Raw genomic sequence first — 55714 nt, 5'->3', positions numbered from 1 at the left:
CGGCCGCCCGCTCAGGCGGGGTGGCCCGCCTCGATGGCGGCGGCGTCGGAGAGCCGCAGCAGCGGTCCGGGCTCTCCCTCGCCCCACCGGAGGGGTTCGAGCACATGGCCGACGTGGTCGCCGCCGTCGACGCGGTGCACGACGGCACCGGCGAACCAGGCCGCCACCGCGTCCAGCACGACGGTGCCGGCGGGCCCCTCCCGCCAGGCGAGCCCCGCGAACTTGTCCACCTCGTCGCCGGTCAGGCCGCCGAAGTGTGCCGCGAGGTCCCGCTGGTCGCGGGTGAGCAGATGGACGGCGAGGTGCCGCGCGGCGCGGGCGACCCGGTAGGTGTGGTTGGCCTTGGACAGCCACACGACGAACCGGGGCGGCCGGATGGAGCACTGCGAGGCGAAGCCGACCAGGCACCCGGCCCGCTCGCCGCCCGCCACCGCGGTGACCACGCACATGTCGGGGTCCAGCCGGTCGAAGAAGCCGTCGAGGTCCTCCGCGCGCGCCATCCGCTCACCGCCGGCCCGCGCGCCGTCCGCGTGCCCGCCACCGTTCTCGTCGTTCATGTGCTCCGCTCCCGTCAGCCGCCGCCCGGTCCGGCCCGCCCGGCCGGTGGGGTGTGGCTCCTGCTCCGGTGTGCCCCGCATGCCGTTCCCGAATCGTCGCCGAATCCGGTGCGCGGCTCCAGTGGGCGACGCGTGTCGTCCCCGGGCGCGGCCGCCCCCGTGCCAAAAGTGCCATCATGACGTCTCACCGGTCCCGCCCCTGGTCACGCCGTGCCTTCCTGGCCACCGGCTCCGGCACCGCCGCCGTACTGGGCCTCGGCACCAGCTGGGCGCTCACCACCGGAGGAGTTCCCGGCGCTCCGGGCGAGATGGCGCGGCCTGATCCTCGGCGAGGGTTTCGACCCCGCCGCCGAGCCCTTCCGGCCCCGGCTCGCCGACTGGGCGGCACGACTGCCCGGTACCTCGCCACCATGGCCCCGGCCGCCGGGTCCCGCTGGCCCGACCTGGTGTACGCGGACGGGCAGCCGGGCACGGACCGGGCGTCGTACGACCGCTCGTCCCGCCTGGACACCAGTTACGCGCGGCTGAGCACGCTCGGGCAGTCCTGCTGCTGGCCGGGCACCGGCCTGACCGGCGACCCGCGGGTGCGCGACGCGCTCCTGACCGGGCTCGGCCATCCCCACGACGACGTCTACCACGCCGGGCAGGCCCGGTACGGCAACTGGTACGACTGACGGCGCCGCCGGGGAGACGACGGTGGGCAACCGCAACCTCGGTGCCGCGGGCGACGGTACGGGCGCTGCGCGAGGCCCGCGACGGCAGCTGGAGCCTGATCGACAGGGCGGTGCGACGGCCGCCCTGACCCGTAGCTATCCGACCCTGTACGTCGACCACGGCACCGACCCGACGGGCGCCTCGTACGCCTACTATGTGCTGCTGCCGGGTGCGACGGCCGAGGCCACCCGGGCGCGGGCGGCGGACACCGGGTGGCTGAGCGTGCTCGCCAACTCGGACCGCTGGCAGGGTGTTTCGTTGCCGTCGGCGGGGTTCACCGGGGTGAACTTCTGGTCCGCCGGCTCGGCCGGCGCGCTCACCGCGAGCGATCCGTGCTGCGTGGTGGTCCGCGAGAAGCCCGACGGCACGGCGGTGGTCGTGGTGAGCGACCCGGTGCGCATGCGCACCGGTTTGACGGTGACCTGGCGGCGGGCGGTCACCGCGGTGCTGTCCGCGCCGGCCACCCTCGCCTCCTCGGCCACCGGGACCGGGCTGACGCTGACGTTCGGGGATCTGTCCGGCACGGCGGGGGCCGGGCAGCCGGTCACCGTCGGGCCGGGCCGGCCTCCGCACGCGTGAACCGGCTCAGGGACGCCGTGAACGCGGCGACGAAGCCGTCCCGGTCCCGCTCCGGCAGCGCGTCCAGGGACAGGTAAGGGTTCAGGTCCTCCAGTTCCACCAGCAGCAGGGTGCCGTCGGGCGCGCGGCAGGCGTCGACGCGCTGGATGCCGCAGCCGAGGGAGTTCCAGTCGATGAACCGGCGGGTGAACTCCAGGTCGGCGTCGGTGGCCGGGTACGGCTTCAGCTCCCAGCGGCGCGCGGGATCGGGGGCGTACAGGGCGTACTGGAACTCGTCGTCGACGAAGTAGAAGGACACCTCGTAGGCGAAGTCGACGCAGGGCTGGATCAGGACGCCGCCGGTGGCGAGCGCGCGCAGTTCCTCGGCGGGGACGATCCGCAGGCCGAGGGAGTCGGCCCCCAGCTTCGGCTTGACCACGTACCGTTCGGCGGCCGGCAGCAGGGGCAGGTCCTCGGCGCGGTCGACGGTCGGGATCACGGGGTAGCCGGCGGCGGTCAGGTCGAGCAGGTACTGCTTGCCGGCCATGTCCGCCTTCCCGGTGAGCGGGTTGTACACGCGGGTGCCGGCGGCGAGCGCCCGGGCGCGGAAGGCGTCGTACTCCCGCTGGTGGCCGAGGACGGGCCCGCTGTTGCGCACCACGACGGCGTCGAAGCCGTCCATCAGGGCGGCGGCTTCCAGCGGGTGACACAGGGCCAGGTCGAAGTGCGCGCGCAGCCGGGAGGTCAGGTGGATGTCCTCGTCGCAGTAGCGGCGCCCGCGGGCCTGGTACGCCAGGTCGGTGACGTAGAGCAGGCGAGGGCGAGCGGCGGGCATGGGGGTCTCCTCTGGAGGGTGTGCGAGGCCGGTGGCGGCAGGGGATGGGGAAAGGCTACGCGCCGGGTGCCGCCTCCTTCGTCCGCCCCTGGGAAGGGCAGGCGCGATACTCAGTACCCTCCGAGCGAACAAAGGCTGCACTGAGTGCCAGAAGATCCGTCCGGGTGTTACGTTCCCGTCCATGAGCTCCAGCAGCGCGGTGCCGGCCGCGAAGCCGCCGATCCGGGACGCCCTGGTGGCGGCGGCCTTCCGGCTCTTTTTGGAACGCGGTTACGAACAGACCACCGTCGACGACATCGTGGCCCTGGCCGGGGTCGGCCGGCGTTCGTTCTTCCGTTACTTCCCCTCCAAGGAGGACGTGGTCTTCCCCGACCACGAGGGCTGCCTGGCCGACATGACCGCCTTCCTCGCGGCGAGCGGTCCGGAGCACGAGCCGGTGCGGCGGGTGTGCGACGCGGCCCGGCTGGTGCTGCGGATGTACGCCGAGAACCCGGCCTTCTCCGTGCAGCGCTACCGCCTCACCCGCCAGGTGCCGGGGCTGCGCGCCTATGAACTGTCGGTGGTGTGGCGCTACGAGCGGGCGCTCGCCGAGTATCTGCGCGGGCGGTTCGCGGGGCGGCCGGACGGGACGCTCCGTGCCGACGTGATCGCGGCGGCGGTGGTCGCCGCGCACAACAACGCCCTGCGCTCCTGGCTGCGGTCGGACGGCGTCGGCGACGCGGGCGCGGCGGTGGACCACGCGCTGGCGTATGTGCACAGGACGTACGCGCGGCCGGCGGACGCCCCGGCCGCCGCGGCCGTGCGCAGCGGCCCGGCCGGCCCCGGCGGCGGGCCCGGTCCGGCCGGGGACGTGGTGGTGCTGGTCTCGCGCCGGGACGCCCCGCTGTGGCGGGTGGTGCAGGAGCTGGAGACGGTCCTCGGCCGCCCCTGACCGCCCCCGGCGGAGCCTGGGAGCGGGCCGAGGGGGCATGCGCTGTGGGCAATTTATGGGTACGCAGTGCCTTTACGAGTGACACTGAGTGCCATACTCTGTCGGCGTGCACGGTGGCACGCCATACCGTGCGCGCGTGTGCCCGGTCCACCCCGGGCACGCGGGTTTCCGGCCGAGCGCAGGGAGTGACCAGCGTGTACCACCACTCAGCAAGCACCTCGGGTCCGGCGGCCGGCTCCGCGACGGGTGTTCTCGACCCCGCCGCCGACTCCCGGGACGCCCTCCTCTTCCAGCGCTGCACCTGGTGCGGCACCGCGATGTACCACCGGCTGCTGTGTCCGGTGTGCCAGGGCAGCGAGCTGCGCACGGAGCGCAGCGAGGGGGTCGGCACGGTCCGCCACTCCAGCGTGGTGCACCGCAACACCCCCGCGGCGCGCAATGTGTCGCTGGTGGAGATGGCCGAGGGGTTCGTCGTCCGGGGCCGGGTCATGGGCCCGCCGGTCGGCATCCACAGCGGCGACCGGGTCCGGCTGTCCACCGCCAAGGACCCGGTGCGTGGTGAGCCGGTCTTCCAGCTGGTGGACGAGCCGTACCGGGCCTGGACCTGACGGCATGTGAACCACCGACCGCCGCGCACAGGCAACCCACGGCCTTCCTCTTCCATCCTCCGGGGGCGAAGGGACGCCCGGCTCCGCCCGGACGTCCGCGATCGGGGTTCGAGGAGGAACAGTGGTCCGTGCCCGGCAGATGGGGGTGTTGGCCGCCGCGTTGCTCGCGGTGGCCGGGGCATCCCCGGGGGTGGCGCTCGCCGGCCCCCAACCACGCGGTGACGAGAGGGCGTTGGCGGCTCGGGACGGCACGCGGCTGCCGCCGGGGTGGCGGCTGACCGACGGCGGTTCGGCGCCGCGGCTGGAGTGGCGGTCCGGCCGGCCGGTGCCGATGGGAGACGCCCGGATCGAATTCCGGGCCGGGGGACGCCTGTTGGGTGTGCCACGGCCGGCGGCGGACGGCCGTACCTTCCGACTCCCGCTCGGCGAACGGGGGTTGACACAGCTGCGCGGCATCCTGCCGGGCTCGCGGCCGGGCGGAGTGGAGGTCTGGTCCGGCGGGCGCCGGCTGGACGCGCGGGAGGCGGGTGAGGCGCGTAAGACACCGGGCGCCGCGCCGGCGATCCAGCCGCCCGCCCCGCTGCCGGCGAACGCCGTGGATCCGGGCAAGCCCGGCGGCTACCGCACCAGGACCGGCGAGTACGCGCTGAACTCGGTGCGGCTGCCCGGCTTCCCGGAGCCGGTGGAGATGCGCGCGGTGGTCGTCGCGCCGGTCGGCGCCTCCGGCACACGGCCCCTCGCGCTGTTCCTGCACGGCCGTCACGTCACGTGTTACAAGGGCTCCGGGGACGTCGGCAGTGACTGGCCCTGCAAGGCGGGCACCCAGCCGATACCGAGCCACCGCGGCTACCTGCGCGACCAGCAACTGCTCGCCTCCCAGGGCTATGTGACCGTGTCCATCGCCGCCAACGGCATCAACGGACAGGACTTCGCGGCCGAGGACGGCGGCGCGCAGGCCCGCTCGTCACTGGTGCGGCTGCACCTGGCCCGCTGGGCCGACTGGGCCGGACACCCCGGGACGGCACCCCGAGCGGTCCGTGAGGCGCCCCGCGCCGACCTGTCGAAGGTGCTGCTGGTCGGACACTCCCGGGGCGGCGAGGGCGTCAACCGGGCCGTGCTGGACAGCATGGTCCCGCCGCCCGCCGACCAGGACGGCTACCACGGGCCGGTGCGCTGGACCGTCCGGGGCACCGTCCTCGTCGGCCCGACCGTCTTCGGTCACAACCCGGTGCCGGACGTGCCGTCGGTGACCATCCTGCCGGGCTGCGACGCCGACGTGTCCGACCTCCAGGGCGAGGTGTACGTCGACGGCACGCGCGCGGTCGGCACCGGCACCGCGCTGCACAGCGCCGTGTATGTGATCGGCGCCAACCACAACTTCTTCAACTCGGAGTGGACGCCGGGCCAGGCCGCGGCGCCGGCCGACGACGACTTCTACGACGAGCCGGGCCACCCCGACCCGGTGTGCGGCAAGCGGGCCGCGACCCGGCTGTCCGCCGACCGGCAGCACCGGGCCGGCAGCACGTACATCGCCGCCGCCGCACGGCTGTTCCTGGCCGGCGACGACCGGGTGCGGCCGCTGCTGGACGGCTCCGGGAAGCGGGCGCCGTCGGCGGACCCGGCACGGGTGCTGAGCCACGCGGTGGGCGGCCGCCGGGCCGGCGGGTTCCTGCCGGACGGCGGGGTGTCGGTGACCGGCGGCAGGCTGTGCGCGGCGGTCGACCCGAGCCCGGCCCGCGGCTGCCTGGCCGCGGACACCAAGGGGGCCTCACCGCACTTCGCCCAGTGGGAGACCGGCCGGGAGGCCGGCCGGCAGGCGGTCGCGCTGCGCTGGACGCGCGCCGGCAGCCCGGCCCGGGTGACGCCGAAGAAGCCGGTGTCGCTGTCGGGTTCGACGGCGCTGGCACTGCGGGTGTTCGTCCCGCCGAACACCCGGGGGACGCGGCTGGACGTGACGCTGACCGACACCTCCGGCAAGAAGGCCAGGCTCGGCAGGGTCTCCCTGGACGGGCTGCCCGGCAGCGAGCGGACCGCCTCCTACTGGGCGCGGGAGGTCCGCGTGCCCCTGACGGCGGCCGGCCGCGCCGGGCTCAAGCTGGGCTCGGTCAAGTCCCTTGAACTGACGTCCCGTTCGGCTTCCGGGCGGGCCTGGCTGATGGACGCGTGGGGCTGGCGGGCCGGGACGCCCGCGGTGCGCGCGGCGGCGCTGCCGCGCGTGGACGTCGGCCGGACGACCGTGGCCGAGGGGGACTCGGGCACGCGCACCTACCGGGTTCCGGTGCGGGTGACGGGCCGGGGCGGCAGCGGCCTGGTCCGGGTGTACGTCGTCGACCCGGTCACCGGGCGGACGACGGACCGGCTGGTGACGGTGCGTCCGGGCGGTCACGAAGCGGAGGTGCCGGTCCAGGTGCGGGGCAACACCCGGTACGGCACCGATGTGTCCCACGATGTGCTGGTCAAGGCGGTCCGCGGCGCGGTCGTCGGCTCCTACCGGGGCGGGCTCACCGTGCGCAACGACGACCCGGCGCCCACGATGACCCTCACCCCGGTCGCCGCGAAGGTGACCGAGGGGCGGCCGCTGAAGTGGCGGGTGACGCTGTCGGAACCGGTGGACGTGGACATGGACGCCTGGTTCGGGGCCGCGCCGGCCACCGCTGCGGAGCTGTCCACCAAGGACGTTCCGGCGTCCTGGCTGCGCGACCAGTCCGGGGAGAAGCCCGACCCCGAGCGGCCGCTGTCCAAGGTGGCCGGGCTCTGGCTGTGGGCGGACATCCCGGCGGGCCGCACGAGCGTGGACCTCACCGTGCCCACGGTCCAGGACCGGGTGCGGGAGCCCACCGAGTCGGTGCGGTTCCGCCTGCTCGATCCGGGCACCGGCGAACCGCGGCCCGGCGGCCTGGAGGCGAAGGGGTCGGTGCTCGACGCGCCGTAGGCCCCGCGGACCCGGTGCTCGGCGCGCCGTAGGCCCCGCGGACCCGGTGCCCGGTGCCGCGTAGGCGGCCGCCGCCCGGGTGGCCCTCACTCGCCGAGGGTCACCCGGATGCCGACCGTGCCGCCCACGCCGCGCCGCAGCCGGCTGCCCAGCAGGGTGAGGCGGCCGATGACGCCGTACTTGCGGGCGATCAGGCTCCGGTAGCGGGCGGTGGTGTCCGCACCGGTGATCTCGGCGGTGGCGGGCAGTTGGTCGCCCGTGGGGTTGCCGCGCCGGTCGCAGGGGCCGACGAGGACATCGCGACGGCGCCGGATCCGCTTGACCTTCCCGCTGTCGCCGGCGGTCCACACGCCGAGGGTGTCCCCGTCCCGGACCACCCAGACCGGGGTGGCGACGGGGGTGCCGTTCCGGCGGTAGCTGGTCAGCAGCAGGTAGGGGCCGGCGCCGAGCCGGGCGAGCCGTGTGGGGTCCATGTCCGCAGTCTCCCGCCTGCCGGGCCCGGGGTCCAGACGGCGAAGATCGGCCGGGGCGCTAGATTGCGTCCCGCACGGTGTTTCCCCGTCGCAGGCCCCCGTCTCCCAGGAGCTGACCCACGTGACCGACATCCCGGCAGCCACCAACGGCGTGGCCGCCTCGCTGCGCGCCCGCATCAACACCGACCAGCCCCACACCGCCCGGATCTGGAACTACTGGCTCGGCGGCAAGGACCACTACGAGGTGGACCGGGAGGCCGGCGACCGGATCCGCCAACTGCACCCGGGCATCGGGGAGTACGCGCGCGCCGACCGGCTCTTCCTGGGCCGCGCGGTGCGTCACCTGGCCGGCGAGGTGGGCATCCGGCAGTTCCTGGACATCGGTACCGGACTGCCCACGGCCGACAACACGCACGAGGTGGCGCAGCGCATCGCGCCGGAGTCCCGGATCGTGTACGTGGACAACGATCCGCTGGTCCTCGCGCACGCGCGCGCCCTGCTGACCAGCACGCCCGAGGGCCGTACCGACTATCTGGACCAGGACCTGCGCAACGTCGACGCGATCGTGGAACACGCGGCGAAGACGCTGGACTTCAGCGAGCCGGTGGCGCTGATCCTGCTCGGCGTGGTCATCTTCATCGGCGACGACGAGGATCCGTACGGCCTGGTACGGCAGTTGACGGACCGGCTGCCGACGGGCAGCCACCTGGTGCTGTCGCACACCATCACCAGCCCCTCGATGCCGGACGTGGACGAGGCGGTGCGGTTCTGGAACGAGCACGGCACCCCGAAGCTCACCCAGCGCACCCCCGCCGACGTGGCCCGGTTCTTCGACGGTCTTCAGCTGCTGGAGCCGGGAGTGGTGTCCTGCTCGCGGTGGCGGCCGGAGCCGGCGGCGGGGCCGGAGCCGGCGGAGGTCGCCATGTTCGGCGGGGTGGCCCGCAAGGGCTGAACCCGGCCGCAGCTGAACACCACCGCGCCGGGCGCCGTATGGAGAAGCGGGCCCCCGGGCGGCCGGGGGCCCCGCGGTGCCCGCACGGGCGTCGCGGGACCGGCTTCGGGAGCCTCGCATGCGGCACGCACGACGACGGGTCGTCCGACGGGTGACACGCCTGGCGGCGGCCGGCGGTCTCCTCCTGGGAGGCGCGATGGTCGCCCGGGCCGCCGGGGCGGGCGAGCCGTCGGCCGCCCCGGCGGGACGGCCCGGCGAGACCGGTGCGGCGCTGGTGGCGCGGCTCGGCCCCGCCCGTACGGCGGGCAGCTGGATCGGCGCCGACGGGCGCGCGGTGGTGGCGGTGACCGACGGGGCGGCGGCGCGGGTGGTGCGCCGGGCCGGAGCCGAGGCGCGGACCGTCGCGCACAGCATGGCGGAGCTGAAGTCGGCGACGGCGGCGCTGCGTTCGGCGCCGCGGGTGCCGGGCACGGCGTGGGCGGTGGACTACCGGACCAACCGGGTGGTGGTCCGGGCGGACCGCACGGTGTCCGCCGGTGACTGGTCCCGGCTGAGCCGAGTCGCCCGCCGGGTGGGCGGTTTCGTGCACATGGAGCGGACGAAGGGCGTCTTCACCACGCGGCTGAACGGCGCCCGGCCGATCCTGTCGGCCGGCGGGCGCTGCTCGGCGGGGTTCAACGTCACCGACGGGCGGTCCGACTTCATCCTCACGGCCGGTCATTGCGGGCCGGCCGGGGCCGTCTGGTTCGCCGGCGACCAGGGCGGCCGGCCGCTCGGGACGACCGTGAACAGCACCTTCCCGGGCGGCGACTTCTCGCTCGTGCGGTACACCGGCGGCACGGCGGGGACGGGCGCCGACGTGGTGGCGGTCGGCGGCGGCAAGGGTGTGCGGATCACCGGGGCGGGCGATCCGGCGGTGGGGCAGCGGGTGTTCCGCAGCGGCGGCACCAGCGGGCTGCGCGACGGCCGGGTCACCGCGCTGAACGCGACCGTCAACTACCCGGAGGGGACGGTCACCGGACTCGTCGAGACCACGGTGTGCGCCGAGCCGGGCGACAGCGGCGGCCCGCTGTTCGCCGAGGGCATCGCGCTCGGCGTCACCTCGGGCGGCAGCGGCGACTGCGCGACGGGCGGGACGACGTTCTTCCAGCCGGTGACCAGGGCGCTGTCGGCGCTGGGTGTCCGGCTGGTCCCGGCGAAGGGGGACACCGGCGGCGCCGGGGCGGGCACCGCCTCCCCCGCGGCCTCCTCGGGCGCGGAGCAGGCGGGCACGGTGCGTGCCCTGCCGGCCCGGCTGGCGGACGTCCGCAGCACCGGGCCGGGACTGCTGGTCGTCGCGGGCAGTCTGGTCGCGCTGGTCGCGACCCGGTGCCTGCGGGCCGAGCGGGACCGCAGGGCGTACCGGCGGCGCTACTCGGCGACCTGGAGCTGACCGGGAGGCGGGGGTACGACGGGAAAGGGCACCCGTGTCGTCACGGGTGCCCTCGGTGGTACGGCGCGGTGCGCGCGGGGTCGGTCAGGCGGCCCGGTGCGACCGCGGGGTCGCGGCGGCCCACTCCATCACGAGGCGCTGGTACTCCGCGCGCTGCTCGGTGGTCAGTGTCCCGCCCGACCGGCGCCACAGGGCCCGGATCTCCTCGTTGACCTCCGCGGCCGATCGCTCGGAGGCGGCTGCAACAGTGGTGGACATGCTGTGAAGCATATGCCGAGCGAGGTGAAGGCGCTGTGAGTAAGTGCGAGCGATACGGACATTTCGGACCGTGTTGCTCATCACGTCACTGTGTCAAGCCCCGGCGGGAATGCGTTGCGGACGGCGGCTCCTCGCCGGTTCCGGGGATGACCGGGCGCGCTCTTGACGTGTGAAAACCTCCGTCGTGAAAGTGATCCATATGACGTTCTCCCTCGGCATCGTCGGCGCAGGACAGTTCTCCGGCCCCTTCGCCGCGCTCTTCCACGCCCACCCCGGCGTACGGGACGTGTATGTCACGGACGTCCTGCCCGAGCGCGCCGAGCGCCTCGTGGCCGCGCAGGGCCTCGCGGGCACGTTCCCGTCGTACGCGGCGATGCTGGAGTCACCGGCCGTCGACGCCGTCGCGGTCTTCACCCAGCGCTGGACCCACGGCCCGCTGGTCGTGCAGGGCCTGGACGCGGGCAAGCACGTGTACTCGGCCGTCCCGATGGCGGTCGCCGCCGAGGAGGTCGCGGCGATCGTCGCCACCGTCCGGGCCACCGGGCTGACGTACATGATGGGCGAGACCAGCCACTACCACCCGGCGACCGTGTACGCCCGCGCCCGGATCGCCGAGGGCGCCTTCGGCCGGGTCTTCTACGCCGAGGGCGACTACGTCCACGACATGGATCTGGGCTTCTACGACGCCTACCGGTACAGCGGCGGCGAGAACTGGCGGGCGACGGCCAGCTATCCCCCGCTGCTGTACCCGACGCACTCGGTGGGCGGGGTGCTCGGGGCCTGGCGGACGCACGCGAGTACCCGACGCACTCGGTGGGCGGGGTGCTCGGGGCCTGGCGGACGCACGCGGTGAGCGTGTCGGCGATCGGCGTCCGCGACGAGGCCGACGACGGCGTCTTCGACCGCTCGGTCAGCATGTTCGACAACGACGTGTCCAACGCCACCGCGCTGTTCGAGGTGGCGGGCGGCGGATCGTTCCGCACCAACGAGTTCCGGCGGGTCGGCTATCCCGCGCGCCTGCGCGAGTCCCGGTTCCGGTTCTTCGGAACCGGGGCCAGCATGGAACAGCTCGCCACGGTGGCCCTGTGGCAGGACCGCGACGGCGTCGAGGACATCACCGGACTGCTGGAGCCGAAGCGGGCCGTCGCGCCCGGCGACCCCTCCCTCGCCGGCCTCGCGCCCGAGCTGCGCGCGGCCTTCACCTCGGGCTCGGCGCCGGTGCACGACCGGTCCCGGCTGCCCCGCGAGTTCGACCACCTGCCCAACGGGCACGAGGGCAGCCACCACTTCCTGGTGGACGACTTCGTCACGGCCGTGACCCGGCGCACACCGCCGCCGGTGAACGCGTGGGTGGCCGCTCGCTACACCCTGCCGGGCATCGTCGCGCACGAGTCGGCACGGCAGGGCGGCGTACGGCTGGACATCCCGGACTTCGGGGACGCCCCCGTGGCCTGACGGGATCCGCCCGCCGATCAGGTGCCCGGCTTGCGGCCGTAGACGAAGACGTCGTCGCCGCTGCGCAGCAGCGACCAGTACTTCTTGGCGTCCTTCTTCGTCATGTTGACGCAGCCGTGCGAGCCCGGCGGGTTCCACATGCTCAGGCCCACCGAGTGGAAGGCCTGGCCGCCGTCGAAGAACTGGCTGTAGGGCATCGGCACGTCGTAGAGGTTGGAGACGTGGTCGATGTCCCGCCAGTAGATCTTCCTCAGGCCGGTGCGGGTCTCGTAGCGGTCACGGCCGGTGCGCACCGGTACGGGGCCGTAGACGAGCTTCTTGCCGTCCTGGATCCAGCTGAGCTGGAGCGTGAGGTTCACACAGGCGATCCGGCCCTTGTTCACCGGGCACTTGCCGTCCTTGTTCGGCTTGTTGCCGACGGCCTTCTGCTTGTTCATCAGGTCCATCACGCCCCAGGTGACCGGACCGGCGTAGCCGATGGCGGGGGTGATGCCGTGCTTGGCCTGGAACGCCCGGATCGCCGTGCAGTCGGCGGCGGACTGCCGGCCGTCGGCCGGCCGGCCCAGGAACTTCTCCACCCGCTTCTGGTGCGGGCCGGTGCTCGTGGTGCAGCTCGCGGCCTGGGCCGGTGCCGCGGTGACGGCGAGCGCGAGCGGCGCCACCAGTCCCGTCACGCCCAGCCCTACGACGCCTCGTGTGCGTATGCCCCCCATGGCGGCCTCTCTCCTTCCGGTTCCTGGTCTGCTCGCCCGGTCCTCCCGGGTGCTCTCCAGCGCGGTTCCCGCGGTCTCGGACTACTAGACCCGGCCGGGGAGGGCATGGTTGTGGTTCCGGTCAGGCTGTGACGAAACGGTGAAGTTCAGACCGTATCGCACGCCCTGAGCAGCTCCACCGCCCGGGTCAGGGTCTCGGGGGTGGCCGTGAACGGCAGCCGGAGGTGGCGGGTCAGGGTGGCGCGGTCGGCGGCGAAGCGGGGGCCCGGGCTGAGCGCGAGGCCGCGTGCGGCGGCCCTGGCCGCGAGGCTCGCGGCCCGTGGGCCGGTGCCGCCCAGGTGCAGCCACAGGCTCAGCCCGCCCGCCGGGACGGTGTACGTCCAGCCGGTGCCGGCGAGCAGCCCGGCGAGGTGGTCGCGCTGGGCGCGCAGCCGGGCACGCCGGTCGGCGAGCAGCGCCGGGAGCGGCGCGCCGAGGAGTTCGGCGGTGATGAGCTGTTCCAGGGGCGGCGGCGCGAGCTGGGCCTGGAGGGGGCGCAGCCGCAGCTGTCGTACGAGGTCCGCGCCGGCCCGGATCCAGCCGACCCGGAGGCCGCTCCACAGGGTCTTGCTCACCGAGCCGATCTGGATCACCCGGGCCCCGGCGAGGTGCGGCTCGGTGCCGGGCGGTGTCCTCAGGTCCAGGTCGCGCAGGGTCTCGTCGGCGAGGACGGTCAGGTCGTGGCGTTCGGCGAGCGCGGCGACCGTCCGGCGGGCGGCGGGGTCCATGTGGGCGCCCGTCGGGTCGTGGAAGTCGGGGACCAGGTAGGCGAGCCGGGGGCGGTGGCGGCGCACGGCGGTGGTGAGGCGGGCGGTGTCCCAGCCGTCCGCGGCCGACACCGGGACCGGCAGCAGCCGGGCGCGGCGGGCGCGCAGCACGGCGAGGGCGCCGGGGTGGGCGGGGTTCTCCACGAGGACGGGCGCGGTGCGGTCGGTGTGCAGGTGGTCCAGGAGCAGGGTGAGGGCGGCCTGGGCGCCGGCGGTGACGAGGATCTGTTCGGGGCGGGTGGCGAGTCCGGCGCGGGTGTAGCGGTCGGCGAGCAGGGCGCGCAGCCGGGGCAGGCCGGCGGTGGCGACGCCGGAGTCCACGAGCAGCGGCGCGGTCAGTTCGGCGGCGCGGGCGAGGGCGGCGCGGTAGGCGTCGTGGGGCGCTGCGGTCACCGCGAGGGTGAGGTCCAGGTCGGCGCCCAGGGCGCCGCCGCGGTCCAGGGACCAGGGGGCGGTGCGTTCGGTGAGGCGGGCGGGCAGGCGTACGGCGCTGCCGCTGCCGTGCCGGGTGCGCAGCCAGCCGTCGGCGCGCAACAGGCTGAGCGCGGCGACCACCGTGCCCCGGCTCAGCCGCAGGGTGCGGGCCAGTTCGCGTTCCGGGGGCAGCCGGGTGCCGGCCGGGAGCCGGCCGTCGACCACGGCGTCCCGCACCGCGGCGGCCAGGGCGCGGGCGAGGGGGCCGGGCCGGGCGCGCCAGTCGCCGAGCGCGGCGACGAGTCCAGTGTCCACCGGTCCAGTTTTAACGGTCCACTTGTGGCGAAGTGGACCAGGCGCGGGGCGGCCCGCGCGGCCTGGGGCGCGGCGCATGGACCGTGCGCCCGCCGGTGATCCGGCCCGGTTTCCCGAACCGTCGCAGGCCGCCCGTGATGTCGCCGCCCGGCGCATGTGACGCCGACGGTGTACGGCGGGGCGCCCGCGCTCGTGCGGCGTTCGGAAACTGGCGGGCCACCGAGGCGGACACCGGCCGGGTGCTGCGGGTGCCGGCCGCTTGCGGCTGACGATGCGTCAGCTTCCCTGAACGGCCGTGGGGGAGCGCGTCGTGGAGGTCATCGGCGCGGTGCCCGGCCGCTGGCTCGGGATGTCTGCGCGGCCGGTGTGGCGTGACGGGCCGTCTTCAGCGCCGAGACCAGGAGGATCACGGCGAGGCCGGGGATGAGGACCAGGTTGGGGATCACTCCGAGGAGGAGTCCGCCGAGCAGGGCTCCGGCGATCGAGCCCGCTGCGAGGATCCCGGTGAAGCGGAGGTTGCCCCGCAGGACGGTGAAGCTGCCGTCCCGGCTGTAGCGGGCGAAGGCGACGAGCATCGTCGGCAGCGAGACCAGGAGCGAGAGGCTGCCCGCGGTCTTGATGTCGACGGCGTACAGCAGCACGATCGTCGGGATCAGCAGCTCCCCTCCGGCGACGCCCATGATCGCGGCGACCACGCCGATCCCGAAGCCGGCCACCACCCCGGCGACCGCCCGGACAGGGGCGCCGAGGCCGAGCGCGCCCGGTTCGGTGGTGTGGGTGAGGACCAGGGCGGCGGCCATGGCGACCATCAAGGCGGCGAGGACCTTGTAGAGGGTGGCGGTGCGCATCCGTACCGCCCAGGAGGCGCCCGCCCAGGCGCCCGGCAGGCTGCCGGCGAGCAGGTTGACCGCGACCGTCCAGTGCGCGCCCAGGTCGGAGAAGGAGACGGCGGCCAGCCGGGCGGGCAGGGCCGTGAGGACGACGACGAGGCTCATCGCCTTGTTCAGGATGACCGCGGACAGGGCCGCGAACCCGAACACACCGATCAGCAGGGGCAGGCGGAACTCCGCTCCGCCCAGGCCGATCATGCCGCCCAGCACACCGACCGCGGCACCGCAGGTGAACGTCAGGGGTATCGAGCGCACAGCTCGACCGGGCAGCACACCGGCTCTGGTGACCACGAAGCAGGACCTCTCTGGGCGGCGCGCGGATGCGCGCGAGTCGGGGACCAGCATGTCCGGCGCTCACGCGCCTGCCCACCCCGCATGCCGGAGATCGCGGGTTCCTCCGACGGCGGCGTGCCCGTGCTCGGTGGTTTCGCCGAACCCGGCCCGGACCAGCGGTTGCCGTGCCCGTGGCGGCCACGGGCACGGCATGCCCTGGGCGGGTCAGCGGGTCGACGTCCCGGCGCGGGTGGTGAACCCGCGGCGCCAGGCGAGGGAGACGTGGACCAGCGCCACCAGGACGGGGACCTCGATGAGCGGGCCGACGACGCCGGACAGGGCCTGGCCGGAGGTGACGCCGAAGGTGGCGATGGCGACCGCGATGGCCAGCTCGAAGTTGTTGCCCGCCGCGGTGAACGCCAGGGTCGCGGTGCGGTCGTAGGCCAGGCCGATGGCCTTGCCGAGGGCGAAGGTGCCGAACCACATCATCGCGAAGTACACCAGCAGCGGCAGCGCGATCCGCGCGACGTCCCAAGGCTGCGAGGTGATCGTCTTCCCTTGCAGGGCGAACAGGACGACGATCGTGAACAGCAGTCCGTACAGCGCCCAGGGGCCGAGCTTCGGCAGGAACCGCTGCTCGTAGCCGGCGGGGCCGAGCTTCCTCTCGCCCAGGCGGCGGGTGAGGAAGCCGGCGGCGAGCGGGATACCGAGGAAGACGACCGCGTTCACCGCGATCTTCCACAGGGAGATGTCGAGGTGCTCGCCGTCGCCGAGGCCGAGCAGGCCGGGCAGCAGGTCGAGGTAGAACCAGCCCAGCAGCCCGAACGCGAGGACCTGGAAGACGGAGTTGAGGGCGACGAGGACGGCGGCGGCCTCGCGGTCACCGCAGGCCAGGTCGTTCCAGATGATCACCATGGCGATGCAGCGGGCCAGGCCGACGATGATCAGGCCGGTGCGGTACTCGGGGAGGTCCGGCAGGAAGATCCACGCGAGCGCGAACATGACCGCGGGGCCGACGAGCCAGTTGACGACCAGCGAGGAGACCATCAGCTTCCGGTCGCCGGTGACGGCGTCGAGCCGGTCGTAGCGGACCTTCGCCAGCACCGGGTACATCATGATCAGCAGGCCGAGCGCGATCGGCAGGGAGATCCCGCCGATCTCCACCTTCGCGAGGGCGTCGTCCAGGCCGGGGATCAGCCGCCCGAGTCCGAGGCCGACGGCCATCGCGGCGAGGATCCACACCGCCAGGTAGCGGTCGAGCGTGGAGAGCTTGGCAACGACCGACGGCTCCCCCGCCGTCGTGGTCGTGGTGGGCTCGGTGGAGGTCACGGGCAGGCCCTCTTGTTCCCGGCAGCGGTGCGGGCGGAAGCCGCGAGCTCGGCGAACTGCCCGGACAGGCCGGCCAGTACCTCGGGCTTGAGCTTGTAGTAGGTGAAGCGGCCGCACGGCTCGGTCTCCACCAGCCCGGCCTCGCGCAGCACCTTCATGTGGTTGGACAGGTTGGTCTGCCTGGCCCCGGTCTCCTCCACCAGGTGCGTGGTACACAGCGTCTCGCGCGCCAGCAGGGTCACGATCCGCAGCCGGAGCGGATCGCCCAGCGCCCGGATCACATCAGCATCGACTGAAGTCAGCATGCGCTGATATTTTCACATCATGGTTCGCTGATACCAGCGGATGCTGATGTCATGGGCGGCGCGCGGCCGCCGCGAGACGGGAGAGCCGTTCATGCCCGCAAGCCCCGGCGCGAAGCCGTCCGTCCTGTTCGTGTGCGTCCACAACGCCGGCCGCTCCCAGATGGCCGCCGCCTGGCTGACCCACCTGGCCGGAGACCGCGTCGAGGTCCGCTCCGCCGGCTCCGACCCGGGCGAGCAGGTCAACCCGGCCGCCGTCGCCGCGATGGCCGAGGTCGGCATCGACATCTCCGCCGAGGTCCCGAAGCTCCTCACCGTCGACGCGGTGAAGGAGTCCGACGTCTGCGTCACCATGGGGTGCGGTGACACGTGTCCCGTCTTCCCCGGCAAGCGCTACCTCGACTGGAAGCTGGACGACCCGGCCGGCCAGGGCGTCGAAGCCGTCCGCCCGATCCGCGACGAGATCAAGGTCCTGATCGAGGACCTGATCGCCGAGATCGCCCCGGCCAAGCCGTAGACGACCGGCTCGGAGTTCACCGGTAGCCGGTGACGTCCGCCGGTCTGCCCGCGTTCTGAACCTCGGTCAGGTACCGCCAGGCGTCCGGGCGGCTGCCGTCGAGGTCGGTGAAGCCGTACTCCCGTGCCAGGCCGCCGCTGGAGAGGGACACTCCGTTGAACCGGGCCACGTCCGGGTCGGCGGCCAGCGCGGCCACGGCCCGGCCGGTGAAGCGCGGGGTCTCGGAGATGGCGAAGTGCGGTTCGCGTGCCAGGGCGTCCCGCCAGTTCTCCTCGCGCACGCCGTACGCGTCGAGCATGATCTCCGAGCGCATCCAGCCCGGCGTCAGGGCCACGGCCGTCGCTCCGCGCGGCCCGAGTTCGTGGCCGAGGGCGAAGGCCATGCGCAGGACGGACGCCTTGGCGAGGTCGTAGAAGAAGTTCACGCGGTAGGTGTCGCGGTTGTACTCGGCGGTGCCGTCGGTGACCTCCACGACCAGGCCGCCGGGCCGGCGCAACAGCAGCGGCAGGGCGTAGTGGCTGGTGACGGCGTGGGTCTCGACGGCGAGGCGGAGCAGCCGTAGCCCGTTGTGGAGGTCGTGCTCCCACACGGGGGTGTCCCATTCGAAGAGGTTCTCCCCGCCCCAGATGTCGTTGACGAGGATGTCGAGGCGGCCCCGCTCGACGGCGATCCGGTCCACCAGCTGCCGTACGGCCGTGTGGTCGAGGTGGTCGGCCGGTACGGCGATGCCCCGGCCGCCGGCCTCGGTGACGAGGCCGGCGGTGTCCTCGATGGTCTCGGGGCGGTCGTACTCCGAGCGGCGGGCGCGGGTGCTGCGGCCGGTGACGTACACGGTGGCGCCGGCCGCGCCGAGTTCCACGGCGATGCCCCGGCCCGCGCCCCGCGTCGCCCCGGCGACCAGCGCCACCTTGCCGTCCAGCGGTCCTGTCATGTCCTGCCTCCCGCGTGTGGTGCGTGCTGTGCTCCGCCACTCTCGCGGGAATACCGGACATCTTCTGTCGGTGTTCCGGTGGGCGCCCGTGATCAGTGCCCGCGTTCGATCCACTCCTGGAGGTGGGGGGCCTCCGCGCCGATGGTGGTGGCGTCGCCGTGCCCGGTGAGGACCTTGGTCTCGGCCGGCAGGGTGAGGAGGCGGTCACGGAGGGAGTCGATGATGGTCGGGAAGTGGGAGAAGGAGCGTCCGGTGGCGCCCGGGCCGCCCTGGAAGAGGGTGTCGCCGGTGAACACGGTGCCGAGCCCGGGGTCGTACAGGCAGACGGCGCCCGGGGCGTGTCCGGGGGTGTGCAGGACGGTGAGGTCGGCGCCGGCGGCCTCGATGACCTGGCCGTCGAGGAGGTGCCGGTCGGGTTCGCGGTGCGGGTGGGTCTGCTTCCACAGCGGCAGGTCGTCGGGGTGCAGCCAGATCGTGGCGCCGGTCAGGTCGGCGAGTGCCGGGGCCGCGTTGACGTGGTCGTTGTGGGCGTGCGTGCACACGATGGCGGTCAGGCGTCGGTCGCCGACGGCACGGGCGATGGCCTCGGCGTCGTGGGCGGCGTCGATGACGATCACCTCCCGGTCGTCGCCGACGAGCCACACGTTGTTCTCCACGTCCCAGGTGCCGCCGTCCAGGGTGAACTGGCCGCTGGTGACGAGGCGTTCGATGCGCGCGGTCATCACAGCACCACCACCGAACGCAGCACGTCGCCGTGGTGCATCCGCTCGAACGCCTGCTCCACCTGCCCGAGTTCGATGGTCTCGGTGACGAACGCGTCGAGCGGCAGGCGGCCTTGCAGATGCAGGTCGATCAGCATGGGGAAGTCACGGCTGGGCAGGCAGTCGCCGTACCAGCTCGACTTCAGGGCGCCGCCGCGGCCGAAGACGTCCAGCAGGGGCAGTTCGAGCTTCATCTCCGGGGTGGGGACGCCGACGAGGACGACGGTGCCGGCCAGGTCGCGGGCGTAGAAGGCCTGCCGGTAGGTCTCGGGGCGGCCGACGGCCTCGATGACGACGTCGGCGCCGAACCCGCCGGTCAGTTCGCGGATCGCCTCGACGGGGTCGGTCTCCTTGGAGTTGACCGTGTGGGTGGCGCCCAGGGTGCGTGCCGTGTCCAGCTTGCGGTCGTCGATGTCCACGGCGATGACGCGGGCCGCGCCGGCCAGGTGCGACCCGGCGATGGCCGCGCCGCCGACACCACCGCAGCCGATGACGGCGACCGAGTCGCCCCGGCCGACACCGCCGGTGTTGATCGCGGCGCCGATGCCGGCCATCACCCCGCAGCCGAGGAGGCCCGCGACCGCCGGGGAGACGGCCGGGTCGACCTTGGTGCACTGGCCGGCCGCGACGAGCGTCTTCTCGGCGAAGGCGCCGATGCCGAGGGCCGGCGACAGTTCCCGGCCGGTGGCGGCGAGGGTCATCTTCTGCCGGGCGTTGTGGGTGTCGAAGCAGTACCAGGGCCGGCCGCGCAGACAGGCCCGGCACTGCCCGCACACCGCACGCCAGTTGAGGATGACGAAGTCCCCGGGGGCGACGTCGGTGACGCCCTCGCCGACCGACTCCACGACGCCGGCGGCCTCGTGGCCGAGCAGGAAGGGGAAGTCGTCGGAGATGCCGCCCTGCTTGTAGTGCAGATCGGTGTGGCAGACCCCGCAGGCCTGGACGCGTACGACGGCTTCGCCGGGCCCCGGGTCCGGCACCACGATCGTCTCGACCCGTACGGGCTCGTTCCTGCCCGGTGCGATCACGCCGCGTACTTCCTGCGCCATGGCCTGTCCCTTCATCGAATACCTTCGCCGACGACCCTACGACGCGACCGGTCGGCAGCGGGAAGGATCACGTACATGATCGCGGATCCTTCCGGCCGCCGTCGGCCGCGGCGCGGGGCGGGTCGGCGCCGGCGGACCGGGACGGCGTTCACCAGGCCGAGCACGGGCGCCGCGGGGTGATGGCCTGCTCCAGCCGGCGCAGCTGGTTCGGTTCGCGCAGGTGTTTCAGCTCCTGCACCTGGTCGCCGGCCTCCGGCACCCGATCGCGGTGCGGGGCCGGGATGTCACCGGCGGTGAGCGAGTGGAGAGCGCGGCGAGCTTTCCGGCGACGGCGGCGCCGGCGCCCGCCGTGTCCGCCTGGGACGGGCTCGCCCATGAGACGGACCGCGGCGGCCGCGCTTGCCGGGGCCGCCGGGGCGGAGGAGGCTCGTCAGGGGGGACCCGTGGCGGTCCGCTCACGGGCGGGCCGCGGGCGCCTGAAGGAGGTCACCATGGGCAGCGCGACGGGCTCCGCTTTCGACGCCGGGACACTGCGCCGGGGCATAGAGGGCAACACCGGCAACACCCTTCTGTCGCTGTACGCGGACGACGCGCGGATCCGCATCGTCGACCGTGTCCACCAGCCCAGTCATCCCACGGAACTGCACGGCCGGGTCCAGATCGCCGAGTTGCTGGACGATATCTACCGCCGCGACATGACGCACAAGCTGGAGCAGTGCGTCGTCCAGGGCGACCACGCCGCCTACAGCGAGTCCTGCGAGTACGCGGACGGCACCCGGGTCCTGGCCGAGTCGATGCTCACGCTGCGGGACGGCAAGATCGCCGATCAGCTGATCATCCAGGTGTGGGACGAGTAGCCCCGGCCCGGTGGCAAGGCAAGGTGGTCCGAAGGCCGTACGCACGCTCGGTTACGCTGTACGCGGGCCGTGACTGGCGCTGAGGTGGAGCACCACCGGGGAGCGGCCCGCGAGGTCAGCCGCGCGCCTGGGCGAGAAGAGTCGATCCAGCCCAGGAGTGTGCAGCATGACCCGGACCCAGGCCGCCCGTCTGATGGACGGCACCGCGCTCGCCCGCCGCATCGTGGAGGACACCGCGCGACGGGCCGCCGAGCTCACCGAGCGCACCGGCACCGCGCCGTGCCTGGCGACCGTGCTGGTCGGCGAGGACCCGGCGTCGGTGACCTACGTCCGCATGAAGCAGAACCGCTGCCGCAAGGCCGGCATCACCTCCCGGCACGTCGCCCTTGCGGCCACCACCACGACGGACGAACTCGTCGGCACGCTGCGGGAGTTGTCGGCCGACCGGGGGGTGCACGGGATTCTGCTCCAGCACCCGGTGGGCGACCACATCGACGAGCGGGCCGCGTTCGAGGCGATCGCGCCGGAGAAGGACGTGGACGGTGTCACCTTCGCCTCGTTCGCCACGATGAGCTTCGGGCTGCCGGGCTTCGTCTCCTGCACGCCGGGCGGCATCGTGCGGCTGCTGGACGAGTACGGCGTCGACCCGGCCGGGAAGCGGGCGGTGGTGGTGGGCCGCAGCGCGATCCTCGGCAAGCCGGTGGGCATGCTGCTGCTGGCGCGGGACGCGACCGTGACGTACTGCCACTCGCGCACCCGGGACCTGTCGGCGGCGGTCCGTGAGGCCGACATCGTCGTGGCCGCGGTGGGCCGGCCGCGGCTGATCCGCGGGCAGGACATCAAGCCGGGCGCGGTCGTGATCGACGCGGGCTACAACCCGGGCAACGTGGGCGACGTCGACTTCGACTCGGCCGTGGAACGCGCCTCGCTGATCACGCCGGTGCCGGGCGGGGTGGGCCCGATGACGATCGCCACGCTGCTGGAACAGACGGTGACGGCGGCCGGCCGGCAGCTCGGCGCCTGAGTGTGCCGCCCCGGGGCGTCGGTCACAGGCGTGCCGGGGGCTTGAGCAGGTGAGGGCCTTCTGGGTCCGGTGTGGATCGCGGCATTCACGACCGGCGCTCAGGAGGCCCTCGTGTTCCACCGCCGCCTTGCCGGTCCGGCCCGGGGCCGGTGCGGGCGGGGGCGCGTTGGGTGAGCGGGGTCGAATGAGGCGTGCCCGGGCCGCAACGCGCGACGGCGCGTCCGGTAGCGGACGGCGTGACCCTTCACGCCCGCACCGTCCACTCGAATGCAGGATGTGGTGGCCGAAAAGATCCGGAAGGATCGATGCCGCCCCGGCGAGACGACGACTCGGTGGTTCAGCGACCGTAATCGTCGTGGAATTCAGATCATCTGCGAAACGCGGGGCATTCACGGATTCGGTGGTCTAGGAGTGCCATGACGATGTCGGCTGGCGGTGTGCCGCACGCGAAAGGGCCTGTCGCCCCGGGTGACGCCGGGGTGACGTTCGCCTTCCCCGCGTCCGGCCCGGCGGAGGAGGCGGCCCGCGGTGCGGTGGTGCGGGCCGCGAACCACCTGCTGGCCCGGCAGGACGCCGGGGGGTGGTGGAAAGGCCGGTTCACGACGGACGTCAGTTATGACGCCCACGATCTCTTCCTGCGCCACTTGCTCGGAGTGCTGGACGAACGTCTGGCGAAGGCGAGCGCGCGATGGATCCGCTCGCAGCAGAGCGCGGACGGTTCCTGGGCCCTCGTCTTCGAAGGCGAGGGGCACCTGGGAACCACGGTTCAGGCGTACATCGCTCTCCGGCTCGCCGGGGACGGCCCGGACGAGGAGCACATGCTCCGGTGCGCGGCGTGGGTACGCGAACGGGGCGGTGTGGCGGCCGCCCCGCTGACGGCACGGGTATGGCTCGCCCTGCTCGGCTGGTGGAGCTGGGACGATCTGCCCGAAGTCCCACCGGAGATCATCGCCCTGCCCAAGTGGGCGCCGCTGAACATCTACTCGTTCAGCGCCGTCATGCGCCTGGCACTCGTCTCCCTCTCCGTCATCAGCGCGCATCGCCCGGTGCGGCCGGCCCCCTTCGGCATCGACGAACTCTTCGCTCCGTCCGGCGCCCCGGCCTCTTCACCGGCACCGGACAGCGGCTGGGAGAAGCTCTTCCGGCGTCTGAACGCCACCGTGCGCGTGTGCTCCAAGGGCATCCCCCGCCCGGTACGCGAAGCCGCGGCGAACGCCTGCGTCCGCTGGCTGCTGGAGCATCAGGAACAGGACGGCAGCTGGGGGGCGTGTACCCCCATGACCACGTGGGTCGTCCTCGCCCTGCACCTGCACGGCTACCCTCCGGACCATCCGGTGCTCAAAGCCGCCTGGGGCTTCCTGGAGGACTGCGGCGCGTGGCCGGAAGACGGCGTGCGGGCACTGCACACCGTCCACAGCCCGGTATGGGACACCTGTCTGTCCGCCACCGCGCTCCTCGACGCCGGCCTGGCGCCCGGTCATCCCGCGCTGGTCGAAGCCGCCGACTGGCTGCTCACCCGGCAGGCCGACCGGCAGGCCGACTGGGCCGTACGGCGGCCCCGGCTGTCCCCCGGCGGCTGGGCCTTCCAGTTCCACAATCAGAACTATCCCGACGTCGACGACACCAGCGAGGTGGTGCTCGCCCTGCGCCGCGTGAGCCATCCCGATCCGGCCCGCCTCGACGACGCGCTGGCCAGGGCGGTGCGTTGGTGTCTCGGCATGCAGAGCCGCGAGGGCGGATGGGGGGCCTTCGACGCCGACAACACCAGTACCCTCCCCGCCAAGGTCCCGTTCTTCGACTTCGGTGAGTTCTGCACCGACCCGCCCACCGCCGACATCACCGCCCACGTGGTGGAGATGCTGGCCGCGCTGGGCAGGGAACGCGATCCCCGCACCCGCCGTGCCGTCCGCTGGCTGCTCGGGCAGCAGGAGGCGAACGGTGCGTGGTACGGACGCTGGGGAGTGAACTACGTCTACGGCACGGGAACTGTCCTTCCCGCTCTCGTCGCCGCCGGCGTTCCCCGCGGCCACGCCGCCGTCCGGCGCGCCGTCGCCTGGCTGACGTCGGTACAGAACGCGGACGGCGGCTGGGGCGAGAGCTGGGAGTCGTACGCGGATCCGGCCCGCGCCGGCCGTGGCCCGTCCACCCCCTCGCAGACCGCCTGGGCGCTGCTCGGACTGCTCGCGGCGGGAGAGCGCGACAGCACCGTGGTGCGGGACGGGGTGCGCTGGCTCACCGAGCGGCAGACGGAGGACGGCACCTGGGAAGAGCTGCGGTTCACCGGCACGCTCGTGCCCGGGGCGGTGGCCATGCACTACGAGTACTACGGGCACGTCTTCCCCCTGATGGCGCTGGGCCGTTACGTCCGGCGCACGGGCGACGTATCGGTGGGCCGGCAACGGAATGAAACGACGGAGCCGAACCGGTGACCGGCCTCCCTCTGAAAGGCGCCCTGGCGATGACTGCTGAAACACTGGCGGTGGAGTCCGACTTCTTCGCGCCACGCACCGCGATCGACGATCTTTTGTTCGAGTTCCTGACGGAGAAGGCACGGACCGCTCCGGTGCCCGGCCAGTCGCCGCTCATCCTGATGCTGCGTGACTTCATCTCCGGGGGAAAGAGGGTGCGTCCGCTGCTGTGCGTGACCGGATGGATCGCGGCAGGAGGGCAGGGCGACACCACGCAGGCCGTCAGACTGGCCGCGTCCATCGAGCTGGCCCACACCTGCGCGCTCATCCACGACGACATCATGGACGCGTCCGACAGCCGCCGCGGGCGCCCCACGGTCCACCGGGCGCTGGCCGACCGGCACCACGTGCCGCAGCTCGCGCAGCAGTACGGGACCGGTGGAGCGATCCTCCTCGGCGACCTCGCCCTCGTCTGGTCAGACGAGTTGCTGCACACCACGCCCATGCCCGACGCCCACCGGGCCAGGGTGCTGCACTGCGTCGACCTGGCGCGCAGCGAACTGATCGCCGGCCAGCACCTGGACCTGCTGACCACCGGCAGGCTCCACGCGAGCGTCGAGACGCTGCTGAGCGTCATCCGCTACAAGACCGCCAAATACACCATCGAGCGCCCCCTCCAGGTGGGGGCGGCCCTCGCCGGTGCCGGTCCGGACGTCATGAACGCCTTCAGCGCCTACGGGATCCCCCTCGGGGAGGCCTTCCAGCTCAGGGACGACATCCTCGGGGTGTTCGGGGACCCGGACCGGACGGGCAAATCCCGCCTGGACGATCTACGCGAGGGCAAGTGCACCAGCCTCGTCGTCCACGCGCTGCGGGTCTGCGGACCGACGCAGGCCGGCCGGCTGCACACCCTGATCGGCGACCCCGACATCGGGGAGCAGGAAGCCGAGGAGGTCCGCGACATCCTCACCAGCACGGGAGCCCGGCGGGCGGTCGAGCGGATGATCGAGGAGAGGTACCGGCAGGCTCTGGACTCCCTCGCCCTGGCCCCTTTCCCGGCCTGCGCCGTCCGCACACTGAAGGACGTCGCGGAGGCCGTCGTACACCGCACGGCGTGACGCCGGACCGGCCGCCGGCCGGCACCAGGAGATGCCCCGGCCGTCCACCGGCCCGGCCCACCAGGGAGGTATGGATCCACAGTGATGACCTTGACCGCACCCGCGGCGGTCCTCCAGACCGCCTGGCATGAAATCCGGTTGAGCTGGCTGTTCATCAGCGCCGACCGCTGGACCACCGTCTTCCCCGCCACCTGCTTCGTGACGGCGGCCGTCGTCCACGCCCGGCTGCCCCCGTCCGAAGCCGCGGTCGCCCTGGTCTCCGGTGCGCTGTACTTCTGGTTGTTCGTCTACGAACACACCCTGGCCAACCAGCTCGTCGGCGTCGAAGAGGACCGGGTCAACAAGCCGTTCCGCCCGCTGGTCACCGGCCAGAGCAGCATCCGGGGCGCTCGGCTGCGCCTGAACGCCGTCCGGGTCCTCTTCCCCGTGTACGGGTACTGTCTGGGCGTCCTGGAGTGGGCCCTGATGTGGCAGCTCCTCTCCCTGCTCCAGCACGAGTACCGCTGGGGGCGGCACTGGCTGGGCAGGAACCTCTACGCCGGCGCCGGAGTCGTCGCCCAGCTGGCCGCCGCCTGGGAGATGGTCACCGCCATGTCGCCGGACGCCTGGCGCTGGATCGTGACCCTGGCGATCACCGTGACCCTACTGATGTCCGTCCAGGACCTCCGCGACATCACCGGCGACCGCGCGGTCCACCGCTCCACCATGCCGTTGGTCTTCGGCGAGAGACCCACCCGGGTCTTCCTGTGCGCCGGCTTCGCCGTCGGTCCCCTGGCCATCCACCACTTCCTCATGGAGCCCGCGGGCCCCCACTGGTGGATCATCGCCACGGACGTCGTCCTGTGCGGTTGGAGCCTGCTGCTCTCTATCCGGGTGCTGCTGGCGCGGGGCCGGGAACAGGACCAGCGCAGCTACCGCCTGGTGGAACAGTGGTACACCCTCGCCCTGGCCGCCTCCGTCTACACACTTCACTGACGAAAGGCCCCGACGTGACCGCAGAGGCCGCGCAGCACGTGTGCCGGCAGCCACGCCTGCGCCTCAGTGGCGTCTGGAAGGCCTACGGCCGCAGACAGCTCCTGCGCGGTGCCGACCTCGACGTGCCCGCCGGAACCCTGGTCGGCGTCGTCGGCGAGAACGGCACGGGCAAGAGCACACTGCTCCGGATCGCCATGGGACATCTGGCGCCCGACCGGGGCACGGTGGAGCGCACCGGCAAGGCGGGCTACTGCCCGCAGCACGCCGTGCTGAACGACTCGTTCACCGTCATGCAGCACCTCCGCCTCTTCCAGGCGGCCTACCGGCTGCCGACCCTCGCACGAGCCCACGAGCTGATGGACCTCCTGGCGTTCGCCGACTGCGGCCGGCAGCGCGCCGGGGAACTCAGCGGAGGCACACGGCAGAAGCTCAACCTCCTGCTCGCCCTCATGCACGATCCACAGCTCTTGGTGCTCGACGAGCCCTACCAGGGGTTCGACTGGGACACCCACCAGCGTTTCTGGTCGCTCGCCGCCCGGCTGCGCGACCAGGGCAGGTCGATCGTCGTGGTCTCGCATCTGCTGCACGACATGCATCACTTCGACGCGGTCGGCCACCTGCGCGACGGCCGTCTGGACATGGAGACAACCGCCCGATGACGTTCCGGCCCTCGGCCTACACCGAGATGCTGCGCTGCACCCTCCTCGGTCACCTGCGCAGCCGCATGGCAGTGCTCCTGGCGGTCGCCTTCATCCCCGCCTGGATCATGGTGGCGCGACTGTGCGCGCCGGACCGGACGCTGCGGTTCTCCCTGGCGTCCGCGGGCGTCGACGTCCTCGCGCCGGCGAACCATGTCAGCCAAGTGGTGAACGCTCTCGCCGCCGTCACCCTGGTCACGGGTTTCTCGATGTTCATGGAGACCTTCAAGGCCGGGGAGACGGACCGCCGACTGGTACTGGCGGGCTACCCGAAGCTCCGGATGCTGCTCGCCAAGGTCACCGCGGTCGCCCTCGTCACCGCTCTCGTCGCCGTGTACACCATGGCCGTGCTCGCCGGCTCGCTGCCGGTGAACCAACTGGGCCCGCTGGCCCTCGCGGTGTTCAGCGCCGGCCTCGCCTACGGCGGAATCGGTCTCCTGCTCGGCTCGTTGGTACGCGGCGAGCTGGAGGGCTTCTTTCTCGTCATCATGCTCAGCCTGGTCGACACCGGTCTGCAGAACCCGGTCCTGAACGTCGCCGACCTCACCGGCCTCAGCGCGCTTCCCCTGTACGGTGCGTGCCAGTCGGCGCTGGCCGCGGCCTTCACGTCCTTCACCCCCTGGTCCTACGGGCTGCTGTCGCTCGCCTGGTCCGCCGCGACCAGCGCCCTGGCCTTGCTCGCCTTCCATGTGCGCACCCGCCCGCACTGCCGGATCGCCCCCGAGGTGCTTGCCGGAACGCCCCACCCATGACCACGGCAGGCGGTGGGGGCGGGATGCGAACAGCCCCGGCCCCGAGACGAGTTCGCCGACACCCGCCGGGTGCGTCCACGCGGATCTGACACATGCGTACCGGACGATCGCGCCGCCGCGGGGGCGCCTCGGGCCACGGGAGCGGCCATAACCCCCGCCCGGCCCCGGGAGGCGGGATCACGCCGCCGCCCGCCGCACCGAACCACCCGACCGGCTGAACCCCGCCCCTGTAGCCAAGGCGGCGCCGCACCGGGAGCCACCGGTTCGGCCCGGGGTGCTGAGCAGTCCGCCCGGGCCCGGGACGGGGCCGCGCCGGTCCAGCCGGATGGCGGGACCGGTGTCCCGGGGCGAGGACGGTGGTGCGCCGGGGGTGTCAGGTGGTGGTGAGCACCATGCGGAAGCGGGCGGCGCCGGCGAGCATCTTGTCGTACGCCTCCCCGGCCCGTTCCAGCGGCATCGTCTCGGTCATCGGGCGGATGCCGTGCAGGGCGCTGAAGGCCATGGTGTCCTCGACGTCCTGCGCGGTGCCGGAGGGATGCCCGCGGACGACCCGGCCGCTCATGATCAGTTGCACCGGGCTGATGCCCAGCGGTTCGGGGGTGGCGCCGATGACGGTCAGTTCGCCGCGCGGGGCCAGGCCGTCCGCCGTCGCCGTGATGGCCTCGGAGCTGCCGGCGGTGGCCAGGACGGCCTTCGCCCCGCCGAGGGAGCCCAGCGCCTCGGCGACCGGCGTCGATGCCGTGCTGTCGACGTAGTGGTGGGCGCCGAGCCGCTTGGCGAAGTCGGCCTTCTCGGCACCCCGGGCGATCGCCACGGTCTCGAAGCCCATCGCCACCGCGTACTGCACGCCGAGATGGCCGAGGCCCCCGAGGCCGAGCACCGCGACCAGGTCGCCCGGCCCGGCCGGACCGCGCCGCAGCCCGTTGTACGTGGTCACGCCCGCGCAGGCCAGGGGTCCGGCGTCGGCCGCGGAGAGCGCGTCGGGGATCCGGGCCAGGGCGTCCACGGGTACGGTCGTCCGCTCGCCGAAGCCGCCGTCGTAGGCCCAGCCGGGGACCTTCAGGGCGGCGCACACGATGAAGTCGCCCCGGCGGCAGGACGGGCAGTGGCCGCAGGCGCCGCCGAACCAGCCGACGGCCACCCGGTCGCCGACGCTCCAGCCGCGCTCCCGGGTGCCGTCGCCCAGTTCCTCGATCCGCCCGGCGATCTCGTGCCCGGGGACCTCCGGGAAGGTCACGCCCGGCAGTCCGCCGCCGACGAACAGCGCGTCGCTGTGGCAGATCCCGCACGCCTCCACGGCGATCCGCACCTGGCCGGGGCCCGGCGGCCGGATCTCCCGTTCGGCGAGTTCGAAGGTTCCGTCCGGGGCGGTCACCTGGGCGACTCGATAGGTACTCATGGCGCTCTCCGGGAAGCGGGGCGACGGCCTTCACCCCCAGCACACCAGCTCCGGCCCGATCACGCGCGCCGAGCCGGGCCGCACCCCCGCCGACCTGCGCGAGCCCCGTCTCAGGGGGTTCCGGGGCGCCAGCCCTCCGGCCGGAGCATGCCCAGCAGCAGCCGGACCAGTTCGTCCACCACCTCCTCCAGCGTGGCGTCCACCCAGCCGGCCGTCCAGTCGTGCAGCAGCCCGTTGACACTGCCGATGAAGGCCGTGGCCGCCAGGCGGTAGTCGCGTGGCGCCGCCTCCCCGCGGGCCACGGCCGCGTCCGCCTCCGCGCGGATCAGGTCGACCCAGCGGGCGCGGCGGGCCAGGCGCTGCTCCTCCAGCCGGGGGCTGACGCCGATGATCTCCATGAAGGCGATGCGGATGCGGCGCGGGTCGCAGGTGATGTCGCGGGCGTAGGCGCGGAAGAGGACGGTGGCGCGGTCCGCCAGCGGCAGCCCGTCCGCGTCGGCGAGCGCGTCCAGGACGGCCTGTTCGGCCCAGCCGTTGACCTGGAGGTGCAGCGCGGCCAGGACGTCCTCCAGGGTGCGGAACTCCTCGTAGAACTGGCGGGTGGACAGGCCGGCGGCCTGGCTGAGGGCGGCTACCGTGGTGCCGCGGTAGCCGGGGGTGTCGCCGAACAGCCGCAGCGCCGCGTCGAGGAAGCGGCGGCGCCGCTCGGCCTGCCGTTCCTCGGCGGACCGGCCGCCGTAGCGTCCCGTCGGCGCTCTGAGCCTGCCGCCCAACGTGTCCCCCCTCCGTCGCCCCGCCGGTCGTCCATGGTCGTCCGCGGTCGTCCAATCTTGTCGTGCACGCATCTTGTCGAGAAGGCCGCCCCTTCCTTACTTTTCAGTAAGTTCACTGTGAATGCGGCCGTGTTCAGATCCCCCGGACTTTCTGCGACTCCCCGACTCCCCCGAGGAAAGAGAGCCGTCATGGCTGCCTCCAGAACCAGGCACCTGTGCTCCGTGGCCGTCGCCCTCTCCCTGGCCGTCGCCGGGCCGGCGGCCGCCGCCTCCGCGCGTACCGCCGCCCCCGACGGTCTGCGCGAGGTGCTGTTCGTCGGCAACAACTGGGACGGCACCGCCGATGTCATCCGGTCCTCCGGTGACTACGCGAGGATCGGCCGGATCAGCGTCGTCCCGGACAAGGACGCGCGGATGGCGGAGATCAACGCGGACCCGATCAAGTGGATCTACTTCCAGGCGATCCGCAACAGCGTCGGCGAGGGCCACGACCAGTTCGCCGACGACATGTACTCCACCCCGGACGGCCGGTCGGTGGTGGTGTCCCGGCCGAGCTTCGCGGACGTGGTCTCCATCGACCTGGCCAGTGGAGCGGTCAACTGGCGTTTCCCGGTGGCCGGTTACCGCGCCGACCACATGGCGGTCTCGCCGGACGGCACCCGGGTGGCGGTGTCCGCGTCCACCGCCAACACCGTGCATGTGCTCGACATCGCCACCGGCCGGCAGCTGGGGTCGTTCAAGACCGGCGACAAGCCGCACGAGAACGTCTTCAGCAAGGACGGCAGGTACATCTGGAACATGTCCATCGGCGAGGTCAACACCGACCTGGACGGCCCCGGCTGGGACTGGACGAAGGGCGACCGGCACCTCACGGTCGTGGACGCCACGACATTCCGGCAGGCGAAGGTCATCGACATGCGGCAGCGGCTGGACGCCTACGGGCTGAAGGACTTCTCCGACGCGGTCCGCCCGGCCGTGTTCTCCCCCGACGAGTCCACGCTCTACTTCCAGGTGTCGTTCTTCAACGGCTTCTTCGAGTACGACGTCGCCGCCGACAAGATCACCCGGATGAAGACGCTGCCGAAGAACCCGGCGACCAGCGAGGACCGCACCACTTGGGTCAACGACTCGCGCCACCACGGCATTTCGATGAACCCCGCGGGCACCAAGCTGTGCGTGGCGGGCACCATGGACGACTACGCGGCCGTGGTCGACCGGGCCTCGCTCCAGGAGGGGCCGTTGGTCTGGGCGGCCAAGCCGTACTGGGCGACGGTCAGCGGGGACGGCAAGGACTGTGTCGTCTCCGAGAGCGGCGCCGACCAGGTGACGGCGATCGACTTCGCCACCGGGCGGAAGGTGGCCTCGGTCGCCGTCGGCGACCACCCGCAGCGCGTCCGGCTGGGTCATGTACGGGCCGACTGGACCGGCCCCGGTGGCAGCTGACGCCCTCTCGGACCGTGGTCTCCGGGGTACCCCACTCACCCCGGAGACCACACCGCTGTCCTCCCGGATCACGCCGCACACCGTCCGGCCCGGCACCGGGTACGGCTGCGGCCTGGGCGTGTACCGCTGGGTCGGGGGAGAAGCGAAGTGTGAGCGGGCGAATCGCCCAGGGGATGGCCTTCCCCCCGGCACGAGAACGCATGCACAGCGGTACCGGGCCCGCGCGGCCTCACATCCGGGATCTCAGCACGTCGACCTCGCAGCCCGGCGCGAAGGGGTCGAAGCCGTGCTCGATCAGCCAGCGAACCGCCAGCAGACTCCGCAACGACCACCACGCGTGGATCACATCGAGGTCGATGTCGGCGCCGTAGCCGGCGATGACGTCGTCGAGGTGCTCCTCGTGTCCGAGCGTGAAGGTGGCGAGGTCGTACAGGGCATCGCCCCGGCCCGCCTCGGACCAGTCGATGATCCCCGTGACCTCGTCGCCGTCGACGAAGACGTGCGCGATCTGCAGGTCGCCGTGCGTGAACGCCGGAGTCCACGGCCGCAGCGCGGCCTCGGCGACCTGGCGGTTGCGGGCGACCAGGTCCGCGGGCAGGACGCCGTTCGCCACGAGCCACTCGCACTCGTCGTCGAGTTCCGCCGCCAGCGCGACGGTGCTCCGGCCGGCCCGGCCCTGCCGGGACGGCAGCGGCGCGTCGTGCAACGTCCGGATGGCGGCGCCCGCCGCGGCCCACGCCGCCGGCGACCCGGTCGACGGCCCACCGAGGCGCCCGAGCGTCGTCCCCGGAAGTGCGGCGACCGCGAGCACGGGGGGCTTGCGCCACAGGACCTCCGGGGTCGGGACCGGCGCCAGGGACATCGCCTCGACTTCGACGTCGACGCGCGCCTGGTCGGCGTCCACCTTCAAGAACACATCGCCGACGCGCAGAGTCGCACGCTCGGGATGGGCGACGACGACTTCGACCTCATCCATGGGCCACCAGTATCCCGGGGGTGATCGTCGGCGTCGCCTGGTTATCGCCTGCGATCACACGGCTGACCGCGTCCCGCTATCCGGCGGCCTCGTGCACGACACCGACCGCCACCAGGTCTCCGGCCCACCCTTTTGTCAGCGGTCCCAGGACCCGCCGCCGCCCACCCGGCCGGCTCGGCCCGCGCCGCGGCCGGCAGGTCCGCCGAGGGGGCCGTACCGTCGCCGGAGCGCCGCACTAGCAGCCCGTACCGGCCCGGTCCCACGCGTGCGGCCGCGTTCGGCGGGGTGGCCGGGACCGGGTTCCAGGTGAGGGCGGTGGAGCCGTCGCGGGAGCAGTCCTCGCGGGTGCGGGCGCCGGAGACGGCACCCTCAAGCGGGCCGGTGGGGACCGGGGGTCGTCCGGAGCCCGCGTCTCGCCGGCGCCCGCCGGTCCGCGACCGCGCCGCGCGTCCTCGGTGGCAGGCGCTCCTGGACGCCGGCGTCGCCCAGCACGCGGGAAGGTCCGGTACGCGGGAAGGTCCGGTACGCGGGAAGGACCGGTACGCGGGAAGGACCGGTACGACTGCCCGCCGGCTCGGTCCCGGCCGAGACGCCGTAGCCGCGCGGCACGGTCTCCCGGCCCTGTCCGTCGGTGGACCGGCCGCAGCGCACGGTCAGCGGGGCGCCGTCGGACCGCAGTGAGCCGGGCGGCGCGGCGGCGGGGATTCCCGGATTGAGCGCGGGCACCAGGTGTCATGTCCTGGAGACGGTGCCGTGCGGCGGAACGGCGGCGAGGTACCGCCGACGGTGAACGTTCGACGAGAACGGAGCGGGCGATGCGTGAGATTCTCGCGGCGCTGGACCGGTGGTACGCCGCCCGGTTGCCGTTCGGGCTGGCCACGGTGGTCGAGGTCAGCCGCAGCGCGCCGCGCGGGCCCGGCGCCGCCATGGCGGTCGGCCCGGACGGCGAGGTGGTCGGGAGTGTGTCCGGCGGCTGTGTGGAGGGCGCCGTGTTCGAGCTGGCCCAGGAGGCCGCCGGCAGCGGTGTGCCCCGGCTGGAGACGTTCGGGTACAGCGACGAGGACGCGTTCGCGGTCGGGCTGACCTGCGGCGGTGAGATCACCGTGCTGGTCCGGCAGGTGACCTGGGCCCGCGATCCGGCGTTCGGCGCGGTCGCCGCGTCCGTCGCCGGCGGCGAGCCGGTCACCGTGGCCACCGTGGTCGACGGGCCGGCGCCGCGCGGGGCCACCCTCGCGGTGTGGCCGCGGACGGCCGCCGGCGGCCTCGGCACCCGGGGGCTGGACGCAGCCGTCGCCGCCGACGCGCGCGGGGAACTCGCCCTCGGCACGACGGGCCTCAGGCACTACGGGCCGCACGGGGAGCGGCGCGAGGACACCGTGACGGTGTTCGTGCAGTCCTTCGCGCCGCCGCCGCGCATGCTGGTGTTCGGCGCCATCGACTACGCCGCCGCCGTGGCCCGGATCGGGGACTTCCTCGGCTACCGGGTGACGGTGTGCGACGCCCGCCCGGTGTTCGCCACGCCCCGCCGGTTCCCGGAGGGCGTGGAGGTGGTCGTGGACTGGCCGCACCGGTATCTGCGCGGCACCCGCACCGACGCGCGGACGGTGATCTGCGTGCTGACCCACGACCCCAAGTTCGACGTGCCGGTGCTGCGGGAGGCGCTGCGGCGCCCGGCGGCGTACGTCGGGGCGATGGGCAGTCGGCGCACCCACGACGACCGGCTGCGCCGCCTGGTCGAGTCCGGCCTCTCCGACGCGGAACTGGCCCGCCTGCGCTCCCCCATCGGCCTGGACCTCGGTGCCCGGACACCGCAGGAGGTGGCGGTGTCGGTGGCGGCGGAAATCGTGGCGCTGCGCTGGGGTGGCACCGGCGCGCCCCTCAGCGGGACGAGCGGGGCGATCCATCCGCGGGGGGCGCACTGACGGACCGCTATGCGGGGTCTCCGGCCACCCTCGCGTGCAGGTGCTGGTCGTGCCAGCCGTCGGCGTGCAGCAGGGCGCTGCGCTGGGTGCCCTCGTAGGGGAAGCCGGCGCGCTCCGCGACCCGGCAGGACGCGGGGTTGGCCGCGGAGTGGCACAGGCGCAGGCGGTGCAGGCCCAGGTCGTCAAGGGCCCACCGGGCGAGCCGGCGGACCGCCGCGACGGCGAGGCCGGCGCCGCGGGCCTGCGGCAGCAGCCAGTAGACGAGTTCGGCGCTGCCGCCCGCCGGATCCACGTCGTTGAGCCCGGCGAGCCCGACCGCCGGGCCGTCCTGCCGGGCGAGGGCCCACACCGCGCCGGTCTCGGCCCGCCACCGCTCGTGCATCCGGGCGATCCGGGCGCGGGCCTGCGCGGCGTCGGCCACGGTGAACAGGTTCCACCGCCGGATGTCGGGGTCCTGCCCGGCGGCGAGCAGCGCCTCGGCGTCCTCGGGCCGCCAGGGCCGCAGCTGAAGGCCGTCCGGCAGGTCGAGGACGGGCTGCGCCCGGCCGGCCATGCGGCCCGCGGGTACGACGTCGGGTATGCCGGTGCCGGAGATCATTCCGGCATCCTCGCACAGGGTGACGTGGGACGACAGCCGCTAGAGCCTCGGCAGGCGGTGCAGGGTCACGTCCGTGAGCGCTCCGTCCGCCACCGTCGCGGTGAGGTAGGTGCAGTGGGGCTCGCGGCGGCGGTCGGTCGGGGAGCCGGGGTTGAGCAGGCGCAGGCCACCGGGGGCGGTGGTGTCCCAGGGGATGTGGCTGTGTCCGAAGACCAGGACGTCCAGGTCCGGGAAGCGGTCCGCGCACCGCGCCTCGCGTCCTTGGGCGGGGCCGGTCTCGTGGACCACGCCGAAGCGCAGGCCGCCCAGTTCGGCACGGGCCACCTCGGGCAGCCGGGCGCGCAGCTCGGGGCCGTCGTTGTTGCCGTACACGCCGATGAGCCGGCGGCTGCGGCTCTCCAGCAGGTCCAGGGTGGCGGTGTCGACCCAGTCCCCGGCGTGGAGCACGACATCGGCGTGCGGGATTTCGGCGAGCAGTTGCTCCGGGAGCCGCTTGGCCCGCTTGGGCAGGTGCGTGTCGGACATCAGCAGGAGGCGCACGCCGTCAGCCTAGTACCGCGACGGCGCCCGCACTGGGGCAAAAGCGGTTTCTGCCGTCTCGCGCCAAGGAGCCGACAGCATGCGGAGTGATGTCTTCCGCAATTGTCCGGAACCTTGCCGTTAACCGGAGGCCACCCTATCCTCGCCGCACGGAAAGCGCTTTCCCGCGTTCGGCTCAGCACGGCAGCACCCCGGCACAGCACGAGGAGCACCACCACAAATCCGAGCCGCGTCCGGCGGCGAACGACCGAGTGGGAGACGACGATGAGACGACCAGTCGCCATGCGCCTGTACGCGGCCCTGGCCACGCTGGGTGTGGCCGCCGCGGCCGGGATGGTCGTGGCGGTACCCGGGGACGCGGCGGCCGCCGTCGCCGGCGCCACGGGATACGCGACACAGAACGGCGGGACCACCGGCGGCGCGGGCGGGCAGACCGTACGAGCCACCACCGGTACCGCGATCCACGCGGCCCTGTGCTCCCGGGCGAGCAGCAGCACGCCCATCACCATCCAGGTCGAGGGCACCATCAACCACGCCAACACCGCCAAGGTGTCCGGCGGCAGCTGCAACACGGCCGACGGCGTCATCGAGCTGAAGCAGGTCAGCAACGTGACCATCGTCGGGGTCGGCAGCGGGGCCGTCTTCGACCAACTGGGCATCCACATCCGCGAGTCCGACAACATCGTCATCCGGAACGTGACGGTGAGGAACGTCAAGAAGTCCGGTTCCCCCACGTCCAACGGCGGTGACGCCATCGGCATGGAGAGCGATGTCCACAACGTCTGGGCCGACCACGTGACGCTGGAGGCCTCGGGCGGGGAGGCGGAGGGCTTCGACGCGCTCTTCGACATGAAGGACGGCACCCGGTACGTCACCCTGTCCTACAGCATCCTGCGCAACTCGGGCCGGGGCGGTCTCATCGGGTCCAGCGAAAGCGACCTGTCGAACAGTTACGTCACGTTCCACCACAACCTGTACGAGAACATCGACTCCCGCGCCCCGCTGCTGCGCGGTGGCACGGCCCACATGTACAACAACCACTACGTGCGCTTGAACAAGTCAGGGATCAACTCCCGGGCGGGCGCCCACGCCAGGGTGGACAACAACTACTTCGAGGACTCCAAGGACGTCCTGGGCACCTTCTACACCGACGAGCTCGGCTACTGGCAGGTCGCCGGAAACACCTACGACAACGTGACCTGGACCAGCCCCGGCACCGACAACCACCCGGCCGGCCCGAACCCGCAGTCCAACACCACCGTCGCCATTCCGTACGCCTACACGCTCGACTCCGCCGGCTGCGTGCCGGGCATCGTGAGCCAGACGGCGGGAGCCGGCAAGGAGCTGCGCGTCTCCGACGGCAACTGCACACCCGAGACGCCGGCACCGACCCCCACGCCGACCCCCACGCCCACGCCGACGACACCCACACCGGCGCCGACGCAGCCGGGTGGGACCAACCTCAGCATCGGAGCGGGCTCCGACGGCTCCAGCAAGGCCGACGGCACGAGCTACGGCAATGTGCGCGACGGCGACCCGAACACCTACTGGTCGCCGGCCGGCACGACCGGCTCCATCTCCATCAAGTGGGGCTCGCCCACCACCCTCTCCTCCGTCCACATCCGGGAGGCGGCGGGCGCCGCGGGCCGCATCGGCTCCTGGCGCGTCCTCAACGGCGACACCGGGGCGCCGCTCGCCTCCGGCAGCGGTGCGGGCGTCATCCTCCTCCCCCGGACGACGCTCTCCAAGGTCACCTTCCAGATCACCGGCGCGAGCGGGACCCCGCAGGTCGCGGAGTTCGAGACGTACGCCGGGTAGGGCCGCGGCACCGCGGCCGGCCGGTGCAGACAGCCGTGCGTACCGGCGCGGGACACCGGCCGGCCCGGGCGCACGGCTACCGGCCCTCGGGCGCCGGTACCAGGCCGTCCGCGACCAGGCCGGCGAGGACCGCCTCGCCGAGGGCGTGGACGGCGGACTGCGGGCGGACCATCACGGTGAACTCCTTGATCCGGCCGTCGTCGTCGAAGTGCAGCAGGTCGATGCCGTGGATCTCCTTGCCGCCCGCCCTGGCACGGAAGAGCAGCACCGCGGAGGCGGCGGACGTGTCGTCGGCGCTGGTGCGCGCGGTGCCGGTGTGGTCACCGATGTACCGGAAGTCCTCGAACGTGCGCAGCAGGACCTTGAAGAGAGCCAGCACCATCGGCTTGCCCTCGAAGGGGGTGAACTTCACCGGGCTGTACAAGCGGATGTCCTCGGTGAACAGGTCGTCCAACGCGTCCAGGTCGCGGTCGTGCACGGCAGCACGGAAACGGTCGGCAGTGGTCATGGCTCGCTCACCCTTCATAGTCATGAATGTGACTAGTCATTTTCATGACTATCATGGTCCGGGCATCCGCGACAGAGGCAGGCGAGGAGACGGCCCGATGGCACTACGGCACGCCGTGCTGGCGGCACTACTCGACGAAGAGCTCAGCGGCTACCAGCTGGCCAAGGCGTTCGACCTCGGCGTGGCGAACTTCTGGTACGCCCGGCCGCAGCAGCTCTACGCCGAGCTGACCCGGCTGGAGGAGGACGGGCTGATCACGGGCCGCGAGGTGCCCCAGCGGTCCCGGCCCACCAAGCGCCTGTTCCGGGTGACCGACGCCGGGCTGGCGGAACTGGGAGAGTTCACGGCCGCCTCCGCGAAGCCCTCCTTCATCCGTGACGACCTGCTCGTCAAGGTCCAGGCCGCCGACCACGTCGACCCCGAGCCCCTGATCGCGCAGCTCGCCGAACGCGCCGCCTTCGCCGAGGCCCGGATCGACCTCTTCGGCAAGCTGCTGCGGGGCATGCGCGGTGACCGCACGGAGGAGGAGTTCCTGCGCCACGGCGACCGCGTCGGCCCCTATCTCACGTGCCTGCGCGGCCTCGCCTTCGAACAGGGCAACCGGGACTGGTGCGAACGCGCCGTCACGGTCCTGCGGGAGAGGCGGCAGAGGGACTAGGCCGCCCGTCCCGTCAGGCGGCGCACGCCGAGTGCGGTGCCCAGGAGGGCGGCTCCGGCGCCGAGGGCGGTGGCCGCGGGGTGCCGGACCAGGGTCTCCTGCCAGGAGCGGGCGTGCGCGCTGTCGTCGAAGGCGCCGTGCGCGCCCTGGTCGTCGGCGGGTGTGCGGTCCACCGGCTCGAAGAGGTTGTCCAGGTGGGCCGGGGGGACGCTGTCGGTCTGCTGGGAGTCGAAGCCGGTGCGGGCCAGATAGCGGTCGAGCAGCGCCGGGACGAGCCGGTTGGCCCAGATGGTGGCGACGGTGGAGGCGCCGACGTAGTACTGCTTGCGGCGCGGGTGGTCGGCCGCGTACAGCACGCCCCGGGCGGCCACCTCGGGCTGGTAGATCGGCGGGACCGGCATGGGGTGCTCGGCCAGCCGGGAGCGGACCCACTCGAACTGCGGGGTGTTGACGGCGGGCATCTGGGCGACGGTGATGTGCACGTTGCTGCCGCGGTGCAGCAGTTCGGTGCGCAGGGAGGAGGTGAAGCCGTTGATGGCGTGCTTGGCCCCGCAGTACGCCGACTGGAGCGGGATGGACCGTTCCCCGAGCGCGGAGCCGACCTGCACGATCGTGCCCCGGTCGCGGGGCAGCATGCGCTTGAGGGCGGTGCGGGTGCCGTTGACGAAGCCGAGGTAGGTGACCTCGGTGACCCGCTTGAACTCCTCGGCGGTGATCTCCTCGAACGGCGCGAACACCGTGGCGAACGCGCAGTTCACCCAGACGTCGACCGGTCCGAACGCCTGCTCGGCGGCCTCGGCCGCCGCCTCCAGCTGCGCCGGGTCGGCCACGTCGGCGGCGTGGACCAGGGGCCGTCCGCCGAGCGCCGCGACCTCGTCGGCCGCCGCCCGCAGACCGCCCTCGCCGCGCGCGACCAGGACGACGTCGGCTCCGCGCCGGGCGTACAGGCGGGCGGTGGCGCGGCCGATGCCGGCACTGGCTCCGGTGATGACGACGGTGGGGGGCATGGTCCTCTCCTCTTCCAGCACGTTGGTTGCGGCACGGTGGTCGACGCGGTGTCCGGGGCCTTCCGTCTCACTGCGTCCGGTACGGCCGCGCCCGCTCTTCGGCGAGCGTGAGGCCGAGCCCGGGTACCCCGTCGGCGCCCGGGGTGACGCTGCCGCCGCCCGGGTCGAGGACGCCGTCGAACAGGAGGCGTTCGATCCGGACGTGGTCGTGGAACCACTCCAGGTGCCGCAGGTTGGGCACCGCGGCGGCGGCGTGGGCGTGGGCGTGTGGCGCACAGTGTCCGGAGATGTCGATCCCGCGCGCGTGGGCGAGCGCGGCGGCGCGCATCCAGACGGTGATGCCGCCGCACCGGGTGATGTCGGCCTGGAGGCAGTCGACGGCTCCGGCGGCCAGCATGTGCTCGAAGTACGGCAGGGTGTAGCCGTACTCGCCGGCGGCGACGTCGAGGGGGATCCGGCCGCGGAGGCCGGCGAGGACGGCGAGGTGGTCGGAGGAGACGGGTTCCTCGAACCAGGTGACGCCCTGGTCGGCGAGCGCCCCCGCGACCCGTACCGCCTGGCCGCCGGTGTAGCCGCCGTTGGCGTCCACGTACAGCTCGGCCCTGTCGCCGATGGCCGCCCGCGCGCGGGCGACGCGTTCCAGGTCGCGGTCCTGCCGGGCGCCCCACGACTCCCCGATCTTGATCTTGACGCGGGGGATGCCCTGTTCCTCGGCCCAGCCGCGCAGCTGGCGTTCCTGCCGGCCGGCGTCGTAGGTGGTGAAGCCGCCGCTGCCGTAGACCGGCACGTCGGTGCGGGCGGCGCCCAGCAGGTGAACGAGGGGCAGGCCGAGCAGCCGGGCCTTGAGGTCCCACAGGGCGATGTCGACGGCGGCGACCGCCTGGGCGGCGAGCCCGGGCAGTCCGGCGTTGCGCACGGCGCGGCACATCCGCTCGTTGGCGCGCGGCACGTCGTAGGCGGGCAGGCCGGTGACGGCGTCGGTGAGCAGCTCGCGCACGAGGTGGGCGGTGGCGGCGGGCGCGTAGGTGTAGCCGAGCCCGGTGGTGGTGCCGGAGCGGACGGTGACCAGGACGAGGGTGGTCTTGTCCCAGGCCAGGGTTCCGTCCCCCTCGGGGGCGTCGGTGGGCACGGTGTAGACGGCGGTGTCGGCCGCGTCGACGGCCGGCTGGTCGCGCATGGTCACCTCCCGGGCCGGCGCAGCCCGCCCACCACGGCGGCGGTGCCCGCGGCGAGGGCGGCCACCGAGGCGGCGGTCGCCCAGCCGGCCGTACGGGACGGCTCGGCGGGGCGGACGGCCAGCCGTTCGGGCCGGTCGCTGGGCAGGTTGCCGTCGAGGGCGAACGCGAGGGCCTCGGCGAGGTGCAGCGCGCGGCGGCCGGTGGAGCCCTGTTCGATCTGGGTCCGGCAGCTGAAGCCGTCGGCGATGACCAGGCTGTCCGGTGCGGCGGCGCGCACGGCGGGCAGGACGCCCAGTTCACCGACGGCCAGGGACACCTCGTGGTGGCCGCGTTCGAAGCCGAAGTTGCCGGCCAGGCCGCAGCAGCCCTCGTCGAGCACCTCGGCGTCGAGGTGGGCGCGGCGCATCAGTTCGCGGTCGGCGTCGAACTTCATGACGGCGTGCTGGTGGCAGTGGGTCTGCACGGTGGCCTGCCGGGCCAGTCGCGGTGGCCGCCAGTCGTCGGGGGCGTGGTGGACGAGGTGTTCGGCGAAGGTGCGCACCTGCCCGGCCAGCCGCTGTACGTCCTGGTCGTCGGGCATCAGCTCCGGGGCGTCGGCACGGAAGACGGCCGTACAGGAGGGCTCCAGGCCGATGACGGGCGTACCGGCCTCCAGATAGGGCCGCAGCACACCGAGGGTCCGGTGCAGCACCTTCTTGGCGGTGGCGAGCTGGCCGGTGGAGATCCAGGTCAGTCCGCAGCACACCGGTTCGGTGGGGACGGCGACGCGGAAGCCGGCGTCCTGAAGGACGCGGACGGCGGACCGGGCGATCGCGGGGTGGAAGTAGGTGCTGAAGGTGTCCGGCCACAGGACGACCGTGCGCGGGTCGGCCGGGTCCGGTGCCGGCCGGTCGCGGGCCCGCCACCACTGGACGAAGGACTCCTCGGCGAACACCGGTGCCTCGCGGGCCGCATCGACGCCGGCGAGCCGCTTGCCGAGGCCGGCCAGTCCGGGCGCGTGCAGCGCGGTGTTCACCAGGCGGGGCGCGGTGCGGCTGAGCCGGGCCCACAGCGGGAGCCAGCCCATGGAGTAGTGGGCCATGGGACGCTTGCGGCGCGCGTAGTGGTGGGAGAGGAACTCGGCCTTGAGGGTGGCCATGTCGACACCGGTGGGGCAGTCCGACTTGCAGCCCTTGCAGGCGAGGCAGAGATCGAGCGCGTCGTGCACGGCGGTGGAGCGCCAGCCGTCCTGGACCGCGGAGTCCGGGTGCCCGCCGAGCATCTCGAACAGCAGCCGGGCCCGGCCGCGGGTGGAGTGCTCCTCCTCCATGGTGGCCCGGTAGGAGGGGCACATGACGCCGCCGGTGTGGCCGCGGCAGTTGCCGATGCCGACGCAGCGCATCACCGAGCGGCCGAAGGAGCGGTCGTCGTCGGGAAAGCCGAAGTGGGTGGCCGGGGTGGCGGGCCGCCAGGCGGGGCCGAGCCGCAGTTGTCCGTCGACCGGGTTGGGGTGGACGATCTTGCCGGGGTTCATCCGGTTGCCGGGGTCGAAGAGCGCCTTCAGCTCGCCGAACGCGGTCACCAGGCGCTCCCCGAACATCCGGGTGAGCAGTTCGCCCCGGGCCTGGCCGTCCCCGTGCTCGCCGGACAGCGAGCCGCCGTAGGAGGCGACGAGGTCGGCGGCGCGCTCCAGGAACCGCCGGAAGACGGCCACGCCTTCGGCGGTGCGCAGGCCGAAGGGGATGCGGGTGTGCACGCAGCCCTGCCCGAAGTGGCCGTACAGGGACGGGCGGCCGTAGTCGAACTCGGCGAACAGGCCCTTCAGGTCGCGCAGGTATTCGCCGAGCCGTTCGGGCGGTACGGCGGAGTCCTCCCAGCCCTCCCAGGTCTCCCGGTCGTCCGGCGGGCGGGCGGTCACACCGAGTCCGGCCTCGCGGGCCCTGAGCATCTTCTGTTCGCGTCCGGGGTCGTCGGAGAACGCCACATCGCGGTCCCGCTCGTCGCGGCCGAGGGCGCGCAGCAGCGCGTGCGCCTGTTCGTCGACGTCCTCCTGGCTGTCGCCGCTGTACTGCACCATCAGCCAGCTGTCGCCCTCGGGGAGCACGGCGAGCGAGTCCAGGTAGGCGCCCTCCTCGCGCATCAGCTGGGCCATCCGGCCGTCCAGGGCCTCCAGTTGGGTGGGCTCGCAGTGCTCCAGCAGGCGGGGTACGTCGTCGCCGGCGGCGCAGATGTCGTCGTAGCCGAGGACGAGCAGGGACCGGTACGCCGGCACGGGCACGAGGTCGAGTTCGGCGCGCAGGACGGTCACCAGGGTGCCCTCGCTGCCGACGAGGGCCTTGGCCACGTCGAAGCCGTTCTCGGGCAGCAGGGAGTCCAGGTTGTAGCCGGAGACGCGGCGCGGGATCTTCGGGTAGCCGCGGCGGATGTCGGCGAGGTATTCGGTGGCGATGCGGTCCAGGCCGGCGTAGATCTCGGCGAGCCGGCCGCCGCCGGAGATGATCCGCTCCCGTTCGTCGGGCGGGGTGGGGCCGACCCAGGCGCGCTGCCCGTCGTAGGTGAGGATCTCCAGGCGGCGCACGTTGTCGACGGTCTTGCCGTAGGCCTGGGCGGAGGCGCCGCAGGAGTTGTTGCCGATCATGCCGCCGAGCGCGCAGTGGCTGTGGGTGGACGGCCTGGGTCCGAACTGGAGCTTGTGGCGGGCGAGTCGCCGGTTGAGTTCGTCCAGGACGATGCCGGGTTCCACCACGCAGGTGCGCCGTTCGGGGTCGACGGAGAGCACACCGGTGCAGTACTTGCTCCAGTCGACGACCACGGCGGTGTTGGTCGACTGTCCCGCGAGGCTGGTGCCGCCGCCCCGGGAGAGGACGGGGGCGTCGTGGCGCGCGCACACGGACACCGCGCGGGCGCCCGCCTCCACGGTGCGGGGTACGACGACGCCGATCGGGAGCTGCCGGTAGTTGGAACCGTCCGTGGCGTAGGCTCCGCGGCTGCCCGCGTCGAAGCGGACTTCGCCGTCCACCTCGGCGTGGAGAGCCGCCTCCAGGCCGGACCTGTCCGCAGGGGTCATCAGCGCTCCTTGGGTTCACCGGCGTGTGCCGCCCTGTCCGGGGCCCGGCGAGTACCCCGGCAACAAGACAGGCAAAACTGAGCAGCCGAACTGAACAGGCCCGGTTGAACAGCCAGAACTTAACAGCCTGAACTGATCAGTCCGGGCTGGACAGTCGTGGCTGCCGGTCGTAGCCTGGCGGGCATGGCCGACATCTCCGACTCCGCCGCCCGCGCCGCGCGCGATCTGCGCGTGGTCTTCAGCAGACTGCGGCGCCGCATCCGCGAGGTCGCGCAGGACGCCGACCTCAGCCCCTCGCAGGAGTCGGCGCTCACCCTGGTGGGCAAGCACGGCGCGGCCACGGCCAGCGCGCTCGCCGCCGCCGAGGGGGTGCGGCCGCAGTCCATGGCCGTCACGCTGGCCGCGCTGGAACGGCACGGGCTGGTCCGCCGGGCCCCCGACCCCGACGACGGCCGCCGTCAGCTGGTCACCCTGACCGACACCGGCCGGGCCCGCGTCGAGGGCAACCGGCAGGTGCGCGAGGAATGGCTGGCCCGCGCCTTCCAGGACCGCTACACCGAGGAGGAGCGGCGGACGGTCCTCACGGCGCTGGAGCTGCTGGAGCGGCTGTCCGCGCCGTGACATCGAGGCGTACGGGCACGCGCCGGGTCCGCCCGGACAGGTGGCCGGGCCCCTCGCGCTCGTGTCTGCCGTGTCTGTAACCCCCTCCCCCCAAACACCCGAAAGGGCTGACCGACCCGTGTCGCTCACCACGCTGGACCCCCGTACCGCCCTCGTCGCGATCGACCTCCAGAACGGCATCGTGGCCATGCCGACCCGGCCGTACCCGGGACGGGAGGTCGTCTCCCGGACGGCGGAACTCGCCGACGCCTTCCGCTCCCACGGGCTGCCCGTGGTCCTGGTCCGGGTCTCCTTCGCCGCCGACGGCGCGGACGCCGTGCCCGGCCGCACCGAACGCCAGGCGCGGGGGCTCGCCTTCCCCGAGGGCTGGGACGTGATCGTGGACGAGTTGTCCGGGCACCCCGGCGACATCCGCGTCACCAAGCACAACTGGAGCGCCTTCCACGGCACCGACCTGGACGTCCAGCTGCGCCGCCGGGGCATCACGCAGATCGTGCTGACCGGGATAGCGACCAGCATCGGCGTGGAGTCCACCGCGCGCGACGCCTACGCGCACGGCTATCACGTCACCCTCGCCACGGACGCCATGGCCGACGCCGACGGCGAGGCGCACGCCAACAGCGTGGAGCGGATCTTCCCGCGGCTCGGCGAGACCGGCACGACCGCCGGGATCATGGAGCTGCTCGCCACGACCCGCGCCTGAACCGCGCCGCCTGACCGCAGTCCGCTTCCGGCGCCGCGCCGCCGTCCAGGGGACCGCGGGGAGGCAGGTGCGCGCTCCCCGGTCCCGGTCCCGACGGTCCTGGGCCCAGCCGGTCTCCGCGTGGAGTATGGCCGGTTTCGCGTCCGCGGGCGCGGTCCTTGCCGTCACTCGTCCTTCCGTGCCCCGCCCGGGCCCGGGCCGGTTCAGGTCCGGCCGCCGCCACCACCGCCGAAGGACCCGCTGGACCCCGGCGACCAGCGGGAACGGGTCTGGTCGGCGGCGCGCTTGGTGCCGGCGTTGCCGAGCTGGTGCGGGGTGAGGCGTTCGCTCTCGTCGGCCGCCCGGGGCACCTCGTCGGGCTCCCGGACCTCGCGGGTCTCGCGCATCGGTCCCCCCGGGGGCATCTTGGGCTGCTCGTCCGGGCGCGGCGGCGCGGGCTCCCGGTCGCGCACCTTGGCACCCAGCCGGAAGGCCCAGATGATTCCCGCGACGACGGCCACTCCGGCGATCAGGATCAGAACGTATCCGAAGGCTTGCGCGCCGGTGGCCGCTTGGTACATGGCAGTGTTCATGGTCGCCGGGTACCCGGGGCCGGGCGGCGGATGCCTGGACCGGCGGGCCTACGGCGCCCCGTCCTGCTCGCCGGCCGCCGCGCGTTCCACCTCCGCCTCGACCTCGGCCCGGGGCCGGCCCGTCTGCCGGGCGTACTCGCTCACCGCCGTCTGCACATCGCGGGCGAGGTCCCGCCAGGCGCGCAGGGCGGTCTCGTAGGTGCCCGCCTGGACGCCGGTCAGCCGCTGCTCGGCCGGCGGGCCGTAGGCTTCCCGCAGCTCCTGGACCTGGGCCTGGGCGGCATCGGCCGCGCGCTGCTTCGCGACCAGTTCTTCGAAGGTGTGCGACACGCCAACCGACCTTAGGCAGCTTCGGGGCTCCCGCCCAGAGCGACCTGCCGGAAGTGGCCGCCCCGCACCCGAGTGGCGGGTCGGCCACCGGTCGCCGTGGGGGATCAGGACGCCTGCGGGGCCGCCCGCTGGAACCTCGCGTAAAGGTAGGCGGTGTCCTTGCCGCCCTCGGGAACGTCGAAGTTGGGCTTCGACTGCTTCTCCCCCGGCTTTCTGAAGCCGGTGATCTCCACGTTGTACTCGTTTCCGTCGATGTACACCTTCTCGGGCTCGTGGATCACTTCCCACTTGACCACGTCGTTCGGGTGCGAACCCTGGTTGGGCGTCTCGTCGTGACGTAAACGCACGTTGATGTCGTGGTAGAAGTCCCCGTTCTCGAAGTACACCTTGATCGTGAGGTACACCCAGAACTGCGACTGCCCGGAAAGATAGATCGGGTGGTTGTGGTGTGTGAATTCGCCTATCGGGATCTCCCGGCCGCCGAGGTTCGCCTCCATTTCGTACTCCACGAAGTCATAGCCGCTCACTTCGCCACCGGGAGTGGCGGGCTGACCCCATCTGATCTCGTTGGTGTTCACACCCGTGAGACCCGGAAGGTCCACACTGGTCCCCGTGAACGTGCCGGTGGCCTTGATGAGCCCCATCGCGGAATTCCCCTTTTCCTGGGCTTCGCAGAACGAATTCCCTGCTGTACTGTTCCCGGATTCCGGGAACAGGTCGACGTCACTCTACGAGACGGAAACCGGGGCGATGAAACGAGAAAACCGGACAAACGGCGGCCCCGCTCACTCCGGCTTCCTGGTCGGGATGACGAGCAGCTTGGTGACCGAGCCGTCGTCGCCGACGACGTCCCGGACGTGGGTGAAGCCCAGACGGCGGCACATGGCCAGGCTGGCGGTGTTCCCGGCGCCCACCATGCCGTACGCCTCGGTGAGTCCCAGGTTGTCGGCGGCGTGCCGGAGCAGGCCGCGGACCACCTCGCCGCCCAGGCCGCGCCCCCAGTACGCGGGGACGAGCGCGGTGACGAGTTCGTGGCCGTCGACGTTGCCGGTCGGCTTCACCTCGGCGTGGCCGACGTAGCGGCCCTCCAGCCACAGGCCCCACACATCGAACCGGCGCTGCGGGTAGACGTCGGTGAGGATGGCGCGGAACAGCTCGCGCAGCTGCGGTTCGGGCACGAGGTCCTGCCCCATCCAGCGGCACACCTCCGCGTCGCGCAGCAGGGCGACGAAGACGTCCTCGTGTTCGGGCCGGTAGGGGAGGAAGTCCAGGCGTTCGGTGCGCAGGACGGGGGTCTCGGGGGTCATGGCGGGCTCCTCGGGAGTGATGCGGTGCGGCGGGGCCGAGGGCGGTGGGGCGCCGGTACCACGGCTCGTGTGGGGGGAGGCGGTGCCGGGCCGGCCGCGTGGCCGGCCCGGCGGTCCGTGGCGGTACGGCGGTCAGGCGCCGGCGTTCTCCATGCGTTCGCGCAGGCTCTTGGGGCGCATGTCGGTCCAGACCTCGTCGACGTAGGCGGAGCACTCGGCCTCGGTGCCCTCCTTGCCGACGGGCTGCCAGCCGGCAGGGACCTCGATGTCGACGGGCCAGAGGGAGTACTGCTCCTCGTCGTTGCGCAGCACCTGGTAGCGGGTGTTCTCGTCCATGTCGTCTTCCTTTTCCTTCGTCGTCCGGTGTCGAGGTGGGCGGGGCGGGCGGGTCAGGGGCGGGTGGGTGGTGAGCGGGGGCGGCCGTGCGGGGCGCGGGGGCGGAGGGTCGTCACCGGCCTGTCCTTGCGTGCCGGGCGAGGTGGCGCAGGGCGGTGGCGAACTCCTCGGCCACCCGGCGTACGGTCGCGGTGTCGTGGACGCCGGTCCGGTGGTGCCAGGTGAAGGCGAGCCGGCCGTGCTGGACGGCGCCGACCACCTCCAGCGGGTGGGAGCCGGGGTCCCGGGGGTCGTGGTCCTGGCCGAAGGAGCCGTGTTCTGCGCGGACCAGGCCGCCGTCCGCCGTGTCGGGGCGGGCGTCCCACTGGCCGAGGTAGTTGAACACCACCTGGCTGTGCGCGGTGCCGCCGAGGCGTTCGCGGACCTCGGGCGGGCCGAAGGTGCGCAGCGCGCCGAAGCCGATGCCGCCCGCGGGTACGGCGCGCAGCCGGCGGCGCACCGACTTCACCAGTGCCCGCCAGTCGCGGTCCGGGCTCAGGTCGGCGGGGTCGGGGACGTCGAGAGCGACGGGGTGGACGGTGGTGAACCAGCCGACGGTGCGGGTCAGGTCGACGCCGTCGAGCAGGTCCTCACGGCCGTGTCCCTCCAGGTCCAGGCGGACCCGGTCGCGTCCCGTCCAGCGGGCCAGGGCCAGGGCGAGGGCGGCGAGCAGCACGTCGTTGACGCGGGTGCGGTAGGCGGTGGGAGCGGAGCGCAGCAGGGCGGTGGTGTCCTCCTCGCCGAGTTCCACGCTCACCGTGGCGGCCGGTCCGGCGCCGCCGGCCGGGGCCGGGGCCGGGGCCGGGGGCTCCTCGGTGTTCACCGCCTGTTCCCAGTAGGGCAGTTCGTGGTCGAGACCGCCCTCGGTGACATGTGCGGCGAGCCTCCTGGCCCACTCCCGGAAGCTGGTACTCCGCTCCCCCAGGGTGACCGGGCCGCCGTGCCGGGCCTGCCGGTAGGCGGTCTCCAGGTCGTCGCGCAGGATGCGCCAGGAGACGGCGTCCACGACCAGGTGGTGGGCGACGAGGAGGAGGAAGGCGGGCCGGTCGGCCGCGCCGGTGAACAGGGCCGCGCGCAGGTGCGGGCCGTGGGCCAGGTCGAAGCTCGCGTGGAGTTCGTCGGCGGCCTTGGTCATGGCCGCGTCGGCGTCCTCGGCGGACAGGCCCGTCAGGTCGTGCCGGACCAGGATGTCCTGGCCGGGGGCCGGCGGTGGGTTGAACTGCCGCCAGCCTCCGGCTTCCTGGGTGAACGTCATGCGCAGGGCGTCGTGGTGTTCCAACAGCGCGTCGAGGGCGGCGCGCAGGGCGCGCGGGTCGGGGGTGCCGTCGAGTTCCAGCAGTGCCGACTGGTTGAAGTGGTGGTGGGCGGCGCGCGGGGTGGTGAGGAACCAGTGCTGGATCGGGGTGAGCGGCACGTCGCCGGTGACCGGGCCGGTGGCGGACCGCCGGGGCGCGGCGCGCACGACGGTGGCGAGTTCGGCGACGGTCTGGTGGGTGAACAGGTCCCGGGTGGCCACGTGCAGGCCGTCGCGGCGCAGCCGGGAGACGACCTGCATGCTCAGGATGGAGTCGCCGCCGAGCGCGAAGAAGTTGTCGTCGGCGCCGACTTCTTCGATGCCCAGCACATCGGCCCAGATCCGGGCGATCCGGCGTTCGGTGCCGGTGCGCGGCGCGGTGCGCGGTCCGTCCGCGGCCTGGGCGGGGCCGGGCGCGGGCAGGGCGCGGCGGTCGGTCTTGCCGTTCGGGGTGAGCGGCAGCCGCTCCAGCGGGATGAAGACCGACGGCACCATGTGCGGGGGCAGTGACCCGGCCAGGTGCAGCCGCAGCTCACCGACGGGCGGGGCGGTGCCGTCCGCCGCCGGGACGACGTAGGCGACGAGCCGGGCCGGTGCGCCGCTCCCGTCCGCGCGGACGACGACGGCCGCGTCCCGGACCAGGGGGCTGCGGCGCAGCGCGCTCTCGATCTCGCCGGGTTCGATGCGGTAGCCGCGCAGCTTGACCTGGTCGTCGGCGCGTCCGGCGAAGTGGAGCCGGCCGTCGGCGGTCCACCGGACCAGGTCCCCGGTGCGGTACATCCGCTCCCCGGGCGCCCCGGACGGGTCGGGCAGGAACCGCTGGGCGGTCAGTCCGGGCCGGCCCAGATAGCCGCGGGCCAGGCCGGGTCCGGAGACGTACAGCTCGCCGGTCACGCCGGGCGGTACGGGGCGCAGGGCGGCGTCGAGCACCTGGACCCGGGTGGTGCCGGCGGGACGGCCGATGGACGGGGTCCCCGTGCCGGGGGTCAGCGGGCCGGTCCAGGTGGCGACCACGGTGGCCTCGGTGGGGCCGTAGGAGTTGATCATCCGGCGGCCGGGGGACCAGGTGTCGACCAGGTCGGCGGGGCAGGCCTCGGCGCCCACGATGAGGGTGCGCAAGCGGGGCAGGGCGGCGGCGGCCTCGGGCGGTACGGTGGCCAGCGCGGCCGGCGGGATCAGGGTGTGGGTGATCTCCCGTCCGGCGAGCACCTCGGCGAGCCGTTCCCCGACCAGCGGTCCTTCCTCGCCGGTGACCAGCGCGGCCCCGCCGAGCAGGGAGACGCACAGTTCCAGCACGGAGGCGTCGAAGCTCGGGGAGGCGAACTGCAGGACCCGGTCGCCGGGGCCCGCCGCGTACTGTTCGGCGGCCGCCGCGGCGAAGGAGGCCAGGCCCCGGTGGGTGACCACGACGCCCTTGGGGGTGCCGGTGGAGCCGGAGGTGTAGATGACGTAGGCGGGGTGGGCGGGGGTGAGCGCGGTGGTGCGGTCGGCGTCCGTGGGTGCCGTGTCCGGTCCGTCGGCGGCCCATACGCCGGCCGGGTCGCCGAGGACCAGGTGGGCGCCCGCGTCCCGGATCATGAACTCCCTTCTGGGGGCGGGGTAGTCGGGGTCCACGGGCAGGAAGGCACCGCCGGCCTTGGCGACGGCGAGCTGGGCCACCACGCTCGACGCCGAGCGGGGCAGCGCCAGGGCCACCACGCGCTCCGGTCCGACGCCGTCGCGGATGAGCCGGTGGGCGAGCCGGTTGGCCGCCCGGTCGACCTCGGCGTAGGTCAGTTCCCGGTCTCCGTCGATCAGCGCCACGGCGTCCGGGGTACGGGCCGCCTGCCGTTCGAACAGGGCGGGCAGGGTGGACTCGGGCACCGGGCTGAAGGTGCCCCGGCCGTGCGCCGACAGGGCCCTCAGCTCGTCGTCGGAGGCCGGCGGCAGGGCGCCGAGCGGCCGGTCGGGGTCCTCGGCGACGGCGCGCAGCAGGGTGCCGAGCTGTGCGGCCATCCGTTCGGCGGTGGTCGCGTCGAACAGGTCGGTGTTGTAGGTGAGCAGGCCGTGCAGGGCGCCGGTGCCGGTCTCGGCGAACTCCACGGTGAGGTCGAACGCGGCCTGCTGGGAGTCGGGTTCGACGTCGGTGACGTCCAGGCCGGGCAGGTCGACGGCGGCGGCCGGGGTGTTCTGGAGGACGACCATGACCTGGAAGAGCGGGCTGCGGCTGGTGTCCCGCTCGGGTTGGACGGCGTCCACGACCCGTTCGAACGGCACGTCCTGGTGGGCGAAGGCGTCGAGGACGGTCTGCCGTACGTCGGTGAGGAACGCGGCGAACGGCCGGGCGGCCTCGGCCCGGGAGCGCAGCACCAGGGTGTTGACGAAGAACCCGACCAGGCCCTGGGTCTCGGGCCGGTCGCGGCCGGAGGTGACGGTGCCCACGGCGATGTCCTCGGCGCCCGTGAGCCGGGCGAGGTAGGCCTGGGCGGCGGCGACGAGCGTAGTGAACAGGGTGGTGCCGTGGTCCCGGGCGAGCCGGGTGAGCCGGGTGACGGCCGGGGCGGGCACGGTCAGCCGGGTGGTCGCGCCGGCGCTGGTGCGCACCGGCGGGCGGGGCCGGTCGGTGGGCAGGTCCAGCGGTGCCGTGCCGGCCAGTCGCTCCTTCCAGTAGGCGAGGTGCTCGTCGGCGCCGGTGTCGCCGGCGGTGCGCTGCCAGTGCGCGTAGTCGGCGTACTGCACCGGCAGCGGCGGCAGTTCGCCGTCGGCCGCGCCCAGTTCGGCGCGGTAGTGGTGGGCGAGGTCGCCGAGCAGGACGGCGGTGGACCAGCCGTCGGTGACGATGTGGTGCAGGGCGAGGGAGAGGACGTGGTCCTGCTCGGCGAGCCGGATCAGGCCGGCGCGCAGCAGCGGGCCCTCGCGCAGGTCGAAGGGGCGGGCGCGGTCCTCGGCGAGCAGCCGCCGCATCTCCGGCTCCCACTTGGCCCCGGCGACCCTGGACAGGTCGCGGACGGGCAGCGGCACCTGCCGGGGCGGGTGGACGATCTGGACGCCGCGTCCGTCGACGCTGTCGAAGGTGGTGCGCAGGGACTCGTGCCGGGCCGCCACGGCGGTGAGGGCCGCGCGCAGCGCTCCGGTGTCCAGGGTGCCGCGCAGCCGCAGGGCGAGCGCGGTGACGTACTCCGCGCCGTCGGGTTCGAACTCCTGGAGGAACCACAGGCGTTGCTGGGCGTGGGACATCGGTGCGACGGTGCCGCGGTCGACCGGGACGAGCGCCGGGCGGCCGGATCCGCGACGGGTGCCGAGCAGCCGGGCCAGGGCGGCCGGCGTGGGGTGGGTGAACACCGCGCGCGGGGTGACGTCGGCGTCGAAGGTCTCGGCGAGCCGGGAGGCGAGCCGGATGCTCAGGATCGAGTCGCCGCCCAGCTGGAAGAAGTCGTCCTCCACACCGGGTGGTTCCGAGCCCAGCACCTCCGCGAAGACGGCCGCCGTGCGGCGCTCGGCCTCCGTGCGGGGTTCGGTCCGGGCCCGCCCGGGCAGGGCCTCGGGCGCGGGCAGGGCGGCCCGGTCGACCTTGCCGTTGCGGCTGAGCGGCAGGGCGGCGAGCGGGACGACGGCGGCGGGCACGAGGTAGTCGGGCAGGGTGCGGGCGGCGAAGGCCCGCAGTTCCCCGGCGTCCCGGCCGGCCTCTCCGACGACGTAGGCCACGAGCCGTTTGGCGCCCGGCCGGTCCTCGCGGGCCAGGACGGCGACGTCCGTCACGCCCGGGTGGGCGGCGAGCGCGGCCTCGGCCTCGCCGGGCTCCACCCGGAAGCCGCGGATCTTGACCTGGTCGTCGGCCCGGCCCAGGAACTCCACGGTGCCGTCCGGGCGCCGCCGGGCCAGGTCGCCCGTGCGGTACATGCGGGCGCCGGGCGGGCCGAAGGGGTCGGCGGGGAAGCGGGCGGCGCTCTCACCGGGGCGGCCCAGGTAGCCGCGTGCGACGCCCTCGCCGGCCAGGTACAGCTCGCCCGGGCAGCCCGGCGGTACGGGCCGCAGCCGGGCGTCGAGGACGTGGACCCGCATGTCGTCCAGCGGGTGGCCGATGGGGACGGTGCCGGGTACGGCCGCCGGGTCGGTGAGGGCGAAGGAGGTCGCGAAGGTGGTGGTCTCGGTGGGGCCGTAGCCGTCCACGACGGTCAGTCCGGGGCAGGCGGCCAGCACCCGGCGCACGGCGGCGGCGGGGACGACGTCGCCGCCGGTCCACACCTGCGCCAGGCCCCGGAAGCAGTCCGGGGCGTCCTGGGCGAGCAGCCGGAACAGTCCGGCGGTCAGCCACAGCGCGGTGAGCCCGCCGTCGGCGGCGAGCCGGCGCAGCAGGGCGGCGTCCACGCTCCCGCCGGGTGCCACGACCACGCGGCCGCCGTTGAGCAGGGGCGCCCACACCTCGAAGGTGGACGCGTCGAACGCCACCGGCGAGTGCAGCAGCACCCGGTCGCACACCCCGCCGCCGAAGCGGCTGTCGGTGCCCAGCGCCGCCACGTCCCGGTGCCGTACCGCGACGGCCTTGGGCAGCCCGGTGGAGCCGGAGGTGAACATCACGTAGGCCAACCGGTCGGGGTCGGCGGGCGGCAGCCGGTGCCCCGCCGCCGCGGTACGGGCCGCGGTCACGTCGGCCGCCGTGAGGCGGGCGGTGGCGCCCGCCTCGGTGAGCAGGGCGCGGCGGCGTTCCTCGGGGGCGCGGGTGTCGACGGGAACGTAGGCGCCGCCGGCCAGGAGGACCGCGAGCTGGGCGACGACGAGTTCGGCGGAGCGGTCCATCGGCAGGGCCACCCGGTCCTCGGGCGCCAGTCCGCCGGCGACCAGCCGTCCGGCCAGCGCGCGTGCCCAGTGGTGCAGTTCGCGGTAGGTCAGCTCGCGGTCGCCGTCGTGGACCGCGACCGCGTCCGGGGTGCGGCGGGCCCGCTCGGCGAACAGGTCCACGGGGCTGCGCGGATCGGCCGGGCGGGCGGTGGTGTTCCAGGCGGCCAGCAGTTCGCGGTCGGCCGGGGTGAGCAGGTCCAGGCGGGCCAGGTCGGTGTCGAATCCGTCGGCGAGGGTGGTGAGCAGCGCGGCCAGCCGGCCGGCGGCGCGCTCGGCGGTGCCGGGGTCGAACAGGGCGGGGTCGTAGGCCAGGTCGAAGCCGAGCCGTTCGTCGAGGTGGGCGCGCAGGCACCAGGCGAAGGTGGTGGCGTCGTCGGCGCGTACCTCCTCGACACGCACGCCGGTGCGGGCGGTCGCCGACTCGTCCACGGGGTAGTTCTCGAACACCACCATGCTGTCGAACAGCGGCTCGCCGGGCGGGACTTCGCTGACGGCCTGGATGCGCGGCAGGGCGAGGAAGTCGAAGCGGCGGGCGTCGCTCTGCCGTTCCTGGAGGTCGCGCAGCCAGGGCAGCACCGGCCCGGCGGGGATCCGCACCCGGGCCGGCACGGTGTTCACGAACATGCCGATCATGCCTTCGACGCCGGGGAGTTCGGCCGGGCGGCCGGAGACGGTGGTGCCGAACACCACGTCGTCCCGGCCGCCGGAGCGGGCCAGCAGCAACGCCCAGGCGCCCTCCACCACGGTGTTGACGGTGAGTCCGGCGCGGGCGGCGCGCTCCCGCAGCCGGCGGGAGACCTCCGCGTCCAGCTCGTGGTGGACGGCGGCGGCGGAGCGGGCCCGGTGGGCCTCGGCGGGCGCCCGGTCGTACGGCAGCGGGGTGCGGGCGGTGAATCCGGCGAGCGCCTCGGCCCAGTGCCGTTCGGCGGCCGTCTCGTCCTGCGCGCGCAGCCAGTGCAGGAAGTCCGCGAAGGGCCGCCGGACGGGGGATGCCTCCTCGGGGCCGCCGGTGAGGGCGGCGTAGCGGGCGCAGACCTCGGTGAGCAGCTGCCCGGTGCTCCAGCCGTCGAGGACGATGTGGTGGGTGGACCACAGCAGCAGCACCTCGTCGCCGGGCAGCGCGGCCAGGGTGATCCGGGTGAGCGGCGCGGTGGTGAGGTCCAGGCCGGCCGCGCGGTCCTCGGCGAGCAGCCGGTCGGTGGCCTCGGCGCGCTCGGCGGGCGTCAGGGTGCGCCAGTCGAGGTGGGTGACGGGCAGTTCGGCGTGGCGGTGGACGACCTGGACGGGGTGGGGCAGGCCGTGCCAGTGGACGCTGGTGCGCAGCGCCGGGGTGCGGTCGGCGACCTGCTGCCAGGCGGTGGCGAAGGCGCGCGGGTCGGCCACCCCGGACAGCCGTACGGCGGTGCGGTCGAAGTAGGCGTGCTCGGTGCCGACGAGGCCGTGGAAGAGCATGCCGGACTGGAGCGGGGTGAGCGGCAGCACGTCCTCGATGTGCCGGCCGGTGCCGACGAGCCGGTCCAGCTCGTCCTGTCCAAGGCCGGCGAGGGGGAAGTCGGAGGGGGTGCGGCCGCCGGCTCCGGGGTCCGCGCAGTGCGCCACGATCTCGCGCAGGGCGGTGAGGGTGTCCTCGGCGAGCCGGCGGACGGTGGTCTCGTCGTAGACGGCCGCCGGGTAGGTCCAGCCGAGCTCGAGGCGGCCGTGCTGGACGACGCCGGTGATGTCCAGCAGGTAGGGGCGGGGTTCGTCCGGGTCGGTGTCGCGGCCGGCCGGGGGCAGCGCGCCGCGGAACAGGCCGCCGGTGCCGTCGGTGTCCCACCGGCCGTGGTAGTTGAAGCCGACCCTCGGTGCCGGGGCGCCGGCGAGGGGGCTGCCGGGCACCAGGTGGCGCAGGGCGCCGTGGCTCAGGCCGTGCAGCGGGACCGCGCGCAGCTGTTCCTTGACCGAGCGGAGGGTGTCGTGCCAGCCGGCGTCCGGGGCGACGCGCAGGGCCA

General features: G+C 73.6%; 48 protein-coding genes, 2 pseudogenes and 1 riboswitch (1 of these 51 cut by a window edge). Of the genes and pseudogenes, 22 read left to right on the top strand and 28 right to left on the bottom strand.

Features of this window, described 5'->3' with window-relative positions; genetic code table 11:
- Positions 1-11: 11 nt before the first annotated feature.
- On the bottom strand, positions 12-500 hold the full coding sequence (locus ABD350_RS16675) for a flavin reductase family protein (RefSeq protein ID WP_344348925.1): 489 nt from the start codon (positions 498-500) through the stop codon (positions 12-14).
- A gap of 233 nt (positions 501-733) precedes the next feature.
- Here ABD350_RS16675 and ABD350_RS16670 point away from each other — a divergent pair, with 233 nt between their 5' ends.
- Both ABD350_RS16670 and ABD350_RS16665 read left to right on the top strand, forming a co-directional pair.
- On the top strand, positions 734-1231 hold the full coding sequence (locus tag ABD350_RS16670) for a hypothetical protein (RefSeq protein ID WP_344348889.1): 498 nt from the start codon (positions 734-736) through the stop codon (positions 1229-1231).
- A gap of 50 nt (positions 1232-1281) precedes the next feature.
- A pseudogene (locus tag ABD350_RS16665) lies at positions 1282-1850 on the top strand (polysaccharide lyase beta-sandwich domain-containing protein); the annotation flags it as partial.
- Here ABD350_RS16665 and ABD350_RS16660 read toward each other — a convergent pair.
- Positions 1816-2664, bottom strand: a complete 849-nt coding sequence (locus ABD350_RS16660) for an ATP-grasp domain-containing protein (RefSeq protein WP_344348887.1) — start codon at positions 2662-2664, stop codon at positions 1816-1818. The pseudogene ABD350_RS16665 and the gene ABD350_RS16660 sit on opposite strands and share 35 nt — an antisense overlap.
- 181 nt (positions 2665-2845) lie before the next feature.
- Here ABD350_RS16660 and ABD350_RS16655 point away from each other — a divergent pair, with 181 nt between their 5' ends.
- The 3 genes from ABD350_RS16655 to ABD350_RS16645 all read left to right on the top strand — a co-directional run bounded on the left by ABD350_RS16655 (position 2846) and on the right by ABD350_RS16645 (position 7135).
- A complete protein-coding gene (locus tag ABD350_RS16655; RefSeq protein WP_344348886.1) occupies positions 2846-3595 on the top strand; it encodes a TetR family transcriptional regulator in 750 nt (249 codons plus the stop codon).
- Between the two features lie 194 nt (positions 3596-3789).
- Positions 3790-4203: a Zn-ribbon domain-containing OB-fold protein gene (locus tag ABD350_RS16650; protein ID WP_189988881.1), complete on the top strand. Its 414-nt coding sequence runs from the start codon at positions 3790-3792 to the stop codon at positions 4201-4203.
- Between the two features lie 139 nt (positions 4204-4342).
- Positions 4343-7135: an alpha/beta hydrolase gene (locus ABD350_RS16645; RefSeq protein WP_382466778.1), complete on the top strand. Its 2793-nt coding sequence runs from the start codon at positions 4343-4345 to the stop codon at positions 7133-7135.
- An 86-nt stretch (positions 7136-7221) separates the two neighbouring features.
- Here ABD350_RS16645 and ABD350_RS16640 read toward each other — a convergent pair whose 3' ends face one another.
- The gene (locus tag ABD350_RS16640) at positions 7222-7608 is read right to left on the bottom strand and encodes a PPOX class F420-dependent oxidoreductase (RefSeq protein WP_344348883.1); all 387 of its coding nucleotides are present in this window, start codon (positions 7606-7608) and stop codon (positions 7222-7224) included.
- A 121-nt stretch (positions 7609-7729) separates the two neighbouring features.
- Here ABD350_RS16640 and ABD350_RS16635 point away from each other — a divergent pair, with 121 nt between their 5' ends.
- The gene (locus ABD350_RS16635; protein ID WP_344348882.1) at positions 7730-8560 is read left to right on the top strand and encodes an SAM-dependent methyltransferase; all 831 of its coding nucleotides are present in this window, start codon (positions 7730-7732) and stop codon (positions 8558-8560) included.
- Positions 8561-8678: 118 nt separating this feature from the next.
- Complete coding sequence (locus ABD350_RS16630) at positions 8679-9992, top strand: S1 family peptidase (protein WP_344348881.1); 1314 nt, start codon at positions 8679-8681, stop codon at positions 9990-9992.
- An 84-nt stretch (positions 9993-10076) separates the two neighbouring features.
- Here ABD350_RS16630 and ABD350_RS16625 read toward each other — a convergent pair whose 3' ends face one another.
- Entirely contained in the window at positions 10077-10262 is a 186-nt protein-coding gene (locus tag ABD350_RS16625; RefSeq protein WP_344348880.1) for a hypothetical protein, read from the bottom strand.
- A gap of 187 nt (positions 10263-10449) precedes the next feature.
- Here ABD350_RS16625 and ABD350_RS16620 point away from each other — a divergent pair.
- A pseudogene (locus tag ABD350_RS16620) lies at positions 10450-11705 on the top strand (Gfo/Idh/MocA family protein).
- 17 nt (positions 11706-11722) lie between these two features.
- On the opposite strand, the gene ABD350_RS16615 reads toward ABD350_RS16620, so the two are convergent.
- From ABD350_RS16615 to ABD350_RS16595, 5 genes are all read right to left on the bottom strand, one after another.
- The gene (locus tag ABD350_RS16615) at positions 11723-12418 is read right to left on the bottom strand and encodes a L,D-transpeptidase family protein (RefSeq protein WP_344348879.1); all 696 of its coding nucleotides are present in this window, start codon (positions 12416-12418) and stop codon (positions 11723-11725) included.
- Positions 12419-12564: 146 nt separating this feature from the next.
- Complete coding sequence (locus ABD350_RS16610) at positions 12565-13953, bottom strand: aminotransferase-like domain-containing protein (RefSeq protein WP_344348878.1); 1389 nt, start codon at positions 13951-13953, stop codon at positions 12565-12567.
- A 317-nt stretch (positions 13954-14270) separates the two neighbouring features.
- A complete protein-coding gene (locus tag ABD350_RS16605; protein WP_344348877.1) occupies positions 14271-15134 on the bottom strand; it encodes a sulfite exporter TauE/SafE family protein in 864 nt (287 codons plus the stop codon).
- 207 nt (positions 15135-15341) lie between these two features.
- Entirely contained in the window at positions 15342-16445 is a 1104-nt protein-coding gene (arsB, locus tag ABD350_RS16600; protein ID WP_344348876.1) for an ACR3 family arsenite efflux transporter, read from the bottom strand.
- Entirely contained in the window at positions 16442-16750 is a 309-nt protein-coding gene (locus ABD350_RS16595; RefSeq protein WP_344348875.1) for an ArsR/SmtB family transcription factor, read from the bottom strand. The genes arsB and ABD350_RS16595 overlap by 4 nt, the downstream gene beginning before the upstream one ends.
- 91 nt (positions 16751-16841) lie before the next feature.
- On the opposite strand from ABD350_RS16595, the gene ABD350_RS16590 reads away from it, so the two are divergent.
- Entirely contained in the window at positions 16842-17264 is a 423-nt protein-coding gene (locus ABD350_RS16590; protein ID WP_344348874.1) for an arsenate reductase ArsC, read from the top strand.
- A 16-nt stretch (positions 17265-17280) separates the two neighbouring features.
- On the opposite strand, the gene ABD350_RS16585 is transcribed toward ABD350_RS16590, so the two are convergent.
- The 4 genes from ABD350_RS16585 to ABD350_RS16570 all read right to left on the bottom strand — a co-directional run bounded on the left by ABD350_RS16585 (position 17281) and on the right by ABD350_RS16570 (position 20381).
- Positions 17281-18195 (bottom strand): SDR family oxidoreductase, encoded by a 915-nt coding sequence (locus tag ABD350_RS16585; RefSeq protein ID WP_344348873.1) that lies wholly within the window; start codon positions 18193-18195, stop codon positions 17281-17283.
- 92 nt (positions 18196-18287) lie between these two features.
- Positions 18288-18917, bottom strand: coding sequence for an MBL fold metallo-hydrolase (locus ABD350_RS16580; RefSeq protein ID WP_344348872.1), 630 nt, complete (start codon positions 18915-18917; stop codon positions 18288-18290).
- Positions 18917-20005, bottom strand: coding sequence for an S-(hydroxymethyl)mycothiol dehydrogenase (locus ABD350_RS16575; protein WP_344348871.1), 1089 nt, complete (start codon positions 20003-20005; stop codon positions 18917-18919). Before ABD350_RS16575 ends, ABD350_RS16580 begins: the two co-directional genes overlap by 1 nt.
- Positions 20006-20153: 148 nt before the next feature.
- Positions 20154-20381, bottom strand: coding sequence for a hypothetical protein (locus ABD350_RS16570; protein WP_344348870.1), 228 nt, complete (start codon positions 20379-20381; stop codon positions 20154-20156).
- A gap of 115 nt (positions 20382-20496) precedes the next feature.
- Here ABD350_RS16570 and ABD350_RS16565 point away from each other — a divergent pair, with 115 nt between their 5' ends.
- From ABD350_RS16565 to ABD350_RS16535, 7 genes are all read left to right on the top strand, one after another.
- Positions 20497-20862 (top strand): nuclear transport factor 2 family protein, encoded by a 366-nt coding sequence (locus ABD350_RS16565; protein ID WP_344348869.1) that lies wholly within the window; start codon positions 20497-20499, stop codon positions 20860-20862.
- Positions 20863-20921: 59 nt separating this feature from the next.
- Positions 20922-21002: riboswitch (ZMP/ZTP riboswitch) on the top strand.
- 26 nt (positions 21003-21028) lie between these two features.
- Complete coding sequence (locus ABD350_RS16560) at positions 21029-21886, top strand: bifunctional 5,10-methylenetetrahydrofolate dehydrogenase/5,10-methenyltetrahydrofolate cyclohydrolase (RefSeq protein WP_344348868.1); 858 nt, start codon at positions 21029-21031, stop codon at positions 21884-21886.
- Between the two features lie 416 nt (positions 21887-22302).
- Positions 22303-24315, top strand: coding sequence for a squalene--hopene cyclase (gene shc / locus ABD350_RS16555; RefSeq protein ID WP_344348867.1), 2013 nt, complete (start codon positions 22303-22305; stop codon positions 24313-24315).
- A gap of 29 nt (positions 24316-24344) precedes the next feature.
- Entirely contained in the window at positions 24345-25412 is a 1068-nt protein-coding gene (locus ABD350_RS16550; RefSeq protein ID WP_344348866.1) for a polyprenyl synthetase family protein, read from the top strand.
- Between the two features lie 84 nt (positions 25413-25496).
- On the top strand, positions 25497-26387 hold the full coding sequence (gene stsC, locus ABD350_RS16545) for a somaliensene A/B synthase (protein ID WP_344348865.1): 891 nt from the start codon (positions 25497-25499) through the stop codon (positions 26385-26387).
- Positions 26388-26443: 56 nt separating this feature from the next.
- Positions 26444-27046, top strand: a complete 603-nt coding sequence (locus ABD350_RS16540) for an ATP-binding cassette domain-containing protein (protein WP_344348924.1) — start codon at positions 26444-26446, stop codon at positions 27044-27046.
- Positions 27043-27837 (top strand): ABC transporter permease, encoded by a 795-nt coding sequence (locus ABD350_RS16535; RefSeq protein WP_344348864.1) that lies wholly within the window; start codon positions 27043-27045, stop codon positions 27835-27837. Before ABD350_RS16540 ends, ABD350_RS16535 begins: the two co-directional genes overlap by 4 nt.
- Positions 27838-28210: 373 nt before the next feature.
- Here the strand turns inward: ABD350_RS16535 and ABD350_RS16530 are convergent, their stop codons facing one another.
- Together ABD350_RS16530 and ABD350_RS16525 are read right to left on the bottom strand one after the other, a co-directional pair.
- On the bottom strand, positions 28211-29236 hold the full coding sequence (locus tag ABD350_RS16530) for an alcohol dehydrogenase catalytic domain-containing protein (protein ID WP_344348863.1): 1026 nt from the start codon (positions 29234-29236) through the stop codon (positions 28211-28213).
- A gap of 110 nt (positions 29237-29346) precedes the next feature.
- A complete protein-coding gene (locus ABD350_RS16525) occupies positions 29347-30009 on the bottom strand; it encodes a TetR/AcrR family transcriptional regulator (RefSeq protein ID WP_344348862.1) in 663 nt (220 codons plus the stop codon).
- A 189-nt stretch (positions 30010-30198) separates the two neighbouring features.
- Between ABD350_RS16525 and ABD350_RS16520 the strand changes: the two genes are divergently transcribed.
- Positions 30199-31452 (top strand): YncE family protein, encoded by a 1254-nt coding sequence (locus tag ABD350_RS16520; RefSeq protein ID WP_344348861.1) that lies wholly within the window; start codon positions 30199-30201, stop codon positions 31450-31452.
- A gap of 229 nt (positions 31453-31681) precedes the next feature.
- Here the strand turns inward: ABD350_RS16520 and ABD350_RS16515 are convergent, their stop codons facing one another.
- On the bottom strand, positions 31682-32428 hold the full coding sequence (locus ABD350_RS16515) for a phosphotransferase family protein (RefSeq protein WP_344348860.1): 747 nt from the start codon (positions 32426-32428) through the stop codon (positions 31682-31684).
- Between the two features lie 815 nt (positions 32429-33243).
- Here ABD350_RS16515 and ABD350_RS16510 point away from each other — a divergent pair.
- Positions 33244-34350 (top strand): XdhC family protein, encoded by a 1107-nt coding sequence (locus tag ABD350_RS16510; protein ID WP_344348859.1) that lies wholly within the window; start codon positions 33244-33246, stop codon positions 34348-34350.
- 7 nt (positions 34351-34357) lie between these two features.
- Here the strand turns inward: ABD350_RS16510 and ABD350_RS16505 are convergent, their stop codons facing one another.
- Entirely contained in the window at positions 34358-34948 is a 591-nt protein-coding gene (locus ABD350_RS16505) for a GNAT family N-acetyltransferase (RefSeq protein ID WP_344348858.1), read from the bottom strand.
- Positions 34949-34987: 39 nt separating this feature from the next.
- A complete protein-coding gene (locus tag ABD350_RS16500; protein ID WP_344348857.1) occupies positions 34988-35488 on the bottom strand; it encodes a metallophosphoesterase family protein in 501 nt (166 codons plus the stop codon).
- 264 nt (positions 35489-35752) lie between these two features.
- Here ABD350_RS16500 and ABD350_RS16495 point away from each other — a divergent pair, with 264 nt between their 5' ends.
- Positions 35753-37306 carry a pectate lyase family protein gene (locus ABD350_RS16495; RefSeq protein ID WP_344348856.1) on the top strand — a complete coding sequence of 518 codons (1554 nt, stop codon included), beginning with the start codon at positions 35753-35755 and terminating at the stop codon, positions 37304-37306.
- A 76-nt stretch (positions 37307-37382) separates the two neighbouring features.
- Here the strand turns inward: ABD350_RS16495 and ABD350_RS16490 are convergent, their stop codons facing one another.
- Positions 37383-37814, bottom strand: a complete 432-nt coding sequence (locus ABD350_RS16490) for a nuclear transport factor 2 family protein (RefSeq protein WP_344348855.1) — start codon at positions 37812-37814, stop codon at positions 37383-37385.
- A 97-nt stretch (positions 37815-37911) separates the two neighbouring features.
- On the opposite strand from ABD350_RS16490, the gene ABD350_RS16485 reads away from it, so the two are divergent.
- Positions 37912-38472, top strand: coding sequence for a PadR family transcriptional regulator (locus ABD350_RS16485; protein ID WP_344348854.1), 561 nt, complete (start codon positions 37912-37914; stop codon positions 38470-38472).
- Here the strand turns inward: ABD350_RS16485 and ABD350_RS16480 are convergent.
- The 3 genes from ABD350_RS16480 to ABD350_RS16470 form a co-directional block, all read right to left on the bottom strand.
- Positions 38469-39479, bottom strand: a complete 1011-nt coding sequence (locus ABD350_RS16480) for an SDR family oxidoreductase (protein ID WP_344348853.1) — start codon at positions 39477-39479, stop codon at positions 38469-38471. The two genes, ABD350_RS16485 and ABD350_RS16480, sit on opposite strands and share 4 nt — an antisense overlap.
- Positions 39480-39546: 67 nt before the next feature.
- On the bottom strand, positions 39547-40656 hold the full coding sequence (locus ABD350_RS16475; protein ID WP_344348851.1) for an enolase C-terminal domain-like protein: 1110 nt from the start codon (positions 40654-40656) through the stop codon (positions 39547-39549).
- 2 nt (positions 40657-40658) lie between these two features.
- Positions 40659-43703, bottom strand: a complete 3045-nt coding sequence (locus ABD350_RS16470; RefSeq protein ID WP_344348850.1) for an FAD-linked oxidase C-terminal domain-containing protein — start codon at positions 43701-43703, stop codon at positions 40659-40661.
- Positions 43704-43886: 183 nt separating this feature from the next.
- Here ABD350_RS16470 and ABD350_RS16465 point away from each other — a divergent pair, with 183 nt between their 5' ends.
- Positions 43887-44324, top strand: a complete 438-nt coding sequence (locus ABD350_RS16465) for a MarR family winged helix-turn-helix transcriptional regulator (protein WP_344348848.1) — start codon at positions 43887-43889, stop codon at positions 44322-44324.
- Positions 44325-44442: 118 nt separating this feature from the next.
- Positions 44443-45027, top strand: coding sequence for a hydrolase (locus ABD350_RS16460; protein WP_344348847.1), 585 nt, complete (start codon positions 44443-44445; stop codon positions 45025-45027).
- Between the two features lie 203 nt (positions 45028-45230).
- Here ABD350_RS16460 and ABD350_RS16455 read toward each other — a convergent pair whose 3' ends face one another.
- The 6 genes from ABD350_RS16455 to ABD350_RS16430 all read right to left on the bottom strand — a co-directional run.
- A complete protein-coding gene (locus ABD350_RS16455; RefSeq protein WP_344348923.1) occupies positions 45231-45587 on the bottom strand; it encodes a DUF6479 family protein in 357 nt (118 codons plus the stop codon).
- Between the two features lie 60 nt (positions 45588-45647).
- Entirely contained in the window at positions 45648-45929 is a 282-nt protein-coding gene (locus ABD350_RS16450; protein ID WP_268692972.1) for a hypothetical protein, read from the bottom strand.
- Positions 45930-46033: 104 nt separating this feature from the next.
- Positions 46034-46573, bottom strand: coding sequence for a choice-of-anchor K domain-containing protein (locus ABD350_RS16445; protein WP_344348846.1), 540 nt, complete (start codon positions 46571-46573; stop codon positions 46034-46036).
- A gap of 141 nt (positions 46574-46714) precedes the next feature.
- Positions 46715-47236, bottom strand: coding sequence for a GNAT family N-acetyltransferase (locus tag ABD350_RS16440; protein WP_344348845.1), 522 nt, complete (start codon positions 47234-47236; stop codon positions 46715-46717).
- Positions 47237-47368: 132 nt separating this feature from the next.
- Positions 47369-47572 carry an MbtH family protein gene (locus tag ABD350_RS16435; RefSeq protein ID WP_014676677.1) on the bottom strand — a complete coding sequence of 68 codons (204 nt, stop codon included), beginning with the start codon at positions 47570-47572 and terminating at the stop codon, positions 47369-47371.
- Positions 47573-47684: 112 nt separating this feature from the next.
- Positions 47685-55714, bottom strand: partial view of a non-ribosomal peptide synthase/polyketide synthase gene (locus ABD350_RS16430; RefSeq protein WP_344348844.1) — the 3' portion only. 11896 nt of this gene lie beyond the right edge of the window; only the last 8030 of its 19926 coding nucleotides appear in the window; the start codon falls outside the window, past its right edge; the stop codon is at positions 47685-47687.

The organism is Streptomyces nogalater, from assembly GCF_039532885.1.
Classification (GTDB): domain Bacteria; phylum Actinomycetota; class Actinomycetes; order Streptomycetales; family Streptomycetaceae; genus Streptomyces; species Streptomyces nogalater.
The sequence above is the reverse complement of the archived record's forward strand: the minus strand, read 5'-3'. Positions and strand labels throughout refer to the sequence as shown.

Bases quoted from the DNA above. Each gene is read 5' to 3' on its own strand.
- ABD350_RS16575 (WP_344348871.1), bottom strand. From the start codon at position 20,005: ATGGCGCAGGAAGTACGCGGCGTGATCGCACCGGGCAGGAACGAGCCC.
- ABD350_RS16520 (WP_344348861.1), top strand. From the start codon at position 30,199: ATGGCTGCCTCCAGAACCAGGCACCTGTGCTCCGTGGCCGTCGCCCTC.
- ABD350_RS16445 (WP_344348846.1), bottom strand. From the start codon at position 46,573: ATGGGGCTCATCAAGGCCACCGGCACGTTCACGGGGACCAGTGTGGAC.
- ABD350_RS16560 (WP_344348868.1), top strand. From the start codon at position 21,029: ATGACCCGGACCCAGGCCGCCCGTCTGATGGACGGCACCGCGCTCGCC.
- ABD350_RS16465 (WP_344348848.1), top strand. From the start codon at position 43,887: ATGGCCGACATCTCCGACTCCGCCGCCCGCGCCGCGCGCGATCTGCGC.
- ABD350_RS16530 (WP_344348863.1), bottom strand. From the start codon at position 29,236: ATGAGTACCTATCGAGTCGCCCAGGTGACCGCCCCGGACGGAACCTTC.
- ABD350_RS16505 (WP_344348858.1), bottom strand. From the start codon at position 34,948: ATGATCTCCGGCACCGGCATACCCGACGTCGTACCCGCGGGCCGCATG.
- ABD350_RS16670 (WP_344348889.1), top strand. From the start codon at position 734: ATGACGTCTCACCGGTCCCGCCCCTGGTCACGCCGTGCCTTCCTGGCC.
- ABD350_RS16675 (WP_344348925.1), bottom strand. From the start codon at position 500: ATGGCGCGCGCGGAGGACCTCGACGGCTTCTTCGACCGGCTGGACCCC.
- ABD350_RS16475 (WP_344348851.1), bottom strand. From the start codon at position 40,656: ATGCGCGACCAGCCGGCCGTCGACGCGGCCGACACCGCCGTCTACACC.
- ABD350_RS16455 (WP_344348923.1), bottom strand. From the start codon at position 45,587: ATGTACCAAGCGGCCACCGGCGCGCAAGCCTTCGGATACGTTCTGATC.
- ABD350_RS16585 (WP_344348873.1), bottom strand. From the start codon at position 18,195: ATGACAGGACCGCTGGACGGCAAGGTGGCGCTGGTCGCCGGGGCGACG.
- ABD350_RS16640 (WP_344348883.1), bottom strand. From the start codon at position 7,608: ATGGACCCCACACGGCTCGCCCGGCTCGGCGCCGGCCCCTACCTGCTG.
- ABD350_RS16615 (WP_344348879.1), bottom strand. From the start codon at position 12,418: ATGGGGGGCATACGCACACGAGGCGTCGTAGGGCTGGGCGTGACGGGA.
- ABD350_RS16515 (WP_344348860.1), bottom strand. From the start codon at position 32,428: ATGGATGAGGTCGAAGTCGTCGTCGCCCATCCCGAGCGTGCGACTCTG.
- ABD350_RS16630 (WP_344348881.1), top strand. From the start codon at position 8,679: ATGCGGCACGCACGACGACGGGTCGTCCGACGGGTGACACGCCTGGCG.
- ABD350_RS16470 (WP_344348850.1), bottom strand. From the start codon at position 43,703: ATGACCCCTGCGGACAGGTCCGGCCTGGAGGCGGCTCTCCACGCCGAG.
- ABD350_RS16595 (WP_344348875.1), bottom strand. From the start codon at position 16,750: ATGCTGACTTCAGTCGATGCTGATGTGATCCGGGCGCTGGGCGATCCG.
- ABD350_RS16590 (WP_344348874.1), top strand. From the start codon at position 16,842: ATGCCCGCAAGCCCCGGCGCGAAGCCGTCCGTCCTGTTCGTGTGCGTC.
- ABD350_RS16485 (WP_344348854.1), top strand. From the start codon at position 37,912: ATGGCACTACGGCACGCCGTGCTGGCGGCACTACTCGACGAAGAGCTC.
- ABD350_RS16655 (WP_344348886.1), top strand. From the start codon at position 2,846: ATGAGCTCCAGCAGCGCGGTGCCGGCCGCGAAGCCGCCGATCCGGGAC.
- ABD350_RS16550 (WP_344348866.1), top strand. From the start codon at position 24,345: ATGACTGCTGAAACACTGGCGGTGGAGTCCGACTTCTTCGCGCCACGC.
- ABD350_RS16480 (WP_344348853.1), bottom strand. From the start codon at position 39,479: ATGCCCCCCACCGTCGTCATCACCGGAGCCAGTGCCGGCATCGGCCGC.
- ABD350_RS16570 (WP_344348870.1), bottom strand. From the start codon at position 20,381: ATGGGCGAGCCCGTCCCAGGCGGACACGGCGGGCGCCGGCGCCGCCGT.
- ABD350_RS16490 (WP_344348855.1), bottom strand. From the start codon at position 37,814: ATGACCACTGCCGACCGTTTCCGTGCTGCCGTGCACGACCGCGACCTG.
- ABD350_RS16645 (WP_382466778.1), top strand. From the start codon at position 4,343: ATGGGGGTGTTGGCCGCCGCGTTGCTCGCGGTGGCCGGGGCATCCCCG.
- ABD350_RS16510 (WP_344348859.1), top strand. From the start codon at position 33,244: ATGCGTGAGATTCTCGCGGCGCTGGACCGGTGGTACGCCGCCCGGTTG.
- stsC (WP_344348865.1), top strand. From the start codon at position 25,497: ATGACCTTGACCGCACCCGCGGCGGTCCTCCAGACCGCCTGGCATGAA.
- ABD350_RS16435 (WP_014676677.1), bottom strand. From the start codon at position 47,572: ATGGACGAGAACACCCGCTACCAGGTGCTGCGCAACGACGAGGAGCAG.
- ABD350_RS16660 (WP_344348887.1), bottom strand. From the start codon at position 2,664: ATGCCCGCCGCTCGCCCTCGCCTGCTCTACGTCACCGACCTGGCGTAC.
- ABD350_RS16495 (WP_344348856.1), top strand. From the start codon at position 35,753: ATGAGACGACCAGTCGCCATGCGCCTGTACGCGGCCCTGGCCACGCTG.
- ABD350_RS16580 (WP_344348872.1), bottom strand. From the start codon at position 18,917: ATGACCGCGCGCATCGAACGCCTCGTCACCAGCGGCCAGTTCACCCTG.
- ABD350_RS16535 (WP_344348864.1), top strand. From the start codon at position 27,043: ATGACGTTCCGGCCCTCGGCCTACACCGAGATGCTGCGCTGCACCCTC.
- ABD350_RS16440 (WP_344348845.1), bottom strand. From the start codon at position 47,236: ATGACCCCCGAGACCCCCGTCCTGCGCACCGAACGCCTGGACTTCCTC.
- ABD350_RS16565 (WP_344348869.1), top strand. From the start codon at position 20,497: ATGGGCAGCGCGACGGGCTCCGCTTTCGACGCCGGGACACTGCGCCGG.
- ABD350_RS16625 (WP_344348880.1), bottom strand. From the start codon at position 10,262: ATGCTTCACAGCATGTCCACCACTGTTGCAGCCGCCTCCGAGCGATCG.
- shc (WP_344348867.1), top strand. From the start codon at position 22,303: ATGACGATGTCGGCTGGCGGTGTGCCGCACGCGAAAGGGCCTGTCGCC.